Annotated in this window: 50 protein-coding genes, 2 tRNA genes and 1 pseudogene; 20 read left to right on the forward strand and 33 right to left on the reverse strand. The window is 62.2% G+C overall.

All coding sequences use genetic code 11. The features are described from left to right. Positions 1-43: 43 nt before the first annotated feature. The 6 genes and pseudogenes from QP324_RS12310 to QP324_RS08660 form a co-directional block, all read right to left on the reverse strand. A complete protein-coding gene (locus QP324_RS12310; protein WP_369184186.1) occupies positions 44-295 on the reverse strand; it encodes a pentapeptide repeat-containing protein in 252 nt (83 codons plus the stop codon). Positions 296-711: 416 nt separating this feature from the next. Beyond that, positions 712-1,235: pseudogene (locus QP324_RS08640) on the reverse strand (IS6 family transposase); the annotation flags it as partial. A gap of 283 nt (positions 1,236-1,518) precedes the next feature. Then, positions 1,519-1,893 (reverse strand): hypothetical protein, encoded by a 375-nt coding sequence (locus QP324_RS08645; protein ID WP_284815633.1) that lies wholly within the window; start codon positions 1,891-1,893, stop codon positions 1,519-1,521. Between the two features lie 56 nt (positions 1,894-1,949). Beyond that, positions 1,950-2,699 carry a succinate dehydrogenase/fumarate reductase iron-sulfur subunit gene (locus QP324_RS08650; protein WP_005323073.1) on the reverse strand — a complete coding sequence of 250 codons (750 nt, stop codon included), beginning with the start codon at positions 2,697-2,699 and terminating at the stop codon, positions 1,950-1,952. Next, complete coding sequence (locus QP324_RS08655) at positions 2,699-4,714, reverse strand: fumarate reductase/succinate dehydrogenase flavoprotein subunit (RefSeq protein WP_284769392.1); 2,016 nt, start codon at positions 4,712-4,714, stop codon at positions 2,699-2,701. The genes QP324_RS08650 and QP324_RS08655 overlap by 1 nt, the downstream gene beginning before the upstream one ends. A gap of 15 nt (positions 4,715-4,729) precedes the next feature. Continuing rightward, entirely contained in the window at positions 4,730-5,485 is a 756-nt protein-coding gene (locus tag QP324_RS08660) for a succinate dehydrogenase cytochrome b subunit (RefSeq protein ID WP_284815635.1), read from the reverse strand. 369 nt (positions 5,486-5,854) lie between these two features. Between QP324_RS08660 and ramB the strand changes: the two genes are divergently transcribed. After that, positions 5,855-7,264 (forward strand): acetate metabolism transcriptional regulator RamB, encoded by a 1,410-nt coding sequence (ramB, locus tag QP324_RS08665; RefSeq protein WP_284815637.1) that lies wholly within the window; start codon positions 5,855-5,857, stop codon positions 7,262-7,264. 126 nt (positions 7,265-7,390) lie between these two features. Here ramB and lpdA read toward each other — a convergent pair whose 3' ends face one another. After that, complete coding sequence (gene lpdA / locus QP324_RS08670) at positions 7,391-8,803, reverse strand: dihydrolipoyl dehydrogenase (protein WP_005327177.1); 1,413 nt, start codon at positions 8,801-8,803, stop codon at positions 7,391-7,393. Between the two features lie 532 nt (positions 8,804-9,335). Between lpdA and QP324_RS08675 the strand changes: the two genes are divergently transcribed. From QP324_RS08675 to rfbA, 7 genes are all read left to right on the forward strand, one after another. Next, positions 9,336-10,712, forward strand: coding sequence for an alpha/beta hydrolase family protein (locus QP324_RS08675; protein WP_284815638.1), 1,377 nt, complete (start codon positions 9,336-9,338; stop codon positions 10,710-10,712). 51 nt (positions 10,713-10,763) lie between these two features. Beyond that, positions 10,764-11,843, forward strand: coding sequence for an alpha/beta hydrolase family protein (locus QP324_RS08680; RefSeq protein ID WP_284815639.1), 1,080 nt, complete (start codon positions 10,764-10,766; stop codon positions 11,841-11,843). 45 nt (positions 11,844-11,888) lie between these two features. Further along, positions 11,889-13,214: a M1 family metallopeptidase gene (locus tag QP324_RS08685; RefSeq protein ID WP_284815641.1), complete on the forward strand. Its 1,326-nt coding sequence runs from the start codon at positions 11,889-11,891 to the stop codon at positions 13,212-13,214. Between the two features lie 141 nt (positions 13,215-13,355). Then, the gene (locus tag QP324_RS08690; RefSeq protein WP_284815643.1) at positions 13,356-14,834 is read left to right on the forward strand and encodes an HNH endonuclease signature motif containing protein; all 1,479 of its coding nucleotides are present in this window, start codon (positions 13,356-13,358) and stop codon (positions 14,832-14,834) included. A 64-nt stretch (positions 14,835-14,898) separates the two neighbouring features. After that, entirely contained in the window at positions 14,899-15,894 is a 996-nt protein-coding gene (gene rfbB, locus QP324_RS08695) for a dTDP-glucose 4,6-dehydratase (RefSeq protein ID WP_284815687.1), read from the forward strand. Between the two features lie 2 nt (positions 15,895-15,896). After that, complete coding sequence (locus QP324_RS08700) at positions 15,897-17,252, forward strand: bifunctional dTDP-4-dehydrorhamnose 3,5-epimerase family protein/NAD(P)-dependent oxidoreductase (RefSeq protein WP_284815645.1); 1,356 nt, start codon at positions 15,897-15,899, stop codon at positions 17,250-17,252. Next, entirely contained in the window at positions 17,253-18,101 is an 849-nt protein-coding gene (rfbA, locus tag QP324_RS08705; protein WP_284815646.1) for a glucose-1-phosphate thymidylyltransferase RfbA, read from the forward strand. It abuts the gene before it with no gap. A gap of 3 nt (positions 18,102-18,104) precedes the next feature. On the opposite strand, the gene QP324_RS08710 is transcribed toward rfbA, so the two are convergent. Genes QP324_RS08710 through QP324_RS08720 form a run of 3 tightly spaced genes read right to left on the reverse strand, consistent with a single transcriptional unit; the run spans position 18,105 to position 20,672 of the window. After that, positions 18,105-18,719, reverse strand: coding sequence for an MBL fold metallo-hydrolase (locus QP324_RS08710; RefSeq protein ID WP_005323087.1), 615 nt, complete (start codon positions 18,717-18,719; stop codon positions 18,105-18,107). Continuing rightward, positions 18,719-19,804, reverse strand: coding sequence for an S-(hydroxymethyl)mycothiol dehydrogenase (locus QP324_RS08715; RefSeq protein ID WP_200435940.1), 1,086 nt, complete (start codon positions 19,802-19,804; stop codon positions 18,719-18,721). The genes QP324_RS08710 and QP324_RS08715 overlap by 1 nt, the downstream gene beginning before the upstream one ends. Before the next feature lie 52 nt (positions 19,805-19,856). Further along, positions 19,857-20,672 (reverse strand): GDSL-type esterase/lipase family protein, encoded by an 816-nt coding sequence (locus tag QP324_RS08720; protein ID WP_284815648.1) that lies wholly within the window; start codon positions 20,670-20,672, stop codon positions 19,857-19,859. A gap of 151 nt (positions 20,673-20,823) precedes the next feature. Between QP324_RS08720 and QP324_RS08725 the strand changes: the two genes are divergently transcribed. After that, positions 20,824-22,446 carry an AMP-binding protein gene (locus QP324_RS08725; RefSeq protein ID WP_284815650.1) on the forward strand — a complete coding sequence of 541 codons (1,623 nt, stop codon included), beginning with the start codon at positions 20,824-20,826 and terminating at the stop codon, positions 22,444-22,446. A gap of 57 nt (positions 22,447-22,503) precedes the next feature. Here the strand turns inward: QP324_RS08725 and QP324_RS08730 are convergent. Next, a tRNA-Thr gene (locus QP324_RS08730) sits at positions 22,504-22,579 on the reverse strand. A gap of 76 nt (positions 22,580-22,655) precedes the next feature. Continuing rightward, positions 22,656-23,894, reverse strand: coding sequence for a DNA polymerase III subunit delta' (locus QP324_RS08735; protein ID WP_284815652.1), 1,239 nt, complete (start codon positions 23,892-23,894; stop codon positions 22,656-22,658). Between QP324_RS08735 and QP324_RS08740 the strand changes: the two genes are divergently transcribed. Both QP324_RS08740 and QP324_RS08745 read left to right on the forward strand, forming a co-directional pair. Further along, positions 23,893-25,425, forward strand: a complete 1,533-nt coding sequence (locus QP324_RS08740) for an adenylate/guanylate cyclase domain-containing protein (RefSeq protein WP_284815654.1) — start codon at positions 23,893-23,895, stop codon at positions 25,423-25,425. The genes QP324_RS08735 and QP324_RS08740 overlap by 2 nt on opposite strands. A gap of 36 nt (positions 25,426-25,461) precedes the next feature. Next, positions 25,462-26,676: a DUF418 domain-containing protein gene (locus tag QP324_RS08745; protein WP_284815656.1), complete on the forward strand. Its 1,215-nt coding sequence runs from the start codon at positions 25,462-25,464 to the stop codon at positions 26,674-26,676. Here the strand turns inward: QP324_RS08745 and QP324_RS08750 are convergent. Both QP324_RS08750 and topA read right to left on the reverse strand, forming a co-directional pair. Next, entirely contained in the window at positions 26,626-27,222 is a 597-nt protein-coding gene (locus tag QP324_RS08750; protein WP_284815658.1) for a hypothetical protein, read from the reverse strand. The two genes, QP324_RS08745 and QP324_RS08750, sit on opposite strands and share 51 nt — an antisense overlap. An 18-nt stretch (positions 27,223-27,240) precedes the next feature. Beyond that, a complete protein-coding gene (topA, locus tag QP324_RS08755) occupies positions 27,241-30,216 on the reverse strand; it encodes a type I DNA topoisomerase (protein ID WP_284815660.1) in 2,976 nt (991 codons plus the stop codon). A gap of 248 nt (positions 30,217-30,464) precedes the next feature. Here topA and QP324_RS08760 point away from each other — a divergent pair, with 248 nt between their 5' ends. Then, positions 30,465-31,094 carry a DedA family protein gene (locus QP324_RS08760; protein ID WP_284815661.1) on the forward strand — a complete coding sequence of 210 codons (630 nt, stop codon included), beginning with the start codon at positions 30,465-30,467 and terminating at the stop codon, positions 31,092-31,094. A gap of 44 nt (positions 31,095-31,138) precedes the next feature. Here QP324_RS08760 and QP324_RS08765 read toward each other — a convergent pair whose 3' ends face one another. Next, the gene (locus QP324_RS08765) at positions 31,139-31,342 is read right to left on the reverse strand and encodes a cold-shock protein (RefSeq protein WP_204610420.1); all 204 of its coding nucleotides are present in this window, start codon (positions 31,340-31,342) and stop codon (positions 31,139-31,141) included. Between the two features lie 176 nt (positions 31,343-31,518). On the opposite strand from QP324_RS08765, the gene QP324_RS08770 reads away from it, so the two are divergent. Continuing rightward, positions 31,519-33,882, forward strand: coding sequence for a DEAD/DEAH box helicase (locus QP324_RS08770; RefSeq protein WP_284815662.1), 2,364 nt, complete (start codon positions 31,519-31,521; stop codon positions 33,880-33,882). A gap of 201 nt (positions 33,883-34,083) precedes the next feature. Here QP324_RS08770 and QP324_RS08775 read toward each other — a convergent pair whose 3' ends face one another. Genes QP324_RS08775 through ssd form a run of 8 tightly spaced genes read right to left on the reverse strand, consistent with a single transcriptional unit; the run spans position 34,084 to position 38,952 of the window. Continuing rightward, on the reverse strand, positions 34,084-34,437 hold the full coding sequence (locus QP324_RS08775) for a hypothetical protein (RefSeq protein WP_239278491.1): 354 nt from the start codon (positions 34,435-34,437) through the stop codon (positions 34,084-34,086). Further along, a complete protein-coding gene (locus QP324_RS08780; protein ID WP_284815664.1) occupies positions 34,434-34,760 on the reverse strand; it encodes an Rv3654c family TadE-like protein in 327 nt (108 codons plus the stop codon). The genes QP324_RS08775 and QP324_RS08780 overlap by 4 nt, the downstream gene beginning before the upstream one ends. Next, complete coding sequence (locus QP324_RS08785; protein WP_005323101.1) at positions 34,753-35,067, reverse strand: hypothetical protein; 315 nt, start codon at positions 35,065-35,067, stop codon at positions 34,753-34,755. The genes QP324_RS08780 and QP324_RS08785 overlap by 8 nt, the downstream gene beginning before the upstream one ends. A gap of 55 nt (positions 35,068-35,122) precedes the next feature. Then, positions 35,123-35,311 (reverse strand): DUF4244 domain-containing protein, encoded by a 189-nt coding sequence (locus QP324_RS08790; protein ID WP_198492408.1) that lies wholly within the window; start codon positions 35,309-35,311, stop codon positions 35,123-35,125. A gap of 24 nt (positions 35,312-35,335) precedes the next feature. Beyond that, on the reverse strand, positions 35,336-35,932 hold the full coding sequence (locus tag QP324_RS08795; protein WP_284815665.1) for a type II secretion system F family protein: 597 nt from the start codon (positions 35,930-35,932) through the stop codon (positions 35,336-35,338). After that, complete coding sequence (locus tag QP324_RS08800; RefSeq protein ID WP_284815667.1) at positions 35,929-36,717, reverse strand: type II secretion protein F; 789 nt, start codon at positions 36,715-36,717, stop codon at positions 35,929-35,931. The genes QP324_RS08795 and QP324_RS08800 overlap by 4 nt, the downstream gene beginning before the upstream one ends. Then, positions 36,710-37,888, reverse strand: a complete 1,179-nt coding sequence (locus tag QP324_RS08805) for a TadA family conjugal transfer-associated ATPase (RefSeq protein ID WP_284815668.1) — start codon at positions 37,886-37,888, stop codon at positions 36,710-36,712. Before QP324_RS08805 ends, QP324_RS08800 begins: the two co-directional genes overlap by 8 nt. Next, positions 37,885-38,952: a septum site-determining protein Ssd gene (gene ssd / locus QP324_RS08810; protein WP_284815670.1), complete on the reverse strand. Its 1,068-nt coding sequence runs from the start codon at positions 38,950-38,952 to the stop codon at positions 37,885-37,887. The genes QP324_RS08805 and ssd overlap by 4 nt, the downstream gene beginning before the upstream one ends. Before the next feature lie 458 nt (positions 38,953-39,410). Here ssd and QP324_RS08815 point away from each other — a divergent pair, with 458 nt between their 5' ends. After that, positions 39,411-40,289, forward strand: coding sequence for an HAD family phosphatase (locus QP324_RS08815; protein ID WP_284815672.1), 879 nt, complete (start codon positions 39,411-39,413; stop codon positions 40,287-40,289). On the opposite strand, the gene QP324_RS08820 is transcribed toward QP324_RS08815, so the two are convergent. Continuing rightward, positions 40,286-41,002, reverse strand: a complete 717-nt coding sequence (locus tag QP324_RS08820) for an oxidoreductase (RefSeq protein ID WP_284815674.1) — start codon at positions 41,000-41,002, stop codon at positions 40,286-40,288. The genes QP324_RS08815 and QP324_RS08820 overlap by 4 nt on opposite strands. A gap of 105 nt (positions 41,003-41,107) precedes the next feature. On the opposite strand from QP324_RS08820, the gene QP324_RS08825 reads away from it, so the two are divergent. Both QP324_RS08825 and QP324_RS08830 read left to right on the forward strand, forming a co-directional pair. Further along, positions 41,108-41,614, forward strand: a complete 507-nt coding sequence (locus tag QP324_RS08825; RefSeq protein WP_239278546.1) for a phage holin family protein — start codon at positions 41,108-41,110, stop codon at positions 41,612-41,614. Between the two features lie 121 nt (positions 41,615-41,735). Next, positions 41,736-42,650 carry an alpha/beta fold hydrolase gene (locus QP324_RS08830; protein ID WP_239278481.1) on the forward strand — a complete coding sequence of 305 codons (915 nt, stop codon included), beginning with the start codon at positions 41,736-41,738 and terminating at the stop codon, positions 42,648-42,650. On the opposite strand, the gene QP324_RS08835 is transcribed toward QP324_RS08830, so the two are convergent. From QP324_RS08835 to nth, 4 genes are read right to left on the reverse strand one after another with little or no spacing between them, the layout of a single operon-like run. After that, on the reverse strand, positions 42,647-43,843 hold the full coding sequence (locus QP324_RS08835; RefSeq protein WP_239278480.1) for a MarP family serine protease: 1,197 nt from the start codon (positions 43,841-43,843) through the stop codon (positions 42,647-42,649). The genes QP324_RS08830 and QP324_RS08835 overlap by 4 nt on opposite strands. Positions 43,844-43,900: 57 nt before the next feature. Continuing rightward, the gene (locus QP324_RS08840; RefSeq protein WP_239278478.1) at positions 43,901-44,602 is read right to left on the reverse strand and encodes a CoA pyrophosphatase; all 702 of its coding nucleotides are present in this window, start codon (positions 44,600-44,602) and stop codon (positions 43,901-43,903) included. After that, entirely contained in the window at positions 44,599-45,162 is a 564-nt protein-coding gene (locus tag QP324_RS08845; RefSeq protein WP_284815678.1) for a TlpA disulfide reductase family protein, read from the reverse strand. Before QP324_RS08845 ends, QP324_RS08840 begins: the two co-directional genes overlap by 4 nt. Before the next feature lie 9 nt (positions 45,163-45,171). After that, complete coding sequence (nth, locus tag QP324_RS08850) at positions 45,172-45,828, reverse strand: endonuclease III (protein WP_284815680.1); 657 nt, start codon at positions 45,826-45,828, stop codon at positions 45,172-45,174. A gap of 340 nt (positions 45,829-46,168) precedes the next feature. On the opposite strand from nth, the gene glxR reads away from it, so the two are divergent. After that, the gene (glxR, locus tag QP324_RS08855) at positions 46,169-46,852 is read left to right on the forward strand and encodes a CRP-like cAMP-activated global transcriptional regulator GlxR (RefSeq protein WP_005323128.1); all 684 of its coding nucleotides are present in this window, start codon (positions 46,169-46,171) and stop codon (positions 46,850-46,852) included. 219 nt (positions 46,853-47,071) lie between these two features. Here the strand turns inward: glxR and QP324_RS08860 are convergent, their stop codons facing one another. Genes QP324_RS08860 through QP324_RS08875 form a run of 4 tightly spaced genes read right to left on the reverse strand, consistent with a single transcriptional unit; the run spans position 47,072 to position 48,892 of the window. Beyond that, positions 47,072-47,887 carry an MBL fold metallo-hydrolase gene (locus QP324_RS08860; protein ID WP_284815682.1) on the reverse strand — a complete coding sequence of 272 codons (816 nt, stop codon included), beginning with the start codon at positions 47,885-47,887 and terminating at the stop codon, positions 47,072-47,074. A gap of 18 nt (positions 47,888-47,905) precedes the next feature. Continuing rightward, positions 47,906-48,364 (reverse strand): RidA family protein, encoded by a 459-nt coding sequence (locus QP324_RS08865; RefSeq protein ID WP_198492395.1) that lies wholly within the window; start codon positions 48,362-48,364, stop codon positions 47,906-47,908. Continuing rightward, on the reverse strand, positions 48,365-48,523 hold the full coding sequence (locus QP324_RS08870) for a DUF4177 domain-containing protein (protein ID WP_005323131.1): 159 nt from the start codon (positions 48,521-48,523) through the stop codon (positions 48,365-48,367). A 45-nt stretch (positions 48,524-48,568) separates the two neighbouring features. After that, positions 48,569-48,892, reverse strand: a complete 324-nt coding sequence (locus tag QP324_RS08875; protein WP_005323132.1) for a WhiB family transcriptional regulator — start codon at positions 48,890-48,892, stop codon at positions 48,569-48,571. A 144-nt stretch (positions 48,893-49,036) separates the two neighbouring features. Here QP324_RS08875 and QP324_RS08880 point away from each other — a divergent pair, with 144 nt between their 5' ends. Then, entirely contained in the window at positions 49,037-51,544 is a 2,508-nt protein-coding gene (locus tag QP324_RS08880; RefSeq protein ID WP_239278471.1) for a transglycosylase domain-containing protein, read from the forward strand. Positions 51,545-51,571: 27 nt separating this feature from the next. Here the strand turns inward: QP324_RS08880 and QP324_RS08885 are convergent, their stop codons facing one another. Next, complete coding sequence (locus tag QP324_RS08885) at positions 51,572-52,036, reverse strand: GatB/YqeY domain-containing protein (protein WP_239278470.1); 465 nt, start codon at positions 52,034-52,036, stop codon at positions 51,572-51,574. A gap of 33 nt (positions 52,037-52,069) precedes the next feature. Between QP324_RS08885 and QP324_RS08890 the strand changes: the two genes are divergently transcribed. Both QP324_RS08890 and QP324_RS08895 read left to right on the forward strand, forming a co-directional pair. Continuing rightward, positions 52,070-52,960, forward strand: coding sequence for a metallophosphoesterase (locus QP324_RS08890; protein ID WP_284815685.1), 891 nt, complete (start codon positions 52,070-52,072; stop codon positions 52,958-52,960). 78 nt (positions 52,961-53,038) lie between these two features. Then, positions 53,039-53,112 (forward strand) — tRNA-Pro (locus QP324_RS08895). Positions 53,113-53,175: the final 63 nt, after the last annotated feature.

Genomic DNA, 53,175 nt, shown 5'->3' on the forward strand with positions numbered 1-53,175 from the left:
CTTCGGTGACACCGTAGTCATTATCGGTGAAACTCCTTCTAGATCAGAGCCTCACACACAAACTTCCTGACACCCTCAGGTCTGACTCGCTAAGAATTGCGTTCGTAAAATCTGCGTCGGTGAAATCTGCCGATTTCAAGTTAGCCCATGCCACCATGGAGCCGCGGAAAGAGCATCCTTTACATATGCTTCCTTCGAGATTGATATCCGTCAGGTCATAGTTGGACATATCTTTTCCGGAAATGTCTTTACCAGCGAGTCCCGTGACCCACGTTTGGGGCATTGCTCTATACATCTTTTACGTGGTCCGATCTGTTTCGATTGTGGAACTGGCCTATGGCCAACAATATAAATGCGTTTAAAAATACGTTTACTAGAGACAACAAATCGATGTAACCATGACCTAACCCTAGAAATCCTGATAGACCTAGGACAAACGCTAGACAGGTGCTTAAAGAGGCTGCAATAAAAACCCATTTAGCGGTGGTTGTTCTGTACCTGTATAACGCGCACCAAATAATTAGGGTGATTCCAATTAAAACAAGAACTTTGCTATTTTCCATCTCTACTCACAGTGAAAAGCGAAACTGTATTTCTTGTCTCTAGCATCGAGTTGCATACGGGGGTGCTGTTGCAAAGTTGGGTGGAGAACCGCGAACACTCCTTTCTTCGTCGCCTGGCCAGCATTATGACCCAGCCTGCTTAGATATTCTGGAAGATGTTGTTGAGGTATTTCACCTGCCGGTGTTCCACTGTTGGCGGGCAGATTCCCTCTGACTTCAACTCGGCGATTGCCCTGGCTAGGGAGGGTGCTTTATCGGTGTTGATCACTCTGGGATACCCGGCTGACGCATTGGATCTGAGGGCCTTGGCCAGGTAACGCTTCGCTGCGGCCACGTTCCGCTTCGGAGAGAGGTAAAAGTCCAGGGTCTGGCCACCGGCGGTGATCGCCCGATAGAGGTAGCACCACCTGCCGCCGACCCGGATATAGGTCTCATCCACCCGCCAGGAACTGGCCTGCCAGTAAGGTACCTGTCGGTACCACCGTGTTTGCTTGTCCAGCTCAGGGGCGTATTTCTGGACCCAGCGGTAGATCGTGGTGTGATCGACCGGCACGCCCCGCTGAAGTCATCATTTCCTCCAGATCGCGGTAGCTCACCCCGTAGCGGCAGTACCACCGCACTGCCCACAAAATGATGTCACGAGGGGAAATGACGACCGGAGAAGATACCCATGGCTGTGATTATTTCACGTCGCTCTTCCTACTGCCCCAACTTTGCAACAGCACCCACTGATCCGCCTTCGTTCAACTTCGAACGCGGGGAGCACCTCTCGATCGCAATCTGGGGGCGTTGAAGCAACGGTAAGGAGGGAGGCGTCGGCAAGCGCAGCTTAAAGCAACGCTATGTTGGCGCCTTCTTGGGCCTTTGGCTCAAGATATGCAACAACCCCCGCCTCCCTGCATGGCGTGCATGCTGTGAGGAGCGGGGTTGTTGGTGCTTGGCTTAAAAGCGAATACTAGTTAACGCGGCCGGTTTCCTTGCGGTACTTGCGGTAGTAGCGGCGGCCGTAGTGGACGGTGCCTACTGCAGCGATGGCCACAACGACTAGGGCGATGATGCCGATGATCATGGTCAGGGTGTAGTCACCCTCGCCTGCGGTGCCCAGCGGGGTATCCCACACGCCAAGGCCCCAAATGATGATGCCGGCAGCCGGGAGGCAAGACAGGATCAGACCCATGCCCACCCAGGTGGAGGTGCGAAGCAGGGAAGAGTGAGGAGCACCGAAGGACACGGGATCGTAGCCCTCAATGTAGGTGTCCTGAATCTTGCCGGAGAACTCTGGGTAGGTCTCGCTGGCGTAGTCAGCGACTGCATGGGTGTTATCGCTCATGGCGGAGTCTTTCTGTCTTTCTCTCGTTCCTAGTATTCCTACGGAATAACCTTAGCTTAGTCGTCCTTGCCACGGAAAGCAGCACGTGCACGTTCGCGGGTAACCGCAGAAACTGCGGTCAGCGGAACGCCGGCCGGGCAGACATCGGCGCACTCACCGTAGAGGGAGCAGTGACCAAAGTTGGCTTCCAGGTCGTCGACCATGTTGCGGGCACGGCGGCCACGCTCTTCCTTGCCCAGCGGCATGAGGGAAAGGTGCACCAGCTTCGCACCGGTAAACAGGTGAGCCGCACCGTTCGGGCAGGCAGCAACGCAGGCACCGCAGCCAATGCAGGCAGCGTGGTCCAGCGAGTACTCGGCAGTCTCGTGGTTGAGGTGCATGGTATCCGCATCCGGAGCAGTACCAGCGTCCATGGAGACGTAGCCGCCCTGCTCCATTACGTGATCCAGTGCCGCGCGGTCCACGACCATGTCCTTGATGACCGGGTAGGCAGCAGAACGGAATGGCTCCAGCTTGACGGTCTGGCCATCGGTGAAGTTAAACAGGCGCTGCTGGCAGGCAGGGGTGTTCTGGCCTGGGCCGTGCGGGCGACCATTGACGGTCAAACCACAGGTACCGCAGATGCCCTCACGGCAGTCGGAAGCGAAAGCGAAGGGCTCTTCGCCGCGCTCAATGTAGCCCTCGTTGACGTGGTCCAGCAGTTCCAGGATGGACATCTGCTCAGAGGCGTCATCCACCTGGACGGTCTCGAAGTGGCCTTCTTGGGTCGGTCCGGCTTGACGCCAGATCTCAAGTGTCAGTTTCATTACTTGTAGTTCCTTGTCATCAGCGGGATCGAATCAAAGTACAGCGGCTCGGCGTGGCGAATGAACTCGCCCTTATTAGCGCCCGGCTCCCATGCGGAAACAAAGCACCAGTTCTCATCGTCGCGTTCTGCCTCGCCGTCTTCGGTGAGGTGGTCCTCACGGAAGTGAGCACCACAGGACTCATCGCGGTCCAGAGCGTCGACACACATGAGCTCACCCAAGTCCAGGTAGTCGGCAACGCGCAGGCCGTACTCCAGCACCTGATTCATGTCATTGGCCTCGCCTGGGATGCGGACATTAGCCCAGAAGTCCTCGCGCAGCTCGCGGATCTTGGTGATGGCGGCCTTGAGGTCTTCGACGTTACGGGACACACCGCAGCCGTGGTAGAGGATATCGCCCAGCTGGCGGTGGTAGTAAGACGGACCGTGCGGGTTCTCACCGCGCACTCCCATGAGGCGATCGATGCGCTCCTGGGACTGTGCCAGGGTTGCCTGTGCCTCTGGGGAATCCTCGGCCAGCTTCTCCTCGTTGAGGTGGTCAGCCAAGTAGTTCGGGATGGTGAATGGCAGGGTGAACCAGCCGTCGACGGAAGCCGAAAGCAGGGAGTTAGCACCCAGGCGGTTAGCGCCGTGGTAGGTCCAGGAGCACTCACCGGCGGCAAAGAGGCCGTCGATGGAAGTCATCTCGTTGAAGTCCGTCCACAGGCCACCCATGGTGAAGTGGCAGGTCGGGGCGATGCGCATCGGGGTCTCATAAGCAGACTCGCCGATGGCCTCTTCGTACATCTCGATGAGGTTGGAGTAACGCTCGCGGATCTTGTCCTTGCCCAGGCGCTCGATGGCGTCACGGAAGTCCAGGTACACCGAGTTGTGCAGCGGGCCAACGCCCAAGCCGGCGTTGATTTGCTGGGAGATGGCACGGGAGGCAACGTCGCGCGGAACCAGGTTGCCGAATGCCGGATAGCGGCGCTCCAAGAAGTAGTCGCGCTCTTCTTCCGGAATGGTATTCGGGTCGCGGTCGTCGCCCTCCTTCTTCGGGGACCAAATGCGGCCGTCGTTACGCAGGGACTCCGACATCAGGATGGTCTTGGACTGCCAATCGGAGTTGACCGGCAGGCCCGTCGGGTGGAACTGCACGAAGGCTGGGGAGGCCAGGTAGGCACCGCTGTCATACGCACGCATCATGGCGCTGGCATTGGAGTTCTTTGCCAGGGTGGACATGTGGTAGACGTTGCCGTAGCCGCCGGTACCCAGCACAACTGCGTGGCCGGTGAAGGCCTTGAGCTCACCGGTAATCAGGTTGCGGGTAACGATGCCGCCGGCGCGCTTCTTACCGTTGTCGTTGTAGACGATGATGTCCTGCAGGTCGTTGTGAGCGAAAAGCTCCACGTTGCCCAAGCCAATCTGGCGGTAGAGCGCCGAGGTGGTGGACAGCTGCAGCTGCTGACCTGTTTGGCCACGGGTGTAGTAGGTACGGGAGACCTGCACGCCACCGAAGGAACGGGTAGCCAGGGTGCCGCCATACTCGCGAGCGAATGGGGCGCCGATGGCGTTCATGTGGTCAATGACGCGGACGGACTCGTTTGCCAGGCGCCAGCAGTCGGACTCGCGGCAGCGGTAGTCGCCGCCCTTAACGGTGTCCTTGGTGTGGCGGTAGGCGGAGTCGTTGTCCACCTTCTTGGCACGGGAGGCGTTGACGCCACCCTGCGCGGCAATGGAGTGCGCGCGGCGCGGGGAATCGTGGTAGGTGAATACCTTTACCTTGTAGCCCAGCTCGCCCAGTGCGGCCGCAGCGGAACCGGCGGACAGGCCGGTACCAACCACGAGAACCTCAAACTTGCGGCGATTCAGCGGGGAAACCAGCTGCATGTGGTCCTTCTGGTGGGACCACATATCTTTCATCGGCACGCCGTGCGGCTCGTGGGATTCCAGGATGTTGCCGGCAGATACGCCCGGAACGATGGACTGTGGGTGCGAGAACTTAGGGTGCTCGCGCTTGAGTTCAGTATTAGTCATGGGTTTCTAACTCCTTTAGCTGACCAAGCCCAGGGCAACGGACAAAGGCATAACGATGTTGCCGATGCAGACAACGGCCGGGATGACGTACGCCAGGATCAGGAAGGTCTGACGCCACTTCGCACCGGTGATACCCAGGTCAGAGGCGGCAAGGCGAATGCCGTGGGTGAGGTGCAGGAACAGGAAGCACATAGCGATCACGTACACGATGGTGACCGGCCAGCGGCTGAAGGTGGCGATCATGTTGGCCTTCACCGCGCCCTCTGCAAAGTCGCTGGGAGCGAAAGGTTGCACGCCCAGGGTCAGGTCCAGCAGGTGGAAGATGATGAACAGCAGCAAGACGATGCCGGTGACCAGCATGGACTTGGTAGCGAAGGAATCAAGGCCGCCCATCAGGTTGCTGCGGCGGAACTTGCCGCGGGACGCCTTAGAGCGTGCGGTCAGGGCAAATGCACCATAGATGTGGGCGAGGATGGCAACCAGCAGGATGGCGCGGATAATCCACAATGCGCCCTCGTGCGGGAACAACGGCTCGCCCATGGAGCGCAGGAATGCGCCGTATTCATCCAGCGCCTCTTCGCCGCCGTGTGCCGGCAAGTACAACTTCAGGTTGCCGGCCATGTGGCCAACAACGAAAAGGGCAAAAAGCAGGCCAGTGACGGCCATAATGAGCTTCAGAACCCAGGAGGGCACTCCCGGCTTCTGACGGATTGGTTCGTTAGTGATGTGGCCGTGAGCTACTGCCTCACGGTCCGGATTTCTTAAAGTCATGACACCTCCATTGTCGCCCTCACTTTAACTGGGCTTAACCGCTGGTTACTAGTCAATTCCTGCAGCGTTTCAGCTAACGGTACAGCGGTACGGTTAAAGTCAGAATTCTCTTAGGTAAGGGTTGCCTTAAAAGCCTCCGGACAAAACGTCACTACCTTGGCAGCTCGGAATTCCGCAATATTGACGTTGCGTAATTTGTCCCAGATTTGTGAACTTGGTCACCCAGTGTTGCCAGAGTGACCGCCTTACCCCTTTATGTGTCAAACTTTCGCATGAAACCCACATGTAGCCCACAGGCGGGTGAACATTCTTCGCAAGATCTTTGCAATTAGGGTGCACACCCGCAGGCCAGCCAGTAACCTTGCCGGCATGAGTAAGACGTATGTGGGATCCCGCCTTCGCCAGCTTCGCCGTGAGCGCGATCTCAGTCAGGCTTCCCTTGCCGCGACGCTGGGTCTCTCCGCCAGCTACGTCAATCAGATCGAACACGACGTCCGTCCGCTCACCGTCCCGGTGCTCCTGCGCATCACGGAGGTCTTCGGCGTCGATGCCACCTTCTTCTCCCGTGACGATGACTCCCGCCTTCTTGCCGAGATCCAGGACGTCATCCAAGACAAAGAGCTCTGCCCCTCCCCCGTCGAGCTGCAGGAGCTCTCCGAGCTGGTCTACAACCACCCCACCGTGGCTCGCACGCTGGTAGACGTCCACCGCCGCTACCGCAATGTGCGCGATAAGCTCTCGCTGGCCACTGATGCCCGCCGCACCACCGAGGCCACCCAGGCCCTATCCATGCCTCACGACGAGGTGCGCGACTTCTTCTACGCTCGCCAGAACTACTTGGACAATCTGGACCACCATGCAGAGCAGCTTGCCGACGCCCTCTCGGTCACCCACTTCGGCATTCGCGACACCGAGCACGCCCTGGCCCAGCGCCTGCGCGATCGCCACAACGTAGATATCCACATCACTTCCCAGATGGATGGCACGCTACACAGCTTTGACCGCGAAACCGGCGAATTCCGGCTCGCGTCGCGCCTGAGCGAAGGCCAGCGCGCCTTCCGCATGGCCGCGGAGCTGAGCTTCCTCGAGGCCGGGGAAGACATCGCTTCCCTAGTAGAGGAGGAGCCGTTCACCTCGGATGCTTCGCGCAACCTCGCGCAGCGCGGCTTGGCCAGCTACTTCGCCGCCGCCACCGTGATGCCCTATGAACTGATGCATTCCGAGGCCGAGCGCTCCGGCTACGACGTGGAATACCTCTGCCAGGTCTTCGGCGTGGGCTATGAATCCGTGGCCTCCCGCCTGTCCACCCTGCAGCGCGATAACCTCCGCGGCATTCCTTTTACTTTTGTTCGCGTCGACCGCGCCGGCAATATGTCCAAGCGCCAATCCGCCACCGGCGTGCACTTTTCCAATAATGGCGGCACCTGCCCGCTGTGGAATGTCTACGAGACCTTCACCCAGCCCGGCATTATCTCCCGCCAGCTGGCCCAAATGCCCGATGGTCGCAACTACCTGTGGATTTCGCGCGCCGTCCAGCACCACCAGGGGCGCTTTGGCGATACCGATAAGCTCTTCGCCATCGGCCTAGGCTGCGAAGCCCGCCACGCCGACCGCACCGTCTACGCCGAGGGGCTCGATCTCACCGATCTCTCTACCGCCACCCCCATCGGCTCCGGCTGCCGCACGTGCCCGCGCGAGAACTGCGCGCAACGCGCCTTTCCACCCATCAACGAGGTCATTAGCGTCGACGCCCACCGCTCCGCCGTGGCACCGTACTAACTCTGCCACCCAGGTGGACTGCACATAGAAAAGCGGCACCGCGGTCCGCCTCCCTCCAACGAGGGGAGCGAACGGTGCGGTGCCGCTGGCGTCGCGCTCTATGGCGACGTCGGCAAGCAGCCCTGCTTAGAGGTTAATCATGTGGCCGCCGATGCCCTCGGCCGCTTCCTTCATGGCCTCAGAGAGGGTCGGGTGGGTGTGAACGTTGCGGCCGATTTCCTCAGCGGTGAGGTCGAAGCGCTGCGCCAAGGTCAGCTCCGGCAGCAGCTCGGATACGTTGGAGCCCACCATGTGGCCGCCGATGAGCTCGCCGTACTCGCCGTCCGCGATGAGCTTGACAAAGCCGGCGGTCTCATTGAGGCCAGCGGCCTTGCCGTTAGCGGAGAACGGGAAGGTAGCGACCTTGATATCGCGGTCCGCGAACTTCTCCTTGGCAGCTTCTTCGGTGTAGCCGAAGGAAGCGACCTGCGGGTTGCAGAAGGTAGCGCGCGGCATATTCATGTAATCGCCCAAGAGCTGGGTCTCCACACCGGCGATGGTCTCTGCAGCCACAACGCCCTGGGCCTCAGCAACGTGGGCGAGCTGCAGCTTCGCGGTGACGTCACCGATGGCGTAGATGTGGTCGACGTTGGTGCGCATGGTGTCATCGATGGCAATAGCGCCGCGCTCGGTGAGCTCAACGCCGGTGTTCTCCAGGCCGAAGCCCTCGGTGCGCGGGGCGAAGCCGATGGAGATCATGGCACGGTCCACGGTGAGGGTGTCCTGCTTGGAGCCGTCCTTGGACTCCACCTCAACGGTGACATTATCGCCGTTGTCCTTCACGGAGGTGGTCTTGTAGCCGGTCAGCAGCTTGACGCCGAGCTTCTTGTACTCCTTGGCAATGGCCTTGGAGACGTCCTTGTCCTCGTTCGGCAGGACGCGGTCCATGAACTCCACGATGGTGACATCCACGCCATAGTTGGACAGAACATAGGCGAACTCCATGCCGATGGCGCCGGCGCCGACGATGACCATGGACTTCGGGGCCTCATCGTTGAGGATCTGCTCCTCGTAGGACACGATGTTGCCGCCGAGCTCTACGCCCGGCAGGGACTTGACCACGGAACCGGTAGCGATGATGCAGTCATCGAAGGTGACGGTCTTACCCTTGTCATCACCATCGGTGATTTCGATGGTCTTATCGTCCTTGAAGGAGCCAAGGCCGTTGATCTCGGTGATCTTGTTCTTCTTCATCAGGTAATGGACACCCTTGACGATGCCCGCGGAAACCTTGCGGGAACGCTTGTGGGCAACACCGAAGTCAAAGGAGACATCGCCGGAAATGCCGAAGTCCTTAGCCTCGTGGTTGAAGGTGTGGGCAACCTCAGCGTTCTTCAGCAGCGCCTTGGAAGGGATGCAGCCTACGTTGAGGCAGACACCGCCCCAGTACTGCTTCTCGATTACGGCAACTTTCTTACCAAGCTGAGCTGCACGGATGGCGGCCACGTAGCCGCCAGGGCCCGCGCCGAGTACTACTACGTCATAATGTTCATTAGTCACGCCCTTTAGGATACGTAACTTTGCCCTCCATGTCGCGCATTGGGTCACACTCTTGTGCCCGAGTCCCCCACGCTTCGGGGGTAAAACGTACAAAGGCCCTGCACGGTGGCGTCGGCAAGCGCGCGACGCCCCCACGCAGGGCTATGGGCTCGGTGTTTTAGAACAGGCCGAGAGCCAATGCGGCGGCGGAGGACATGGAGGAACCCATGTGCAGGAACTGGCCCAGAACTTCATTGATGGATACGAGGATGGAATCGAAAACGTTCATTATGCTTCTTTCTGTGTTTTTACTTGCCTAGAGCGAGGGATGGGTCCGCAGTTGGGACCGCATTATTCACACGTTTAGTACTAGCGGAGATTGTAGCGCCACCGTTACATACGCGCTGCGTTCAGAATTATGACACACAAACCACATGCGTCACAGGTTTTGCTACATTAAAAGGGCTATTAAGGCATAGAGTCTTGCTAACACTCCCGCTATGCGGAACGATACCTACTGAGAAGATTCTCTTAACTCGAGGAAGCTAAAAATATGCATACTTTGCGCTCTATCGGCTCCAGCGTCGCAGGCATCGCCATCGCGGCAGGAGTCCTCTCCGCCCCTATCGCCTCCGCCGTCGAGCCGGCCGAGATCCAGGGTGACGCCACCCCGTCCACCATCCGCGAGGTAAACCTGACCGACCCTGCGGACCCGGAGAATATCAACTACGCCATCACCACCGAGGGTGAAAACCGCGTGGTGGATATTGCTGGATTGAATGATAAGGACAAGTGGAAGGGTTATGCCTTCGGCCACAAGAGCGGCCAAGGCAAGCACTACGGCAACCACGTTAAGGCCCTGACCGCCACCTCCGCCGCCATGGGCGGCCGCGAGGTTCCGCTTGCGGTCATCACCCCAGACGGCGACTTTGAGAAGAAGCGCCCCACCCTGTACCTGCTCAACGGCGCGGGCGGCGCTGAGCAGGGCATGGACTGGCTGACCGCCACCGTCAACCACGACATCGACCCCAAGACCGAGGGCGTACAAGACATGGTGGACTTCTACACGTCTAAGGACGTCAACGTGGTCATCCCACAGGCCGGCGCCTTCTCCTATTACACCGACTGGGTATCTTCCCCGAATAGCGGCTACCTCAAGGGCCCACAGAAGTGGGAGACCTTCCTCACCAAGGAGCTACCGGACAAACTGGAAGAGCACATCGGTGGCAATGGCAAGCGCGCCATCGCCGGCATGTCCATGTCCGCGACCTCCTCCCTGCTGCTGGCGGAGCACAACCCGGGCTTCTACAACGCCGTGGGCTCCTTCTCCGGCTGCGCTGCCACCTCCCGCCCACTGCCACGCCTGTACACCCAGCTGACCGTCAACCGCGGTGGCGGCTCGGCCGACCAGATGTGGGGCGCTATGGGCAGCGAGTACAACGTGTACAATGATGCCTTGGTAAACGCTAACCCGAACAACCTGGGCAAGTCCGAGACCTATGTTTCGGTCAACTCTGGTCTGGGCGGCGCCAATGACTGGGGCGCTAAGGGTTCCTCCACCCTCATCGTTGAGGGCGGCGTCATCGAGGCCGCGATGAACTCCTGCACCCACGACCTCAAGGCCAAGATGGACTCCCAGGGCATGAAGGCGGATTGGAACTTCCGCAATACCGGCACCCACTCCTGGCCGGGCTGGCGCGATGACATTTTCTCCTCGTGGAAGACCTTCGAGCGCGGCTTTGCCAAGGATGCTGCAGAGGCACCGGCCGAGCCGGAGGTAAAGCCCAACGAGCTTTCTATCGAGGCACCGCAGGCCGAGGAAGATGCGCAGGTTAAGGACGCCCCGAGCGCCGCTGACCAGTCCCCGGATAAGGACTACGTCGAAGATCTGACCGCTGACGCCCCAGAGACCGCCGGTACTGCGGAATAAGCAACGCAGCAGTATAATCAGCGAGTTCATAAACTACAGGAAAGAAGCACTATGAAGCGCCTTAGCTCCATCCTGGCCGCCACCGCCGTGTGCGCCGGCCTAGCATCCGCCCCGCTGGCGGGGGCCGCACAGCTCACCCCGCAGCAGGTAGCGGGCAACGCCGCCCAGTCCACCCTGGCCCCACTGGAGGTCACCCCGGAACTGGAACAGCAGACCTGGTACCAGAAGTACAAGGACGATCCGCGCGTCGAAAAGCTGCAGGCCACCTCCCCAGCCATGAACGGCCGCAAGATTCCGCTGGCCGTCATTCGCGCAACGGATGAGAACCGCCCGACCATCTACCTGCTCAACGGTGCAGGCGGCGCGGAGCAGGACATGGACTGGCTGAAGCTTTCTGACGCCGTTGATTTCTACCACTCCAAGAACGTCAACGTGGTCATCCCGCAGGCCGGCGCTTTCTCCTACTACACCGACTGGGTATCCGAGCCGAACTCTAAGTACCTCAAGGGCCCGCAGAAGTGGGAAACATTCCTTACCAAGGAACTGCCGGGCGCCATCGAGGGCCATATCAAGGCCGATAACCACCGTGCCATCGCGGGCATGTCCATGTCCGCCACCTCCTCCCTGCTACTGGCAGAGCACAACCAGGGCTTCTACGACGCCGTCGGCTCCTACGCCGGCTGCGCGGCTACCGCTTACCCGGTAGAGCACAAGGCCGTTGAGCTTACCGTTAACCGCGGTGGTGCTACCACGGAGCAGATGTGGGGCCCGTTCGGCTCCCCCACCAACCGCTATAACGACGCGATGATGAACCACGAGAAGCTGCGCGGCACGGAGCTGTACATCTCTTCCGGTTCTGGGTTGGCAGGCAAGGAAGATACCTTCTCCTATAACGTGGCTAAGGGCTACAACCCTGCTACCGCTGCTTTGGGCTCCGCTCAGCTGCAGGTGGAAGGCGGCGCCATCGAGGCTGGCGTAAACTACTGCACCCACAACTTTAAGGCCAAGCTGGACCAGGCTGGCATCCCAGCGACCTACAACTTCCGCAATACCGGCACCCACTCCTGGCCGCACTGGATTGCGGACCTCAAGGATTCTTGGCCGGTCTTCGAGCGCGCTTTCAATAAATAAGCTCGTTTCTTTCCGCGGCTGAAAGGGCGGTAGGCTTGCAGCATTATGAAGTTGCTTCCTACCGCCCTTTCGCGTGCCCACACTGATCCTTATACCGGCGTGGATTTTAACCTCGGTTTCGAGGTTTCCCACTACACGCTGGATCTGACCTACCGCGTGGAGCCCAACCTACTTCAAGGCGAGGCTACTTTGGCCATCCGGGCCGACGAGAATTTAACGTCGCTGACCCTAGACCTAGGCGGGGCGATGGTGGCTCGGCGCGTGACCGCAAAGGGTGCACCGCGGGTGGCTAAGTTCCGTCAGTCTTCCGGCAAGCTGCGCCTGCGTTTTGCTGAGGAGATTGCCGCTGGTACGGAATTTGAGCTGATTATTCGCTATGGCGGCAGCCCGCGGCCGATCCGCACCACCTGGGGCGAGATTGGCTGGGAAGAAACCGAATCCGGCTCGCTGGTGGCCAGCCAGCCCAACGGCGCGCCGAGTTGGTTCCCTTGTGACGATACGCCGTCTGAAAAGGCGCACTATGACATCATCATTACGGCCGATAATCCCTTCATCGTGGTATCCAATGGTGACCTCGTCTCCCGCCGGGCGGGCGGCTCCACCACGCGGTGGCACTACCGCACCCGCGAGCCCATGGCCACCTACCTGGCGACGGTCCAGGTAGGCGAGTTCTCTAATTTTGATTTGGGGCCTTCCACGCGCGCCTGGGCACCGGCCGAGCTGCGCGAGCGCGTGCTCGATGAGTTTGCCCAGCAGCAGGAAATGGTGGACTTCTTCTCCTCCATTTACGGCCCTTACCCGTTTACAGATTACCAGGTGGTCATCACGGAAGATGAGCTGGAAATACCGCTGGAGGCGCAGGGCCTGTCCATCTTTGGCTCTAATCATATTAAGGGCGACCACGCCTTCGAGCGTCTTATTGCCCATGAGCTTTCCCACCAGTGGTTTGGCAATTCCGTGGGCCTGGGCGAGTGGAAGGATATCTGGCTCAACGAGGGCTTTGCCTGCTACAGCGAGTGGCTATGGGGCGAGCACAAGGGCGAGACCACCGCGCGCGAGGCGGCGCGTTCCCACTACAACGTCCTGGGACGCAAGGCGCAGAACCTCACCGTTTCTGATCCGGGTGCGCGCGATATGTTCGATGACCGCGTGTATAAGCGCGGAGCCTTGACCGTGCACGCCATTCACCGCCTGCTTGGCGACGCCTTCTTTACTACCCTCCGCAGCTACCTCACCGAACACCAGCATTCGGTGGTAGAGCCTTCCATGCTGCTGGATTCCTTCCGTGCCGCCGCTCCTGACGCCGCGCTTTTCGACGCCACCGTAGACACCTGGCTTAACCAGAAGGCCCTTCCTCCCTTCCCGAGTTAGTGGTTTTGGCCCCGTTTCGCGGAGTTTAGTCTGCGTTTGTTTGGGGAATGTCTAATCTATTGACCAAACCCTTCTTTCCTGTTGACGGGGTGTTTTATCTGGGTAAAATAGAACATGTAAACGAATTGGAAGGGAGGGATCATGCAGACCACCAAGCACGCGGAGATAGACTCCGCCGTCGCACAGGTTGCCACTGGGCTCACCCAGCTGCGCAGCCTCATGCAGGATCCTTCCGATCTGTCCTTCGAGCTTCTTCATCCTCATTTCGAGCACTTGGAGCGGGCGCTAGGAAATAAGTCCACTATCGACGCCGCCTTCGCTTTCATCGCGGAGCGGGATGACGCCGGCCGCCGCGTTGGTTCCTCCAAGGCCAAGGACTACCTGACCACGCGCCTAGGCCTTACCGATGCCGAGGCCGCCGCCCGCCTCCGCAATGGACGCAACCTCTTCGCACCCATCCCCGATCCGGAGCCGACTCCCCCTGCGGACCCCGATGCTGACGATGCCGCACGCGCCCGAGCCGAGGAGGAATCCCGCCGCCGCGCTGACCGCGAGCGCCGCGAGGAGGAGAAGCGCCGCAAGAAGCTCTTTGAGGAAGAGCCTATCCCCGAGCGCATCCTCAACCTCATCGAAAACGAGTTGCGCAGCCTCAGCAAGTACGCCATCCCTGGCCCGAGCGAACTGCGCAATCAAGCTCTCGAGCAGGCCAAGCGTCGTTCCTTCGACTCTCTGCGAGAGTGGCTGCGCAAGGCCATCCGCAAGGCGAATAAGCACGCACTCAACCCAGCCGGCGAGCCCGATCCGCACGCCGCTACCCGCAAGCGCCGCTTTAGCATCTCCCGCCAAGATGCAGACGGCGGCGTGCACATCTCCGGCTATCTCGATGCCTCCGCAGCCGCCATCCTCGCCAGCGCCTTCGCGCCCGCAAAGAATAAGGGCAGCGCGGATCTCAGTCCCGAGGACGATACCCGCACCTATGCCCAACGCATGGCGGACCAACTAACCGCCGCCCTGTCGAGCTACCTTTCCGCCACCCAAAAGAACTCCGACGGCCTCGGCTCCTTCTTCGTCGCCACCACATTGGAAGAACTGGAGGCAATGGGCGGAGATACCCGCTTCGCCACCAGCACCGGCATCGAGCTCACCCCGCTCGACCTCCTCCGCCTCGGCGGCGCGCGGCACGATTTCTTCTGCGCTGTGGACGACAAGGGCTTCCCCCTCGAGCTTGGCCGCACCAAGCGCACCGCTTCCCTCTGGCAAAAGCTCGCCCTCGCAGCCTCCGAGCTCGTCTGCACGCACCCAGAGTGTAACCGCCCCTGGCAGGACTGCGACGTTCACCATCTCCAAGCCTGGTCTCACGGTGGCGCCACCGACCTCAAGAACCTCACTCTGTTGTGCCGCCGGCACCACGTGGACAATAACGATTACCGCGATGGCCGCAATGGAATGGGACACGCCGAACGGGATCCCGACACGGGCCGGGTAGGATACCGAGCCGCCCACACCAACGGCCTATCGCCCACCGTGGAGGTCAACGACCACCCCGCCGCGGAACAAGCCCCGGCCCGCAGGCTCACCGATCCGTCTTCGCCACCGCCGTCACCCCCGGGCGCGGCCTGACCGGGGCCCGCAGCCTGCCACAGCCGCGCGCCCGACTGCCCTACACTGGATAACCATGCAAACGATGCTCGTCACTGGCGGCGCCGGTTTTATCGGCGCCAATTTCGTGCGCCTTATATGCCAGGCGCGTCCCGATACCCGCGTTACGGTGCTGGACAAGCTCACCTACGCCGGAAACCGCGCCAACCTCGCCGGCCTCGATATTGACCTCGTGGAGGGCGATATCGCCGATCCCGCCACCGTAGAACCGCTCGTCGCCGCTGCCGATGTAGTGGTTCATTTTGCCGCCGAGTCCCATAACGATAATTCTTTGCGCGACCCCTCGCCCTTCATCCACACGAACCTCGTAGGCACCTTCACCCTTCTGGAAGCCTGCCGCAAGCACGATACCCGCTTCCACCATGTCTCCACTGACGAGGTTTTCGGCGACCTCGAGATAGGAGCAGCGACCAAATTTAGCGAGCACACCGCCTACGCTCCCTCCAGCCCGTATTCGGCAACCAAGGCGGGGTCTGACCACCTCGTGCGGGCATGGGTGCGTTCCTTCGGACTGCGCGCCACCATCTCAAACTGCTCCAATAATTACGGGCCTTACCAGCACATCGAGAAGTTCATTCCCCGCCAGATCACCAATATCCTCTCCGGACGCACGCCCAAGCTCTATGGCACGGGTGAGCAGGTGCGCGATTGGATCCACGTCGATGACCACAACGAAGCGGTGCTCGCCATCCTCGAGCGGGGCCGCATCGGCGAGACCTACAATATCGGCGCGGACCAGGAAGATATTAATAATAAGCAGGTCATTGAGCTGATCTGCGAAATCATGGGCCACACCCGCAATGGGCGCGCGCTCTATGAGCACGTGGCGGACCGCCCCGGCCATGACCAACGTTATGCGATGGACGCCGCCAAGCTGCGTCGCGAGCTGGGATGGACCCCGCGGTTCACGGATATCCGCGCCGGTCTCGAAGACACCATCGCGTGGTACCGCGATAACGAAGGCTGGTGGAAGCCCGAGAAAGAAAACGTGGAAGCCCGCTACAAGCAGCAAGGACAGTAGATATGCGTATTACCGAAACCGCCATCCCGGGGCTGCTCATCATCGACCTCGACGTGCACGGCGATAACCGCGGCTGGTTCAAGGAGAATTGGCAACGCGAAAAATTCACCGGACTCGCGCCCGAGCTCGCGAGCTTCCAGCCGGTGCAGAACAATATCTCTTTCAACCACGCCGGTGCTACGCGCGGCCTGCACGCCGAGCCGTGGGACAAGCTCGTCTCGGTGGCGCAGGGCAAGATCTTCGGTGCATGGTGCGACTTGCGCGAGGGGTCGGAAAGCTTTGGCGAGGTCGTCACCCACGAGGTGGGTCCGGAGACTGCGGTGTTTGTCCCGCGGGGCGTCGCCAATGGCTTTCAGGCGCTGGAGGAAACCTCCTACTGCTACCTGGTGAATGAGCACTGGTCGGCCGAGGCGCGCTATTCCGCGGTGAACCTCAACATCGTGGACTGGCCGCTGGAGCCCACCGAGATTTCAGAGAAAGACAAGCAGCACCCCGCTCTCACAGATGTGAGCCCAATGCCCGCCCGGCGCATCCTCGTCACGGGTGCGAATGGACAGTTGGGGCGGGCGCTTAAACGCCTGCTTGCCGACGCCGAGTTTTGCACCCACGCCGACTTCGACATCACCGCCCCACCAGAACGGAATTGGAAGCAGTACTCCGCCATCATCAATTGCGCGGCGTATAACGACGTCAACGGTGCCGAAAACGACCGCGCCGCTGCCTGGGCCGTCAATGCGGAAGCGCCCGCACGTCTGGCGCGCATCGCCGCGGAGAACCAACTCACGCTGGTGCATGTGTCGAGCGACTATATCTTCGACGGCACCAACGAGATCCACACTGAGGAGGAACTGCCGTCGCCGCTGAGTGCGTATGGGGCGTCGAAAGCCGCAGGCGATACCGCCGCGCAGACCGCGCCGCAGCACTACGTCATCCGTACCTCGTGGGTCTTTGGCGATGGCGAGAATTTCATGTCCACCATGCGCGGGCTGGCCGCAAAGGGAGTGGAACCGAAGGTCATCCACGACCAGCGCGGGCGACCCACGTTTGCCGAGGACCTGGCCAAAGGCATCGTGCACCTGCTCAACTCCGGTGCGGACTACGGCGTGTATAACCTCTCCAACTCAGGCGATACCGTGGGCCGCGATGAGATTGCCATGGCCGTGTTCATCGGTCTCGGCCACGACCCGGCCGAGGTCACTCCGGTAAGCACCGAGCAGTACCGCGAGATCGCGGGCCCCGAGGCGCCGCGCCCCAAGGAGTCGACGCTTGCGCTAGATAAAATCGAGGCTACCGGCTTCAAGCCGCAGAATTGGCGCGCGGCCCTGGCCCTGTACTTGGCGCTGTACCCGGAGGATTAAATGAAAGGCATCATCCTGGCCGGCGGTTCCGGCACGCGGCTCTACCCGATTACCAAGGGCATCTCGAAGCAGCTCATGCCCATTTATGACAAGCCGATGATTTATTACCCGCTAACCACGCTCATTCAGGCGGGTATTCGGGAAATCCTCATCATTACCACCCCGGAGGATGCGGGGGCCTTCCAGCGCCTCTTTGGCGATGGATCGCAGCTCGGACTCATGATCGATTACGCGGTCCAACCGCGGCCGGAGGGGCTCGCGCAGGCCTTTTTGATTGGCGAGGAGTTTATTGGAGACGACAGCGTCGCGCTGGTACTCGGCGATAATATCTTCCACGGCTTCGGCGGCGAGCTCGCCCACTGCCAAGATCCGGAGGGCGGCATCATCTTCGCCTACGAGGTCTCGGATCCGCAGCGCTATGGTGTCGTGGAATTCGACGCCGCCGGCCATGCGCTGAGCATCGAGGAAAAGCCGGAAGTGCCGCGGTCGAACCACGCGGTGGTGGGCTTGTACTTTTATGACAACTCCGTGGTGGAGATAGCCAAGGGCATCGAGCCCAGCGGCCGCGGCGAACTGGAAATCACGGCCGTGAACGAAGAGTACCTGCGCCGCGGCGAGCTCAATGTCCAGCGCCTGCACCGCGGGAGCGTGTGGCTCGATACGGGAACGGTGGACTCGATGAGCGAGGCCTCCGCCTACGTCGAGGTGATGCAAAAACGCACCGGCATCGTTATCGGATCGCCCGAGGTCGCCGCATACGAGGCGGGCTTCATCGACCGCGCCCAGCTAGAAAAACTCGCCGAGCCGTTACTCAAGTCCGGCTACGGCGAGTACCTGCGGGCGTACTAGAGGCTAGTAGCCGCGCTCGATGTATTCGTCGATGCGCGCGGCCTCCGCGCCCACCGTCGTAGCGTCGCCATGCCCTGGCAGGACCTTGGTGTCCTCGGGCAGGGTGAAGACGACGTTCTTCAGCGACTCGATGATCACATCGAAGTCGGAGTACTTGCGGCCGGTGGCACCAGGGCCACCGTTGAAGAGCGTATCGCCCGACAGCAGCGTCTCGCCCACGTGCAGCACCACGCAGCCCGGGGAGTGGCCCGGGGTGTGGTAGACCGTAATCTTCTCGCCGCCAATATCGAATTGGCCGCGGTCCGCCAATGGCGTGTACGGAGCATCACCATTGGACTCCTGCCACAGCATGTCATCGTCCGGGTGCAGGTAGACCTCGGTATCGAAGCGCTTGGCGGCCTCGGGGGCGAGCTCGCAGTGGTCATTGTGCGCGTGGGTGAGCAAGATGCCTTCCACGCGACGGTCGCCAACGAGCTCTGCTACCGCATCGAGATCGTGGGAGGGGTCCACCACGTACACGCTGGAGTCATCGCCCACGACGTAGACGTTATTGTCCACGTCCCACTCGCCGCCATCGAGGCGGAACTTGCCAGAAGTAACCGTGCTATCGATACGCATTAGAACTCCACCACCGAACGTAGAACCTTGCCGGACTTCATGGTGGTAAAGGCCTGCTCGACGTCGTCAAGCGCAATGCGCTCGGAGACGAACTTATCCAGCGGGAAGTTGCCGGCCTTAGACAGCGCCACATAAGCGGGGAAATCACGCTCTGGGAGGCAATCGCCGTACCACGCGGGCTTAATGGAACCGCCGCGGCCGTAGAGGTCGATGGCCGGGATATCCACGTGGTCGGTGAGGTTCGGCACGCCCACCATGACCATGCGGCCGGCGTGGTCGCGGGAGTAGAAGGCCTGGCGCCAGGTGGGCTGAATGCCCACGGCGTCGATAGAGACGTCGGTGCCGAAGCCGCCGGTGAGCTCGCGGACGGCGTCAATAACCTCCTGCTCCGACAGATCCTTGGAGCAGATGGTGTCGGTCGCGCCGAACTCGCGGGCGGTCTCCAGCTTGGACTCGTCGATGTCCACAGCAATGATCTTGGCCGCGCTCGCCAGCTTGGCGCCCGCAATGGCAGCCATACCCACGCCGCCGCAGCCGAAGACGGCAACGGACTCGCCGAGCTGGATATCGCCGGTGTTCACGGCTGCGCCGAGGCCCGCCATGATGCCGCAGCCCAGTAGGCCGGCGGCGGCTGGGTCGGTGTCTTCCACCTTGGTGCACTGGCCCTCGTGGACCAGGGTCTTCTCAGCGAAGGAACCGATGCCCAGCGCAGGGGTGAGCTCGGTGCCATCCTCGAGGGTCATCTTCTTGGAGGCGTTGTGGGTATTGAAGCAGTACTTTGGCTCGCCCTTCTTGCAGGCGCGGCACTCGCCGCACACGGCGCGCCAGTTCAAAATGACGAAGTCGCCTTCCTCCACGTGGGTAACCGCAGAACCTACGGTCTCTACCACGCCAGCGGCCTCGTGGCCGAGCAGGAAGGGGAAGGCGTCTTCAATATCGCCATCACGGTAGGCAAGGTCGGTGTGGCACACACCGCAGGCCTGGACGCGCACGATGACGTCGTTAGGGCCGGGATCAGGAACGACAATGTTGACGGTTTCGACTTCCGCGCCCTTGGAACGGGCAATAACAGCTTTTACAGTCATGCGCCCGAGCGTACCAGTATTTTCAAAACCGGCGCATTATTGAAAACTCTTTTTAGGAGCGGGCAATGACGTTGGCCGTATGCTCGTGGCCGCGCTGGTTCATATGGATGGGAAGGTTGCCGTCACCACCAGTAAAGTCCACCAGACCAGCCCACATGCGCTGGTTTGCATCGGCACACATGCCGTTATTGCGAGTAGAGGGCTTCAGGTCTAGGAACTGCACGCCGGTGCGCGCCGCCAGATCTACCTGCATCCACTGCGCCTTATTCTCAAAGTCCTGAATGCCCGGCAGGAAGGTGGAATCGGCCGGGCGCGGACCGAAGTGGAATAGGCAGTAGTACGGGCCGGAACCGATGGTGGGGTATCCCACGATCTGCACGCGGGCGTTCGGGGCTGCGCGCTTAATGCGCTCGATCTGCGGGGCGGTGCGGTCCGCGAACTGCTTGCGAATCTGCGGCAGGTTCATATCGCGGTGGTTGTAGGTGTCATTAAAGCCGGTGGTGATGACCACGCGGTTAGTGGCCGGGCTCAGCGCGCCGGTACGGATGGCCGCATCCACCTGCTGGGAAACCTGCGGGCCGGGGGACATGGACACGGCACCGGAGCAGGAGAAGTCCCGCACCGGAAGGCGCAGCTTGGCGCCGGCGCGCTTGGCGTAGTTATTGGAGGTCGGGCAATCTACGCCCACACCTTTAGAGGGATCGTAGCGGTGGGCGAAGTAGGCGCCGGCATCTGGATCCGCCAAGACGGAATCGCCGAAGGCTACTAGGTTGCGCTCCGCGGCGGTGGCCTGCGGCGCGGCCACCGCACCCAGCACGGTCAGCGCGGAAGCCACCACGGAGAGTACTTTCAGCTGCAGAGATTTCATGAGATCCTTTTCTAGAAACACCAGTAACTTCAGGTAACTGTAGTCACTTCTGTAACATATTTCGAGTTGGCGGCAACACCGCCCGCCTCTCTCACGATATCGTCCATGGTTATCTTTTCGTTATCTTCGCTAATTTGGAGCTTTCCCGATCGTGAATTTTTCTGATTTCACATTCCACGCTGCAGCCCTCGGCCGGTTCGTGCCGGCGCTTCTTAACGCCGGACTTGTCAGCCACCAAGGCGGCGCGAAGGCCCAGCTCAATCTGCTGCCGAACCTGGCCCGCTACCGCTTCACCACCGCGCGCGAGATAGAACAGTGCTACCTCGCCTGCCCGGAGCGCTTGGCGCTTATCGACGACGACGGCACCCTCACCTACCGCCAGCTGCGCACCCACACGCAGGGCTTCGCCCGCTATCTCCGCTCGCTGGACCTGCCCGAGATTCGCCTCGGCGTCATGGCGCGCAACGGCCGCGGCATCATCATTCCACTCGGCGCCAAGGGCTATGTGGGCGCTTCTATTTACCTGCTCAACGTGGGTTCTTCCCCGGAACAGCTGGCCGGCTGCATCGAGGAAAATGGCATCAACGTGCTCGTGGTGGATGATGAGTTCATCGACCGCGTGGACACCGATATCCCGGTCATTATCGCGCACGATACGGGCGCAAGCGATCTGCCGAAGCTGGACAAGATTGTGAAGAACCCACCGGCCGTGGAGCTGCCGCGCTTCCCCAAGCACGGCCCAATCGTGCTCATGTCCTCCGGCACCACCGGCATTCCGAAGGGCATTGTGCGGCCGGAACCGACCCTGCCCGTGGTGCTGGCCTCCATCGTGGATACGATTCCGTGGCGCGCCGACCAGCGCCTGCAGCTCACCGCCTCCATTTTTCATACCTGGGGCTGGGCCTGCATCAATATTGCCCTTGGCCTGCGCAATACCATCGTCACCCGCCGGGTATTCGATGCGGAGCAGGTGCTTGACGATGTCCAGCGCTACCGCCTCGATGGCATGATTTCCTCCCCCATCTTCTTTAAGCGCTTGGTGGAGCGGGACCCGGCCGGCGAGTTCGATACCTCGAGCCTGAAATTCATTGCCTCGGCCGGCAATGCGCTGACCCCGGAGGTGGTCAAGGAGACCAATGAGCGCTTCGGCGCCATCCTGTGCAACGTGTACGGATCCACCGAACTCGCGCTGGCGACGACCGCCACCATGGATCAGGTGGCCGCCAACCCCACCATCGCCGGGCGCGTGGCCTCCGGCACGAAGCTGCGCATCCTCGATAAGGAGGGCCACCCGGTTCCGCGCGGTGAGGTGGGAGAGATCTACCTGACCAACTCCACCGCAATGACCGGCTATACCAACCCGAACCTGCGGCTCAATAAGGTGGACGGGCTCATTTCCATCGGCGATTTGGGCTACATCGACGAGCACGACTTCCTGCACGTGGTCGGCCGCGCCGATGACATGATCATCGTCGGCGGCGAAAACGTCCACCCGCAGTCCGTCACCGAGGTCCTCGAGGCCATGCCCGGCATCCACGAGGTCCACGCCGGCGGCGTAAAGGATAGCGAGACTTTCCAGCGCATCGCCGTGTGGGCGGTGCCTACTGCCGACGCCGCTGGAAAGGCCCTCACCGCCGACTCCATCCGCGACTGGGTCCGCACCAAGCTTGCCGATCACTCCGTTCCGCGCGACGTGCACTTCCTGGCCAAGCTCCCGCGCAACGCTACCGGCAAGGTGGTCCCGCGCCTGCTGACTAACCACGGCGAGGCTTAACGCGCCGCCCACCCCCGAAACCGCGAAAGGCCGCAGGCTATACACCTGCGGCCACTGTGGAGCCGCCTGCGAGAATCGAACTCGCGACCTTTTCATTACGAGTGAAATGCTCTACCGACTGAGCTAAGGCGGCGCGCTGCTCGGCATGCGCCAGTGCAGCAAAAGAGAGTTTAACCTAGGGGCGCCGCGGAATAGAAATCGGGCCCCGCCTACAGGCACGCACGGCGCAGGCGGCCCACCAACCCGTCGAAGGCAATCTGCGTGCCGACGTTTTGGGTCAGCTGCTCGCGGCACAGCGTGATGGCCGCCTGGCAGTCCAGCAAGCCTTCCTCGCTCACGCGCTGCGCGATCTCACCAGAAAGTCCAGCAAAATCCGGGTGGGTGAGATCCACCTGCGCGCCCACCTTCTGCATGAGTGCATCGCGGTAGACGCCGGAGAGATCAACAAGCACCAGGTCCAGGTTGTCGATCACGCGTCGCTTCGCCCGCTTTTTGTGCTGGTCCTGCAGTTCCTTGATGGCGGAGCGGGCGTCGCGCTGCGCCTTGGCCGCGCCCTTGCCCTTCGCACCGACGCCGAGGGTCTGTTCCAACTTCGCCAGCTCGGCCTCTTCTTGTTCCTTGTGCGAGTCCTTCGCCTCCGCGTCCACCATCTTCAGCAGCGAGGTCACCGCTTGGAAGCCCTGAGAGCCGTGGAAGACCTCTTCTGCCAGGTTGATGGCCACCGCGCGGCGCTTTTGCACGGCCGGATCGTTGACTAGGCGCCGCGCCCTGCCGACGTGGCGGAGGGAGGTAAGGGCGGCCAAGTGGGCGTCATGATCCGAAGCGCCCTCGCTGACCAACTGGGCGGTAATGCTCTTCACCGACGGGGAGGGGATGTAGAGGTGACGGCAGCGTGAGCGGAGGGTTTGGGAGAAGTCCTCGGGGGCGTCGGAAGGAGCGCACATGATAATTACGGTGCGCGCCGGCGGCTCCTCCACCGTCTTGAGCAGGGCATTCGCACCGTTATTGTTGAGGCGGTCGGCATTATTGAAGATCACCACGCGCCATGGCGCCACCGTGGGCAGGCTCGCCGCGCGGCCGATGACCTCGCGCACCGTATCCACGGGAATGATGACCTCCTGTGGATCCACGAGGACCAGATCGGTGTGCTGTTTGGTCTCCAGCACCGCACGGCAGGCCTCGCACCGGCCGCAGCCCGGTTCCTCCGGATCCGTACACATGAGCGCGGCCGCAAAATCGATGGCGGCCAGGGAACGGCCGGAGCCCGGCGGCCCGGTAAATAGCCAGGAATGGCTCATCGCCCGCGGGTCTGCCCCCGGCATCCCCCGAGCTGCCCGGGCGGCGCCCAGGATAGTGCGGGCCACACCTGGGGTATCTGCCAATCTTTGCGCAACGCTTCCGGTATTCACTCGCCCTAGCCTACTGGTCTTACTAAAGTATGAAGGCATGAACAGACTACTGCGCGGCGCTCGATGGCTCATGGGTACCCAATGGCCGGTCTACGCCGCCTTAGTCCTTGGCGCGAACCTTATCGGTGCCATCGCGATTATGACCTTTGTCCTCTATTTCTTGCCGATGCCGGAGATTAAGGATTTTGCCGCCGAGCTGCCCAGCCTGATGGGCGTCGCCGCGGTGTACCTCATCTTTGCCGTGGTCATCGGCATCGCCGTCACCCTGCTGCTTTTCCGCCCGGTGCTGGACTGGCAGCGCAACCCGGACGAGCACGATCCGAATATGGTGCGCAACTTGGTCATGCGCATCCCCGTCTACCAATCCGTGGTGGCGGCCGCGGTGTGGCTCATCGGCATCATCCTGGCCGTGGTGATTTCCGGCCGGGAATCCGGCCGCCTCGGGCTCGTCGTGGGCGTGTCCGCCACCCTGGCCGGCCTCGTAGTGGTCATCTTGACCTACCTGCAGGCAGAACGCCTCGTGCGCCCGGTGGCCGCCCAGGCGGTGGCGCGCCGCTTCGAGGATGCCACCCTGGAGCCGCCCATCAAGTACCGCCTCATTTCGGCCTGGCTGATGACCTCCGGCGTGCCGCTGGTCGGCATCTTGCTGGTGCTCATCGCGCAGCGCACCGGGCTCTTCTCCGGCACCGCCGGAGACCTGGTTCCCGCCATCACTGCCCTGGCACTTACCGCCCTGGCCACCGGGTTTATCGGTACTAGCTTCGCGGTGATGAGCGTGGTGGACCCGATTGTGGAGCTGCAGGACGCCATTAACCGGGTGCGCCGCGGCGAGAACAATGCCGAGGTCGATATCTATGACGGGTCCGAGCTGGGCGTACTGCAGGCCGGTTTCAACGAGATGATGCGTGGCCTGCGCGAGCGCCAGCGCGTGCGCGATATCTTCGGCCGCTACGTCGGCGCCGAGGTGGCGCAGCGCGCCCTAGAGGAGCGCCCCGAGTTGGGCGGCGAGGACCGCAAGGTCGCGGTTCTTTTCATTGACGTCATCGGTTCTACTACCTTCGCCGTCAACCACTCCCCCGAGGAGGTAGTGGAGGAGCTCAATAAGTTCTTCGAGCACGTCGTCAAGGTGGTGCACCGCAACAAGGGCATCATTAACAAGTTCCAAGGCGATGCCGCGCTGGCTGTCTTTGGCGCGCCGCTCAATGTTTATGATTCCACCTCCATGGCTCTGCAGGCCGCTCGCGAGCTGCGCGGCGAGTTGCGCGGGCTGGAGCTGCAAGCGGGCATCGGTGTGGCGGCGGGGCACGTCGTCGCCGGGCACATCGGCGGCGCGGATCGCTTCGAATACACCGTCATCGGTGACGCTGTAAACGAGGCCGCGCGCCTGACCGAGCTGGCCAAGGACACCCCGGGCCAGGTGCTTACCAACGCCGCCACGCTCAAGACCGCCAATGAGGCCGAGCAGGCCCGCTGGACTATGATGAAATCCATTGAGCTGCGCGGGCGTCACCGCATGACCCAGCTGGCTCGCCCTATCCGCGCTACCCTGGCAGAACGTTCCGAGGTATAACGAGGTTTTTCAGTGAGCTCAGCTCCACGGCCCCGCATGATCGTGCCCGATGTGGCGCGCGGCATGGCCCTCCTAGGCATCGCCATGGCCAATATGACCACGGCATGGATCATCACCACCGACCGGCCGGGCAGCTATTTCGGCGGCATCATCGATGGCAGCGCGTGGGATAAGGCGGCCGTCGTCTTTGGCGCCTTCTTTGTCCACAACCGCGGACTGCCCATGTTCTCTACCCTGCTCGGCTTTGGCGTGGGACTCATTGCGATGAGTCTGTGGCGGCGCGGGTTTCCGGTGCGGGCGGCACGCGGGGTCATCGCCAAGCGCTATGCCTTCTTGGCCGCGATGGGCGCAGTGCACTTGGTGCTGCTGTTTTGGGGCGACATTATGTTCTTCTATGGCGTGGCCGGAATTATCATCGCCTTCCTGCTGCGCAAGCGGGATTCTACCCTCATGCTCGTTGCTTATATTTTGTTCGCACTGTGCGCACTGGGCGGGGTGGTAGCCTTCATTTCCGGTGCTGCGGATCCCAGCGGCGTGGTGGCCACGGAGGGCATTGGCACCATCGAGTCCTACCCCGATCTGCTGCTCAGCCAGCTTATTACTTTAGGCAGCCAGGCCTTGGCCACGCCGATCATTTTGCTGATGTACCTGCCCGTGATGCTGGTGGGCTTTGTATGGGCGCGCCAGGGCGTGCTTGCCGACGTCCCCTCTCACCGCCCCACCCTCCTACGCTGGGTCGCCATTGCAGCGGCCATCACCGTGGTTATCGGCACCTTGTGGTCTTTGAGCACGCTCGGGGTCATCGAGCAGCGCTGGGCCAATGCGGCCAATAATGCCAACGCTTTCATCGGCGTCTTTACCGGGCCTGGCATCCTGGCCGGGCTCGCGCTGCTGCTGCAGCCGGTGCAGGAGCGGCTTTCGGCCGGCGCGCCACTGCCCGCAGTGCTGTGGCCCTTTGCGGCGCTGGGCAAGCGCTCCATGAGCGGCTACGTAGGGCAGTCCATTCTCTTTTTCTTCCTCGTGCACCCATTCACGCTGAACTTCGGCCACGAACTGGGCGCCTTTGGCCAAGCCGCGCTGGCCTTCGCGGTGTGGCTGGCCACGCTTATCGGGGCCTGCGTGCTGGAAGTCTTCGACCGCCGCGGACCTTTTGAGGCCGTGCACCGCCGCCTGTCCTACGGCCCGACGATGCAGCCGCAGTTACCGGGTGCGGCGCAGGCCATCAAGGAGCAGCAGGTGGCCGACAACTAGGGCGCCCGCCTCGGCCGCGCCCACTAGGCGCGCCTCCTGCTTCCGCTTACCGCGATATCGCTGCGCGAGCCCCGCGCGCAGGGCCGTCAGCCCCTCGGCCACAACGAGCAGGTTGGCGCCGTGGCTCATGCCCTTGCCAGCATCGGTGCGCAGCGCTGGGTCTCCCGCCAAAGCCGAGGTCGTGAGCACCGCCGCGCCGCCCACCGCGACTGCGGCGGCCGTCGGTTGTGTGCGAGTGGCGGCAACGCCCGCGCCCCATGCGGCCGCGCGCAGGCCCCAGCCCAGGGCATCATTGCGCGCGCCGCGGCGATAGAGGCTCCACGCATAGGCGGCATGGTTCGCCGTTACGGCCGCCACGCCGAGCGCCGAAGGCCGAGTCAGGGTGCGGGCCTTTTCCACTTGGGCGATGGCCCCGGCTACAACTCCGGCAACAACGGCGGGTTCTTCGCTGACCGAGGCAATTAGCTGCGGCCGTGCACTGATATCGGACACGGCGCGGCACAGGGCCGCGGCGCCTTCTTGGGTGCGGGCAAGAAAATCGTTCATACCCGCCACCTTACGCGGTTACTTTTTGCGCGAGCCGGCCTTCACCACGTTTTTCGTGCCGGGCGAAGGCTTCTTAGTTGCCTTCTTGCCAGCCTTCTTCGTGGACTTTTTGGCGGCCTTCTTGGTCGCCTTCTTCTTCGTCGTCTTCTTAGAGGACTTCTTGGTGGACTTCTTCTTGGTCTCGCCGGAAGCTTCCTTGGCGCGGCGCTCGGAAAGGAGTTCGTTCGCGCGGGCGTCGGTAAGCTGCTCCGGGTCATCGCCGCGGCGCAGGGAGGCATTGGTGGTGCCATCGGTGACATACGGACCGAAGCGGCCGTCCTTGACGGTCATGGGCTTGCCGGAGACGTCGTTATCGCCCAGCTGCTTAATCGGTGGCTGGGCCGCAGCGCGGCCGCGACGCTTCGGCTCGGCGTAGATGCGGCGGGCCTCGTCCAAGGTGACGGTGAAGATCTGCTCTTCCTTGGCCAAGGAACGCGAGTCATTTCCCTTCTTCAGATATGGGCCATAGCGGCCGTTCTGCGCGGTGATCATCACGCCGTCGTCCTCGCCCACCTCGCGCGGCAGGGAAAGCAGCTTAAGTGCCTCTTCGAGGGTGACCGTAGAAGGCTCCATCGAGCTAAACAGCGAGGCCGTACCCGGCTTGAGTTTGTTTTCGATGTACTCTTTGACGCGCTTTTCCTTCTGCTTTGCGGCCGTCTTGGTTTCCCAATTCTTGGCGCGCTTGCCTTCCTCGGCGCGCTGCTTGTCTTCCTCGGCACGCTCCTTGGCGACGACCTCCTCGGCCTCACCCTCGGCCTTCTCCCGCTCATCCTCGCGGACGACCTCGGTAACGTACGGTCCGAAGCGGCCCTCCTTGGCCACAATCATGCGGCCGTTTTCCGGGTTCTCGCCCAGCTCGCGGCCGCCCTGCGGAGTGGCGAAGAGCTTTTCCGCCAGCTCCTCATTCAGGCCATCCGGGGTGACGGTTTCGGACAGGTTAGCGCGCTGATACTCGATGCTTCCGTCATCGTTGGTACCAACGGCGCGCTCGATATACGGGCCGTAGCGGCCCACGCGGACGAAGACGTCGCGGCCCTCGGTGTCGGTATAAAGCAGTAGCGAGTTGACCTTGCGGGCGTCTATGGCTTCCAGGTTGACGTCGATAAGCGACTTCAAGCCGCCGTGACGGGCGATGGAGGCCGCCTTCTGCTCGTTGGCCTCGGCGTTGCCAAAGTAGAAGCCGTTTAGCCAGGCGGTGCCGTCCTCGATGCCGGTGGCAATCTGGTCTAGCTCGTCTTCCATGGAAGAGGTGAAGTCATAGTCCACCAGCTCGGTGAAGTTTTCCTCCAACAGGCCCACGACGGCGAAGGCAACCCAGGAGGGCACCAACGCATTGCCGCGCGAGACCACATAGCCGCGGTCCTGGATGGTCTTGATGATGGACGCGTAGGTGGACGGGCGACCGATGCCCAGGTCCTCCATCTTCTTGACCAGGCTGGCTTCGGTATAGCGCGCCGGCGGGTTGGTGGAATGGCCCTCGGCGGAAACCTCCTTGGCGGTCAGGGCACGGCCCTCCTCCAAATGCGGCAGGCGGGTCTCGCCCTTCTTATCACCCTTGGCGTCGTCCGCGCCGTAGGCCTTCAAGAAGCCGGGGAAGGTAATGGTGCGGCCGGTGGCGGAAAATTCCACGTCGTAGCTGCCCTTATCGGTGGCGGCGGTGCCGGCTACGGTGACCTTCATGGAGGTTCCCTTGGCATCGGCCATCTGGGAGGCGACGGTACGCTTCCAAATCAGGTCATAAAGCTTAAACTCCTCCGCATCCAATTGGCCGGAGAGCTGGCCCGGGGTGGCGAAGGACTCGCCGGCCGGGCGGATAGCCTCGTGAGCCTCCTGGGAGTTTTTCACCTTGCGGTCATACACGCGCGGGGAATCAGAGACGTACTCTGCACCATAGATGCTGGTAGCGGAATTGCGCGCAGCGGACAGGCCCTGCTTGGACAGCGAGGTGGAGTCCGTACGCATATAAGTAATGTGGCCGTTTTCGTACAGGCGCTGCGCAATGCGCATGGTGCGCTCAGAGGTAAAGTGCAGGCGGCGGCCAGCCTCCTGCTGCAGCGTCGAGGTCATAAACGGCGCATAGGGCTTGCGCGTATAGGGCTTGTGTTCCACCCCGGCGACCTGCATATCCGCGCCGCGCAGCGCGGTTTCTAGCGCCTTGGCCTGCGGCTCGGTGATGACGATGACGTCTTTGCTCTTGACGTTTCCGCGGTCATCAAAGTCGCGGCCCAAGGCCACGCGCTTGCTATTGACGGCCGTGAGGCGGGCGTCGAAAGTAGCGGGGTTGTCCGCGTCCGCAGCGCCGGTATCTAGCGTGGCGGCTAGGTCCCAGTAGTCGGCCGGGATGAACGCCATGCGCTCGCGCTCGCGCTCGACGATGACGCGGGTGGCCACCGACTGCACGCGGCCGGCAGAAAGCCGCGGCATGACCTTCTTCCACAGCACCGGGGAGACCTCATAGCCGTAGAGTCGGTCGAGGATGCGGCGGGTTTCCTGGGCGTCGATAAGGTTGTAATCCAGATCGCGGGTATTATCCGCGGCCTCCAGGATCGCGGACTTGGTGATCTCGTTAAAAACCATGCGGCGCACCGGCACCTTAGGCTTGAGGACCTCCAGCAGGTGCCAGGCGATGGCCTCGCCCTCGCGGTCGGGGTCTGTTGCGAGGTAGAGCTGATCGCACTGCTTCAGCTTGGACTTGAGGTCCGCGACCTTTTTCTTCTTATCGGGGCTCACCACATACAGCGGGGCGAAGTCATCCTCCGGGTTCACGCCGAGGCGCGCCCAAGATTCCTTCTTATACTTAGCCGGCACGTCCGCAGCGCCGCGGGGAAGATCGCGGATATGGCCCACGGAGGCCTCCACGATGTAGTTATCTCCGAGGTAAGGCTGAATCTTCTTCGCCTTCGTCGCCGACTCGACGATCACCAAGGTCTTTCCCGGCCCGGCTGCTTCTGCCACTTCGACTTCATCCCTTTCGATGATGCGAACAATAAGGTATGCACGCTTTCAGCAATCGCCCCTAGCGTACACAGTTGATCTGCATTTCCTTTCTCGCACCATATACGCGGTACTGCCAAAAGGCCGTTTTCAGGGGCACTATGTACCCCCACGGAACGGGTCTATACTGGCCTACTTAGAACGCCCAGTAGCTGTGAAAGCATTGTGGGGCACAATAGCACACCCAAGACGACGCCCGGGGAGGATTCATGGTTGACACCATCACTATGTGGATCGAAACCGTCATGTCCACAGAGTGGATCTACCCGCTGGTCGGCGTGCTGATCTTCGGTGACTGCTTCTTCCCCGTGCTGCCTTCTGAAATCCCGCTCAATATGGCCGGCGCCTGGTCCGGCTCCCAGGGCTTTCCACACCTGCCCACCATGTTTTTTGTAGCGCTCATTGCCGCCATGATGGGCGATAATCTCTGTTTCCTGCTGGGCACGCGCTTCATGCCCCTGCTCCAGCGCGTGCCTAAAGGTTCTAAGGCCTACGAGGGACTCAACTGGGTCAAGCGCAATATGCGCCGCGGCGGCGGTGCGGCCATTATTATTGCCCGCTTCATTCCTTCAGCGCGCCTGTTTATGACCATCCTGCTGGGGTCCATGCGCTTCCCGTGGCTCGTCTTTGTTTTCTTCGACACCATTGGTGTTGCGCTCTGGGCGGCCCAGGCACTCGCCATTGGCTACTTGGGCGGCATGGCCTTTTCCAATTCGCCGGTGCTGGCGGTGGTGGTCAGCATCATCGCCGCCGTGGTCATCGGCGTGGGCCTGCAGAAACTGCAGAATAAGTTCACCGAGTGGTGGGATACCCGCCGCGGCTACGCCGAAACGCCTTAACAGGAAGGCCAAAGCGGGAAGGCCTGAGCGAGGGAGCCGGCCGCCTAAACTACGGACACGGACTGGGCCTGCTCACCCTTCGGGCCGGAGCCTACCTCGAACGTGACCTGCTGGTTTTCTTCTAGGGTGCGAAAGCCGCTGCCCTGGATCTCGGAGTAGTGGACGAAGATATCGCCTTCGCCGTCCGCACGCTCGATGAAGCCGTAGCCCTTTTCAGAGTTAAACCACTTAACGGTTCCTTGTGCCATGGTGTGCAGTCCTTTTCTTGATTGGCGGTGCGGCGATTCCGCGCCGAGGGGTTCGGTAAATGCGTCCTTTAGCAGTACCTTAAAGTGTAAACACCGCACCAAGACATCATTGGCCTCATATAAGTGTGACACGTTCCACGCCAAAGCGATAGGCCTAACTCATGAGGGGGTAGAAATTGGCTCACCCGGAAACGGATAATCCCCTGGGAGAAGAGCTCCTCGAGTTCATCCAGCGCCGCCTCGATGAGTCCACTCTCACATTTCAGACCACCCTGCCGCCGCAGCGCGCGCAGTATGCCGAGTGGCCCGAGTGGGTGCTGCCGGAATTGAAGGAAAAGCTGGTCGATGGGGGCGTCGGCAAGCTGTACAGCCACCAAGCCGAGCTGGCGCAGGCGGCCTGGGCCGGCGAGGATGCGGTGATTTCTACCGGTACGTCCTCGGGTAAGTCCCTGGGCTACCAGTTGCCCATTCTGAGCCGGCTAGCGCAAAAGCCGACCGCCTGCGCGCTGTATCTCACCCCGACCAAGGCGCTGGGCTCGGACCAGCTGCAGGCGGTGCTCGAGCTGTGCCGGGGCATTCCGGCGCTCAAGGGCGTGGTGCCCTCGCCTTATGACGGCGATACGCCGCAGGAATCCCGCGCGGGCGTGCGCGATCATTCGCGGTTCATTTTCTCCAACCCAGATATGGTGCATATGTCGCTGCTGGCGGCGCACGCGCGATGGGCGCGGCTGCTGCGGCACCTGGAGTTCATCGTCATTGATGAATGCCATTCCTACCGAGGCGTTTTTGGCGCGAACGTGGCGCTGGTGCTGCGGCGCCTGCTGCGCCTGTGCGCGCACTATGGCTCGCGGCCGACGGTAATTTATGCCTCGGCCACCATGAAGGACCCAGGCCGGCACGCGCAGCGCCTTACCGGCCGACCTGCCCGCGCGATTACGGAGGACACCGCCCCCACCGGCGCGCGCACCGTGGCGCTATGGGAGCCGGGCTTTATCGAGGGCGCCGAGGGCGAGCACGGGGCGCCGGTGCGCCGCGCCGCCACCACCGAGGCGGCCGAGATGATGGCCTCCTTCATCGCCGAGGGCGCGCGCACCATGACCTTTGTGCGTTCGCGCCGCTCGGCCGAGGTGGTGGCCATGCGCGCGGCCGAGGTGCTCTCCGGTAGCCTCGGCCGGCCCGATTTTGCCCAGCGCATCGCCGCCTACCGCGCCGGTTACCTGGCCGAGGACCGCCGCAAGTTGGAGCGCGCGCTTGACGACGCCTCCTTGCTCGGCGTCGCCACCACCTCCGCCCTCGAGCTGGGTATCGACGTCGGTGGGCTCGATGCCGTGGTCACGGCCGGTTTCCCGGGTACCGTCGCGAGCTTTTGGCAGCAGGCCGGGCGTGCGGGCCGCCGCGGGCAGGGCTCGCTCGTGGTGCTCATCGCCCGCGATGAGCCGATGGATACCTACTTAGTCCACCACCCCGAGGCCCTGCTGGGCCGGCCGGTGGAGGCCAGCGTCTTCAATCCGGCCAATCCGTATATCCTCTTCGGCCACGTCTATTGCGCCGCAGTGGAAAAGCCGCTGGATGATGCCACGATTGCCGCCTGGGGCGCGCAAGATGTGGTTCACCAGCTGGCCGAGTCTGGCCTGCTGCGCCGCCGCGAGCGCGGCTGGTTCGCCGTGCCCATCCCCGCCCATGCGCCGGAAGAGCTCTCGCCCGAAACGGCACATACCGCGGTTTCGCTGCGCGGCGGGGCGGGCGAGGAAGTCATGATCGTAGATTCCTCCGACGGCCGCCTGCTCGGCACCATCGACGCCGCCCGCGCCACCAGCCAAGTCCACCCCGGCGCGGTGTACCTGCACCAAGGCGAAAGCTTTGTCATCGAGGAGCTCATCTTAAACGATTACCTGGCGCTGGCCCGGCCCGAGGCCCCGGACTATTCCACTACTCCGCGCTCCACCACGGATATCCGCATCCTGCGCGAGGCCGATAACCTGGTCAATTACTCCCCAGGACTGTGGGTGGCGGACGTGGAAGTGGAGGTCACCGACCGCGTCACCGGCTACCAGGTGCGGCTTGCCGACGGCACCATTGGCGACGATATCCCCCTCGATCTCCCCGAACAGCGCCTGGTCACCCGGGCGGTGGCCTACACCATCGATCCGATGGCGCTTTCCGCGATGGGAGTTACCGCCTCCGATACGCCCGGCACCTTGCACGCGGCCGAGCACGCCGCGATCGGCCTGCTACCACTTATCGCCACCTGCGACCGCTGGGACATTGGCGGCGTGTCCACCGCGCTGCACCCCGATACGCAGCTGCCCACCGTCTTTGTCTACGACGGCCACCCCGGCGGCGCCGGTTTCGCTGAGGAAGGCTTTCGCCGCTTCCCCGAATGGATCGAGGCCACCTTCGAGGCGGTGCGCTCTTGTCCGTGCGAAGCCGGTTGCCCGTCGTGCGTGCAATCGCCCAAGTGCGGTAACGGAAATAACCCGCTGAGCAAGGACGGCGCCATCAAGCTACTGGGTGCGCTGGTCACCATGACGCAGAGCTAGCCGCAACTTAAGCGGTTCTGCCTTTTTCTTCATTTACTCGCTGCGCCCGCGCGTGTTCATAGTCCGCACTGCGCTGCAATAGCTCCTCACGCCGATGAGGAAACCGCTCCAATATTATGCGCTGAATTTCCGCCGCTGCACGTGCGCGAGTGCGCCGCACTTCCGGATTCGGCTCATAAAAAGGCGAGCCTTGCGGATGCCTCATCTCGCATCGCCTCTTTCTTCTTTCGGGGCAGATTTGTCGAGCTCACCCTCTTTAAACTCTTGGGCAAAATCCCACAGTGTGTTGATAAAAGGGGAATCTCCTTCAACGTCCGATAATAATCCCAGAATAGTGGGGAGAAAATACCATCCAGTAATTCTTTCGGCGCTTTCCGCCGAGTCAGTCTTATCGATACACCACTGCACAATTCCCCACCATCTATCTTGTTCCCGCCTATGGTCCGATTTGATTTCTTCGCGTACCTTTCGGCGGTATTCCCGCCAAGCGATGAAGCCTGCTACGGCTGCCACTGCGGTGGGGATAAGGCGCACTACTGCTTCCTGCCAGGTCATACCGGCCCGGCCTTCGCTTGAGTGGACCGACCACGGACCGCAGCGGTAACGATGACGTCGCGGCCGGATTCGGTGCAGGTTCCTAAGGTGGCGTCGTTGAGCGCGGCGGTATCGCGCGCGGCGGCACAAGCATCTTCACCCGTAGCGAGGGCCCAGGCACCGGCAACCGCCGCGAGGTCGGCCGCCACTTGGGCCTCGTGGCGCGCGGCCACCCGCGAGCCCACTGCCACCACGATAAGCAGCAGGCTCACGATGGCGACGATGATGCCGGCCGCGGCAATGGTGGCATAGCCTTCCTCGCCGCAGCGCTTCGGCCTACTCATTTCCGCCCACCTCGGCTGGAAATACCGCCTCGGAGCGCATGGTGCCGACGGGGGCATCGACGCTTACCGACGCCCTCACCAACCCACCGCTTTCTTCCACGCTGACCTGGGCATCCTCGCGCGGGGGATGGTATTCGACGCCGATGGCGTGCGAACGCGCGGCCGCGCCCGCCATATCCACCGCGGCGATATAAGATGCCAGCGTGGCAATGGCACCCACGATTCCCGCCGCGACCAAGACCAGGGAGCTTAAAGCCAAGGCGGCCTCGATGGTCACGGAGCCATCGTCATCAAATACCCTGTGCATCATTCCTCCTTTCTGCCGGCAGGATGGGCCCGCCGGCCGTGGTTAGAGAGCGGCGCTAGCTCGGGGTATTCGAGAGGGCGTCGGTAATGATGCCCTCGATGGCATCGACCACCCCGCCGCCGTTGATGACCATGTAGAGCACCCCGGCAAGCGCGGCGGCCGCCAGAGAACCCATGGCATATTCAATGGTGCTCATGCCCTCGTCATTGCGGATGAGCTGGGAATACTTCTGAAGTGCGTGCATGATTAGTGTCCTTTCATGTGAGGTTTAGAGAAGTTGTGTGCCCAAACTGATAACTACGGGCGCAAGTCCTAGAACGATGAATGCTGGCAGGAAGCACACCGCCAGCGGGAGGGCGATAAATACTCCTGCGCGCTCCGCCTGTGCTGTGGCGTGGGCGGATGCTTCCGCGCGCAAAGAAGTACAGATTCGGTGGCATCCGGCCGCGATGGTGGCGCCGGATTGGCCCGACATGATGACAAGCTGCGCTAAGTCCTCCAGCCCCGCATGGCCCTTCATGTGGCCCCACGCGGACTGCGCGGGAACGCCCACACCGAGTAGCGCAGCGACGGTCTCCCACAGTTCCTTGGTCTGGGCATCCGCGGTGCGGGTCACCGCGGTGGTAGCGCCGTGCACGGATAGCCCTGTGGCCAGGCATGCTGCGAAAAGTTCGACGTCGCCAGCTACTGCCAGCGGATCCAGCGGTGCTGCGGGCTTGAGCTTGCTTATCAGTCCCCCGCGCGCGGTCGGGCCATCGCGCGGGGTCTTGGCGGTGGTCTCGGTTGCGCTGGCAGGTGCCAAGCGGTCGGTGTGCGGCGGCAGGCCAATGAGGGCGGCGAGGGCGATAAAGATGAGCGGGGTCATGCGGCCGCCTTCCGGATAATGACGCGCGACCAGGCGAATCCGCAGCAGGCCAGCGCCACGCCCACCACGAGGAGAATGCCACCCAATCCGCCGCCTAAAAGGAAGCCGAGCGAGTTGGCGCCCATGGCCCCTCCCATGGCGATGCCAGCTATGGGCAGGCACGCGAGCACCGTGGCGGTGGCCTGGGGTCCTTGCAGGCTGGCGGAGGTGGATTGCTGGTGTCGTCGGGAAGCGTCGAGGCGGCTTTGCGCTTGGTCGAGCAAGCTGGCCACCGCAATGCCGTGGTAGGTGGACAGCTCTAATAGGTGGCCTAGGCGGTTAAGTTCCGGCAGGGCCTTGCCGCCCTGCGCATCTATCAACGCCATGTGCGGCGGCGCACCGCGCGCGGCGAGGATGGCCGTGGATTCTAGTGCTGCGGATACCTCGCGCGGGGTGGTGGCTGGAAGGGACTCGACGCCGCGGGCGAGCGCCCCAGCCAGGGTCGCCCCTGCGCGCAGGTCCGCGGTGACCACGCCCAGGTAAGCGGCCAGCCCCTCGCGGCCGCGCCGCTCCGCCCGCGCGGCCACCAGGTCTTTGACGTACCAGGACACGCACCACGCGATAATGGCGGCGGCGACAGCGATGCTAATGCGTCCCACCGAGTAGAGGACCAGGCTGCCGCAAAAGACTGCGCCTAAGATCACCACCGAGCTGGTCTGTACCCGGCGCGTGACCGAGGCCAGGCGGCCGGCACTCGAGGGCGCGGGTATAAGCAGCGCAGCGGCAAGGATGAGGTAGCTAAGCATGGCTGGCCTCCCCGGCATGCTCTCCCAGCAGCTGCGCGGAGAATTCCGCGAAGCCGTCTGCCGGACCAGCTTCGGCGCTCCAGATGATGCGCGGGGTCACTGGGTTTCCCTCGAGCACGCCGATATGGGCGAGGCGGCGGCCCTGTGGGGTGCGCTCCATGGTCAGCACCATGTGCACAGCCGCAGCCAATTGCGAGTGCAGCGCCGCACGGTCCAAGCCACCGAGGGCGGCGAGAGCCTCCATGCGGGCTGGTACTTCAAAGAGGGAATTGGCGTGCAGCGTGCCGGCGCCTCCGTCGTGGCCGGTGTTGAGCGCAGCGAGGAGATCCACCACCTCGCGGCCGCGGATCTCGCCCACCACGATGCGGTCCGGCCGCATGCGCAGCGCTTGGCGCAGCAGTTGTGACATCGTGACCTCGCCGCTTCCCTCCGCGTTAGCCCGGCGCGAGACCACGCTGACGCAGTGCGGGTGGTGTGGGGAGAGCTCGGCGGTGTCCTCGATAACGAGGATGCGTTCGCGCTCGGAGACGGTTCCCAAAAGCGCGGAAAGCAGGGTGGTTTTGCCGGAACCGGTGCCGCCGATGACTAGGAAGGAAATCCGCTTGTCCACCACGGCGCGCAGCAGTGCTGCGATGTCTTCAGGCAGCGTGCCATTGTCTACAAGCTGGGGCAGGGTGGTCTGCGCTTGGCGCAGTACGCGCAGGCTCAGGCAAGTCCCGGCAACCGCGGGCGGGCTCAGCAAGGCGTGGACGCGCAACACGACACCATCGGGGCGAGTAACGCGGCCATCGGCAAAAGGCTGTGCATCATCGAGGCGCGTGCCTGAAGCTGCCGCAAGCCGGCTGGCCAGCTGGCGGACCTCGGCATCATCGCGGAAGGTGATATCGGTGCGCTCAAGGCCTTCGCCGCGGTCCATGAATACCGCGTGTGGCCCGTTGACTACGACGTCTGTGACACCCTCGCGGCCAAGCACCGCATCGAGCGGTCCCAACCCGGTGGCGTCTTGGCGCAGGCGGCGCAGCAGGTCAAGCACCGCGACGTCACTAATCACGCCTGCTTCTGCGCGAATGCGCCGGGCCAGGGCTGCCGCATCATGCACCACGTCGGGCTCGGCGGCGATGATGCGCTGCATCTTTTCCAGCGTTTCTTGTGCTGCTTTATGCTCGCTCATACGCCGACCTCCTCGAGGACCGCGCGGGCGGCCTTGCGCAAGGGTGCGGGGAGGCGCTGCGGCAGGCCGCCGATTTCCACCGCGCGGGTGAGGCCCCGGAGCGTCGGCAATTCTGCCAGCACCGTGCTGTGGACGATGCGTTCTACTTCCGCTGCGCTTAACGACGCCCACTGGCGTTGCCGCAGCACCACCACGCATCTGCGCCGCGCAGCATCGAGACGCACCAGAAGTTGCGCGGCCGACGCGGCCGAGCGCACTTCCGCGGCCACCACGATGACCACGTGGGTACAGGCATCCGGGATGGTCTCCGGGGTGCAATCCACCACGCATAACCCTTCGCCTGCATGGGCCGCCCCTACCACTCGCGCAAGCAGGTCCTTGTCCAAGCGGAAGGGATCCGCGACGGTGCTGCGCGCGGCCGAGAGCACCGCTACTCCATCAGGCGTGGATGGCAGCGCGCGGTAGAGATCGGCGGCATCGATACTGCCATCGCCCACGGTAAGCTCCGGCCAGCGCGCCCCCGGTTCCGCTTCTATACCGAGCAGGAGGTCGAGGCCGCCGGAGTATGGGTGGGCGTCGATAAGCAGGGCGCGACCGTCAGCTGCGCATTGGGTGCGGGCCAACGCGGCCGCGAAGGTCGAAGCGCCCACCCCACCGCTCGCGCCCACCACGGCGATGGTCGCACTGCCCGGCCGCGCTTCCTGCGGCGCGCCCGCCGCGGCAATGCTCGCCAGCAACTCCTTCACCTGGGCGGGGATGATAAAGGCGCTCTCCGCATGGCAGGCGAGCGCCGCCTCGTAATCAATCGGTCCGGGGTCCGCGGCCAGGAAAAGCACCGGCGCAGGCGCGGTGTCGGTGCGCCGCGCTGCTGCCACCACGCGGGCCATGAGGGAATCAACCAGCACCGCATAGGCGCCAGGCAAGCTGCGCGGAATATCGCGGGGATCGGTTACAGTCAGCACATCGTGGCTGGTAGCAGCCGCGGCGTGAACGGCCTCGGCGCGCAGCGCTTCGTCACCAATGGCGACGACGATGACGGCGGAATCAGGGTGTAGTGCGTTCATGCCTCATAGCTTGAAGCATTCGCGCAACCGCAACGAGGCTCCGGCAGCAGTGCTGTGGATAACCCGCCAGAAGTCACCATGTGGACCTAGTTTGGTTGTCGTTTCAACCAAAAATCTGTGGATAACCGGTGCCGCACGGCGGTAGATATAGGTGACGGCCCGCGCATCGGGGGGGTGTGCGCGCGGGCCGTCAGTAACCCGGCCTCGGGGGGTGAGCCGGGGCAGGCCGCACAGTATATCGGGGCCTTGCACGCATTATTATGACATGTTCGCCACCCAATCACAACAGCTAACAGCAGATTTCCACGGTCACGGCGCTGACCTGCACCGAATGCATGTTCACTCAGCGCCACCCCACGCGGGTTCCCAATCCCACATTAGTGGCATACAAATCACCGCTAACGTCAGCCACTTCTACACCAGCAAGCGCTAAGTGCGGCTACACTCGGCAGCACATCATGACTACTTCCCGAGGGCCCCGTCATCCCCGCCGCGCCACCACCCGCGCTGGCGGCGCCCCCGCACGCACCGCGGCGTTTTTCGATCTCGATAAGACCATCATCGCCACCTCCTCGGCCTATGCGTTTGGCCGCGAGTTCCTCCACAACGGGCTCATCTCGCCGGCCGAAGCACTGCAGCTATCACTTGCTAAGGCCAGCTATATGTTCTCCGGTTTGACCAGCGAAGGCATGGATTCCACCCGCGACCAACTCACCGCAATGGTCACCGGGTGGTCCGTGGACGAGGTGCGCGCCATCGCCCGCGACACCATGCATCACGTGGTCACGCCCTCCATTTATGCTGAGGCCCGCGAACTTATCCGCGCCCACCGCGCCGCTGGCCACCACGTGGTCATTGTCTCTGCCTCCGCGGCCGTGCTGGTGGACATCATCGCAGAAGAACTCGGCGTCGAGCACGTCATTGCCACCGAATTGGCAGAGGAAAACGGCCGTTTTACCGGGGAAGTGCTCTTTTATTGCAAGGGCCCCACTAAAGCAGAGGCACTGGATCAGACCGCAGCGGCAGAAAACCTCGACCTTAATGCCAGCTATGCCTACTCGGATTCCGCTACCGATATCCCGATGCTGGAAAAGGTAGGCCACCCCGTCGCCGTCAACCCGGACAAGCAACTAAAGCGCCACGCCCTCGCCCACCAATGGGAGATCCGCTCGTTTAAGGACCCGGTGCCGCTCCTTCCTGCACCGACCGCCAAGGAAATTGGAATCGGCGCTTCCGTTCTGGCGGGTACCGCGGCAGTTATCGGCGCTGGCCTGTGGCTAACGCAGCATCCGGGCCGCCCTGGCCCGCCCAAGCGGGGCCCACGGCGCGCCTCTTAGGCCGCGCGAGCAATCGCGTCGGCTTCTTTGCCACCGGCGGTCCAGGCGGCGAGGTGGGTTAAGAGGGCGTCGGCAAGCGCGGTGCGGTAATTGTCCACCGCGGCGGCATACTCGGCGCGGTGGCGGGTGTAGTAGACCTCGGGCACGGCAAAACCGCGCGGGTCAAAGCCCGTATGCACCGCGGCGAGGCGGGAGGCAACGCGCGCGACGAGGCCACTGCGAGGGCCAAAGAACTCGCCGGCGGCAATCTCGGCATGGACCACGCTCGGCAGCAAGAGATCGAAGGCGGGACCGCCACCCTGCGCGATGAGCCGGCCTAACCCTTGCAAGCGCGCACTCTCGCCGGCCGGAATGCCGGTACCGCCGGCCGCGACATCGATGCGCGCCAGCACCTGCAGCGGTGCCCGAGCAAAGGAGCGCACCGTGGCATCTAAGAGTTCCGGGGCGGCCACGGAATAGGCGCTGACAGCGCTGGCCAGCGGCCCTTCTTCCATATCTTCCGGTCCCGGATGTGGGGGGATGGCGTGGCCGTCCAGCGCCACGCTGGCACGGGCGCCGCGCATGAGGGACTCCGCAGCGATAACCTTAAACTTGCGCAATCCTGCAGGTCGGCGGTGTGCACGGGCAATGGCAGCGGCGGCTTTTTCTGCACTTTCTTTTACCCCCGGCAGGCGAAACAGCGGGGATAACGCGTCATTTTCTGACATATCCATTAGGATAGCCGTGGAAGTCCCTAAGTATGCGTGGCACCATGGGATAATAGTGATTCCATTATTGTTGGGGACATTACAAGGTTTAGATAAACGCGAGGAGAATTAATCGTGAGCAACGATGGACTTTTTACCGACGGTACTGATCAATTTGCACCGAAGGTGAACTCGATCCCTTTGAGTGACGTGGATACATCCTCGTCCGAGACCTCGGTAGGCCAGCTGGTCTCCAACGCCACCGAGCAGATGTCCCAGCTCGTGCGCTCCGAGGTGGAACTAGCCAAGACCGAGCTGGCAGAGTCTGCTAAGAAGGGCGGCATCGGTGCAGGCCTCTTCGGCGGCGCAGGCACCATCGCGCTGTATAGCTCTTTCTTCTTTTTCTTCTTCCTGGCCGAGCTCCTCGCCGTCTGGCTGGACCGCTGGGCAGCGTTCCTGATCGTCTTCTTGATCATGATCGTTCTCGCCGGCATCCTGGCTTTCGTTGGCCTGAAGAACGTCAAGCAGGTCAAGGCCCCGCAGAAGACCATTGACTCCACCAAGGAGCTCAAGAACTTGGTTCCGGGCAAGGCGCAGAAGTCCCTGGACCGTAAGAACACCAACGGCCTCTACACCTAAACCGGCAGGCGCCACGCGTACGTGCACGCCTCTATCCGCCCTAGCTAGCCTGGGGCGGATTTTGTGTACTTCCGCCCCCTCTTCTCTACCGTTTCTGCCCCAACTATAGAAAGGCGGCACCATGGCCTTCGCACCCCTGCCCCCCTCAACGGTGGAGCTGGATGGACCTTATGCACATGAGTTCGTCCACACCCGCGGCATTCGCCTGCACGTCGCCACGGCGGGCGATAGCACGCAGCCACTCGTGGTGCTCATCCACGGCGCCTTCGGCGGATGGTTCGATTACCAGGAGGTCATAGCGCCGATTGCACAACGCGGCTTCCACGTCGCGGCCGTGGATATGCGGGGCTTTGGTATGTCCGATAAGCCGCCCATTGATGCGGGGCAGGATATCCGCACTTTAGTGGGCGATATTAGCGGGCTCATTCAGGCCTTGGGCCATGACGATGCCTTTGTGGTGGGCGCCGATACGGGTGGCGCCGTGGCATGGTGCTTGGCGGCAGAGCGCCCTGAGCGGGTGCGCGGCCTGGCCTCCATTTCCGCCGCCCACCCGGTGGATCTGCGCCGCGCGATTGCTGCCCGGCCGTGGGACTTTGGGTGGATTAACCTGCGCTCGTTGCTGTGCCGCCTGCCGCGCGTTACCCGCGCCCAAAACCTGCTGCTTAGCCCGCGCGCCTACCGCAAGGAGTTGGAGCTGGATACGGGGCCTTCGCTTGCCGACGCCACCCTAGACCGCATCCTCGATCTCCGCCTGCGCGCCTCCCGCATCGGCAGCGTCCGCCGTGGAATCTTGTGGAACCACCGCATGCGCACCGCCGTGGTCCCCTTGACCTGGGTAGAACTGACAGTAGAGCGTCCCGTGCTCTTCATCCACGCCCAGCAGCGACTGTGGAACCCCGTGGTCCGCCGCGCCGCCTCGCGCGCCCGCCGCGGATTTACCGCCACGACCGTCCCCGGCGCGAAGAACCTTCCGCACCTGGAAGCACCGGCGGATTTCGTTTCCACGCTAGCGGCCTGGCTACAAGAACATCGCTAGTGCGCCACGCACTCCCCGGTATCAACCGGGTGGGTAAGCCGCGTGATGTCTCCGATCTGGGCATTGACCTCATCGGCGGTTAGGGCATAGCCCGTCTCGGAATCATCCACCGAGGCACCGAAGACCACGCCGAGGACCTCGCCGGCCGTGTTGACCAGCGGCCCGCCGGAATTTCCTTGTTGGATCTTGCCGCGCACGGTGTAGGAATCGCGTTCCACGCGACCATGCGAGTAGATATCCGGGCCGGAAATGGTGATGCGATCGCGCACGCGCGCCATCTCGGCGTCGAAAGGCCCAGAGTGCGGGAAGCCCATGACCATGGCATCATCGCCCGTCTGGGCCGGGGCCTGGGCCCACGGCAGTGGATCGATGCCCAGGTCGCGCGAGTGCAGCACCGCCACATCCACATCCGGGTTGTAGTAGACCACGGTCGCGTCCTTGAGGCCCACCTTGGTATCCAAACGCACGGTCTGCGTGCCGGCCACTACGTGAGCATTGGTGATCACGTAGTCATCGGCCGCCACGAAGCCGGAACCCATGAGGCGGCGGGAGCACTCTTCGGCGTCGCCAAGCACGTGAATGATAGACGGCCGCATACGCCGCACCATCTCCGGATCCTGCACGTCTGGGTCCGGCTCTTCTACTTCCTCGGTGCTAATCGAGTTTTGCCACGGCGAGACTAGCGGCGGCAGGCCGGACTCGTTGAGCATCGCCGCCACCCCATTGGGCAGCGACGCTACCTGCGCCGGCGCGGCCGAGTTGAGCTTGCCCAAGATGCGGGAATCGCGCAGGCCCTGGCCCGCCACCCCACCTAAGTTGGTGGCCACGGGGATAGAAATGAGCCAAATAACCACCAAGGCGGCAAAGGCTTGAAAAACCGCACCCACGGCGGAATCGAGGCGCTGCGTCTTGCGCGCCTTCATGCGATCGCGCACGCTGCCACCCAACGAGGATCCGATAAGCTGCCCGACGCCCACAAAAAGCACCAGGATTCCCACTAACAGCAGCAAGCGCAGCGAGGGTTGATCCACCAGGCGCAGGGCGGCCGGGGCCACGGCAATGCCTAGCACTACCCCAGCACCCACACCAATAGAGGCCAATACCGCCGCGAGGGCGCCATTGCGCCACCCACTCAGGAGCGCTATGAGGACGGCGACCACAATCAAGCCGTCAACGATGAGCGCAGGAGTCATGGCTATGGGTTCTTTCTATCTGGGAGTTAAAATGAATACGTACCGTGGCACAAGCGGTTAGGACATCTTCTCATTATTGCGGGAGTTTGTGAGGGAGTCACGCAGGTCCATGACTGAATTGTTATCCCATGGAACGCTCCACCCGGCGTGCTGCAATAGTGCCGAGAGCACACCGGCGGTAAAGCCCCAAATGACGTAGCCATTGGCGTGAAATGCTGGTCCTTGCCACTTTCTAAAGCCCACCATGAAGCGGTTGCGCGGATCGGCCAACTCCCGGATAGGCACGAGAAACACGTCATCGGTTTCATCGGGGCTGGCGGGATAGACCTCCCCCGGCTGGGCCCAATGCGCCAAAATGGGGCTCACCGGATTGCCGGTGGCGCGGATATGCAGCTGCTCCCACTGCTCCAGCGGGGTCACGGAGTTGCGCTGCAGGTCCGTTTCCTCCCAGGCTTCCCGCAGCGCGGTATCTACCAGGGAGGTATCGGCGGGATCCCGGCGGCCGCCGGGAAAGGCTATCTGGCCCGAGTGCGAGCGCATGGACGGCGAGCGATGCGTGAGCAAAATGCTGGCCTCCTCCGCGCTCTCACCGCTCAGCAGCATGAGCACGGCCGCTTCCCGCTTGACCGGCACCTGCACATTGGTGCCGTTGAGGGACGAAGCCTGGCGGTTGCCAATGAGCTCTTGCACCTGGCTGGGGTCTACCCCCAGCGCCGGCTTGAGCCATTCTGGCGTGCGCTCGGGAAGGAGTTGACTCATGCCGCAATCGCCTCCTCCACGGCCTTTTCAATCTCCGCTGCGGAGCTAAACGGTTGCGCAAATTGCTTGCGCACCTCACCGTCCTTTAACACCACGGTCACCGGCACCACGCCCGGCAGGCCCAGCTCACCGGCAAATTTATTATCCGAATCCTGGAAGCTCGGCAGCTCCACGCCCAAGTCATTCAGGAAGGCCGCACCATTTCCCGCGTTCTTATCCGCGTGCACGCCCACGACCTGCCAGTCCGGATGCGTTTCCGCCACATCCTGCAGATAGGGAAGTTCCGCGCGGCACGGCTCGCACCACCACGCCCACACGTTAACCACGGCTATGCCCTCATCGGCGGGCTTTCCGGCAGCCGCACCACCTAGGCACTCCAGCTCTACCCCAGCCACGGTGCCGGCCGGGCAGTCTGGGCGCTGCGGGACTTCTTGCGGGGAAGCCTCGCTTGGCGACGCCTCCTCGGATCCGCCCCCACCCCGTAACTGCGAGACCCCCACGACCGCGATAACGGCAATGAGGATCGCGGCAATCACCGTGCCAAGGACGTAGTTCTTCATACCGTTAGCCTAGCGCCCACGAGCAGCTGGACACATATCCCACAGAACGCATGCATCGCACTCCGGCGTGCGCGCATGGCAGACCTGGCGCCCGTGGAAGATGACGCGGTGTGAAAACATCGTCCACTCTTCTTCCGGCACGAGCTTAGCGATGTCCCTCTCAATCTTGACCGGCGTCTTCTCCCCCGTCAGCCCGAGCCGCTGCATGAGGCGGCCGAAGTGCGTATCCACGGTCAGTCCGGGGACCCCGAAGGCATTTCCGAGCACCACCAGTGCGGTCTTGCGCCCGACGCCGGGCAGGCTGGTCAGTTCTTTGACCGTGCGCGGTACCTGCCCTTCAAAATCTGCCACCAGCTTCTCCCCGATGCCCAAAAGGTGACCTGCCTTGGCGCGCTGAAAGCCCAACGGCCGCAGGATGCTCTCCAAGTCCGAGCGCTGCGCAGCCGCATAATCCGCCGCCTCTGGGTAGCGGGCAAAGAGTTCAGGGGTCACCGAATTCACGCGTTCATCCGTACATTGCGCAGAAAGAACGGTGGCAACGAGCAGCTGCAGCGGGGAGTCATAATCCAAGGCACACCGTGCATCCGGATACTCCTGCGCCAAACGCCGATTTACCTCCGGTGCGCGCAGCTCCGGCGCGCTGGCCGCTGACAGTGCTGAATTCATGGGGTTTAGCTTAGTAGACTAGGAAAACATGATTTCACTCGTGATTCTGGTACCACTTGCCATCGCCCTTTTCGCCCTCCTGATGGAAAAGCTTGAGGCAGTCGTTTTTGCTGACTAGGCAGCAAAACTGCTGGCCTGAACCGTGCACTAGCACGAGTAGAGTTTCTATAGTGTGACAAAATTTCACTGAAGTACCAAAAGTGACCAATTACACTGTAAGATGAAACGCGTTACACAGTGACCCCGCTTGTTCCGCATTGTCGAGTGCACGAAAGACCGCACCCAGATGTGGCACAGGCTCATCTATGGACTTTCGTAGTCGACATCCAAGGAGTAAAACGTGGAAGGCGTACAGGACATCCTCTCCCGCGCCGGAATCTTCCAAGGCGTTGATCCCGTTGCAGTGCAGCACCTAATCGAGCAGATGGAGACCGTGCGCTACCCGCGCGGAACCACCATCTTCGACGAAGGCGAGCCTGGCGATCGCTTGTACATCATCACCTCGGGCAAGATTAAGCTCGCCCGCCACGCCCCGGATGGCCGCGAAAACCTCCTAACCGTCATGGGCCCATCCGATATGTTTGGCGAGCTGTCCATCTTCGATCCGGGCCCGCGCACCTCTTCCGCAGTGTGCGTGACCGAGGTTCAGGCAGCCACCATGAACTCCGAGCTGCTCAAGAAGTGGGTTGGTGACCACCCCGAAATCGCCCAGCAGCTGCTGCGCGTGCTGGCTCGCCGCCTGCGCCGCACCAACGCCAACCTGGCCGACCTCATCTTCACCGACGTTCCGGGCCGCGTAGCAAAGACCTTGCTGCAGCTGGCTAACCGCTTCGGCGTCCAGGAAGGCAGCGCCCTGCGCGTGAACCACGACCTCACCCAGGAAGAGATTGCCCAGCTGGTGGGCGCTTCCCGTGAGACCGTCAACAAGGCGCTGGCCACCTTCGCGCACCGCGGTTGGATCCGCCTCGAGGGCAAGTCCGTGCTCATCGTCGATACCGAGCACCTCGCCCGCCGCGCTCGCTAAGACCGCGCCGGCTCACGACCCCGCCTCGGCGGGGTTTCGCTGGTTTTACCCCCCTTAACCAGTTCCACACCACACTTGTGGCCACGGTACGCTCCACACCGCACTGCCGGCGGGCCATACCGTGGCCACACGTTGACCCTGCGCGCCTCCTTCCTCAGCCCACAGAACAATTAAGCCCCTCTTCCCACCAAAAAGGAAGAGGGGCCAATGGAAATAGGCTTATTTAGCCTCGCCGTCCAAGTACTTCAGCGCGGTGCGCGTGGACTGCTCCGCAGCGTGGCGCAGCACCGGGTCCACATCGTCATACATCTCGTTGACCAGGGTATTCAGATCTACATCATCGCCTAGGCGGGAGCGGATCTCCTTAATCTGGTCAAGGCGGTAGTGGCGGCGGTCAATGTACTTGCGGGCCACCTGAGAGGTGTCATCCAAGTCTGGTCCGTGTCCCGGGAACAGCGCAATATCCTTACCGCGCTCTTCCAAGGTGTCGAGGGTCTGCAGGTAATCGGCCAAGTTACCGTCCGTCTCCGAAAGGAGAACGGTGTGGCGGCCGGCGATGGTGTCACCGGAGATAATGCCTTCGAGGCGGGAATTTGCTACCTCGCCGCTCCACACAAAGAAGCAGGTAGAATCCGCGGTATGCCCTGGGGTGTGCACGACCTCGAGACTTGGGGTGATGCCATCGAGGGAGATGTGCTCGCCGTCCTGGAGGGCCTCGGCACCATTGCAGTAGCTCGGATCGAAGGCGCGGATGGGGGCGCCGGTCATCTGCCGCAAGCGTTGTGCGCCCGAAGCGTGGTCATCATGGCGGTGGGTAATCAAAATCAAAGCCACCTCACCTGCGTTGCGGTGCACAACGTTGAGATGGCCTTCATCCTCGGGACCCGGATCCACGACGATCGCCCGAGAGTCTTCAGCGGCGCGAATAATCCACGTATTCGTACCCTCAAGGGCGGTGTAGCTGGGGTTATCACAAAGGACTACGCCAACGGACTGGCTGACGGGACGCAATTGACTATATGCGGGGTGCTCCATAGTTACTAGCCTATCCGATCAAGCAGCAATTTCTACGATTAGTTCGATCTCTACCGGGGCGTTTTTAGGCAACGCAGCTACGCCCACAGCGGAGCGAGCATGCTTTCCAGCATCCCCAAAGACCTCACCGATGAAATCGGAGGCACCATTGATAACTACCGGTTGGTCTGCATAGGCCGGATCGGAGGCTACAAACCCCACGATTTTTACCACGCGGGAGACATTGTCCAAGCCAACTTCGGCATCGATAGCGGCGAGCGCATTCAGCGCCGCGATACGGGCCTGTTCCTGGGCTTGTTCCGTGGTGACTTCGGCGCCAACCTTGCCGGTGAGCGGCAGGGCGCCTTCCACGAGGGGAAGCTGGCCAGAGGTCCAGACCTGATCACCCACGCGCACAGCCGGCACATAGGAAGCTAGTGGCTTGGCGACGCCCGGCAGCTCATACCCCAGCTCCCGCAAGCGAGCATGAAAGCCCATTTACTCTGCCACCTCGCGCTTGAAGTAGGCTACGACGTTTTCCGGGTTAGGGCCCGGGGTGACGGTGACCAGTTCCCAGCCATCTTCACCCCAAGAATCGAGGATCTGCTTGGTGGCGTGGGTAAGGACAGGTGCGGTTGCGTATTCCCATTTAGTCATGGGGTCCATTCTAACTATTAAATACGCACTATGCCGTCTAAATTCTTAAATGCCGACGAGCTCGCCGCCTTGGGCCAAGTAGTGGGCCCAGTCCGTGATGTGGGGGTTCTTGCGCAGCAGAGCTCGGCGCTGGCGCTCGGTCAGCCCGCCCCAAACACCGAACTCGACGCGATTATCCAGGGCGTCAGCGCGGCATTCGGTCAGCACTGGGCAGTGGCGGCAAATGACGGCCGCCTTGCGCTGTTCCGCACCGCGAACAAATAGGGCATCCGGGTCGCCCTTGCGGCATTTGGCCTGGGTGACCCACTCACCACGCTCGGGATTTCGGGCTGTATTAGACATTCCAGCAGTCTTCACACGAACGGTCATGGGTGAGTGTGCTCCTTCCCAGACGGAATACTATGTAACGCATCTGAGTCTATTCATCCAGGTAGAAGATTGTCTAACACGTCACACTTTAGGGGGTGCGAGTGATCTTCCACCTACCAAGGGCAACCACGTAGTGTATGGGGCGTGACTGTCATCAAATCTTTGGCCAAGATAGCCCTGTCTACGGTCTTGGTAGGCGCGCTCATCGCCCTGGCTCTTGCCCCCTTCGCGGGCATTTCCGGTGTGGCGATTGCCCGCACTAACGAAACCATGCAATCTGACCTGCAAGATCTGACTGCCGGCAATATCCCAGGCGTCACCACAATCAAAGACGCCAAGGGCAAGGACATGGCTTATGTCTTCAGCCAACGCCGCCACCCGGTAGAGAGCAAGAAGATCTCTAAGGCCATGAAAAACGCCATCGTCTCCATTGAGGACGAGCGCTTTTATGATCACGAAGGCGTGGACTTCCAGGGAAATTTCCGCGCGCTATGGACAAACCTGACGTCGGGCGGCGTCTCCCAGGGCGCTTCCACCATCGATCAGCAGTACGTCAAGAACTACCTGTTGCTAGTCTCTGCCACCACCGATGAAGAGCGCGCCGCGGCCACCGAGCAATCCGTGGCCCGCAAGCTGCGCGAGATGCGCATGGCCACCAAGATGGATGCGGAATTGGATAAGGATGACATCCTCACCAATTATCTCAACCTGGTGTCTTTTGGTAACCACGCCTATGGCGTCGAGGCGGCGGCCCGCACCTACTTTGACACGCATGCTTCCGAGCTCACGGTGCCGCAGGCAGCGATGCTGGCCGGCATGGTCCAATCCTCTGAGCGCCTCAATCCCTATACCAACGCCGAGGAAGTAACCGAGCGGCGCAACCTAGTCCTGCAATCCATGGCGGATAATGGCCATATCAAGCAACAGGAAGCGGATAAGTATAAGGGGGAGAAGCTGGGCGTCGGCAAGAAGCCCAAAACGCTGGCCAATGGCTGCATCGGCGCCGGCGACCGCGGTTTCTTCTGTGATTATGTGCTGAAATACCTGGATAAAAAGGGCATTAGCGAGGATCAGCTAGCGCGCGGCGGCTACACCATCAAAACCACGCTGGATCCAACGGTGCAAGACAAGGCCCTCGAGTCAGTACAAAGCCACACCAATCCGGATGCCCAGGGCGTGGCTGAAGTCATGAACGTCATCAAGCCCGGCAGGTCGGACCGCAAGGTGCTGGCCATGGTCTCCTCGCGCGATTACGGCCTGGACCTAGATAAAAATGAGACCATCCTGCCGCAGCCTTACTCCTTAGTGGGCAACGGTGCAGGTTCCGTCTTTAAGGTCTTTACCGCCGCGGCCGCGCTCGAAGCGGGCTATGGCATCAAAAACACCGTGAATGTGCCCACCCGCTACGAGGCGGAAGGCCTGGGCCACGGCGGCGCCGCCGGCTGCCCGGCGGACCGCTACTGCGTGGAAAACGCTGGTTCCTATAAGGCCACGATGACGCTGCAGGAAGCGCTGGCACACTCCCCCAATACGCCGTTTATCAAGCTCACGGAGCAGGTAGGCGTGGCACCCATCGTCGATATGGCCGTTCGTTTGGGCCTGCGCTCCTACGATGACAAGGGCAGCTTTGATAAAGACACCTCGATTGCTCAGCACACCAAGGACGCCAACTCCGGCTCCTTCACCTTGGGCCCGGACCAGGTCAACCCGCTGGAGCTTTCCAATGTGGGTGCCACGCTGGCCGCCGATGGCAAGTGGTGCGAGCCCAACCCCATCTCCCAGGTCACGGATAAGGAAGGCAACGAGGTCTATCTCAAGGAAACCCCGTGTGAGCAGGCTGTTGATAAGGACGTAGCCCGTGCGATGAGCAACGCCTTGTCTGAGGACGCCAAGCAAGGCACCGCCAAGGATGCCGCCCAAGCGGCCGGTTATTCCAGCCCAATCGCGGCCAAGACCGGTACCACCGAGTCCAACCAGTCCTCCGCATTCTTGGGATTCAACGAGGGCATTTCCGCCGCACCGTATATCTATAACGATGGCACCTCCACCGTCCCGCTATGTACCGGGCCGGTGCGCCAGTGCGCGGGTTGGGGCAACCTCTACGGCGGCTTGGAACCGGCGCAGACCTTCTTCAGCATGGCTACGCAGCTGCCGATAGCGACCAAGGCCGGACTGCCGAACTACAACAAGAAGTACGACAACGGCACCACGGCCGATAAGACCCTTGATAGCCTGCGCGGCAAATCCGAGGCCGAGGCCCGCCAGACCTTGGAGTCCAAGGGCTACGTAGTCAAGACCTCCCGGGTCATCGGCGGCAATGTTCCTTATGGCCGTGTAGTTCGCGCGATTACCGGCAAGGACGGCAAGAAGAAGGGCGCGGAGATTACGCTGCAGCTTTCCGACGGCGCCGGGGCCTCCCAATCCCCTTCCTCCGGCGTGGCCGACGCCAACTCCACCGGCGCACAAAATAGCACCGGCGGCGGTAATGCCGACGGTGCTACGAGCCCGGGCCGCTCGACTGGCGGCACAGGCGGCGGAACGGGCAACGGCGGTGGCGGTACCGGCGGCGGGTTCTCGCCGGAAGACTTTGGCATCCGCCAAGAGGACATCGATAGCTTTGCCAACGACGTCCGCAGTCTGCTTGGCCGCTAAGCCTCGCCCGTTGCGGTCTCGCCCGCTTTAGCTCAGCTGGGACTTGACCTCAGCGGACAGGCGCTTGCCATCCGCCTGGCCGGCGGCCTTGGCATTGGCCACCTTCATTACTGCACCCATCTGCTTCATGGTGGGTGCTTCGCCGTTTTCGGCCTCAACCTCCGCGATAGATTCCTTCACCAAAGCTTGTAGTTCGGACTCGTCCAGCTGGCGGGGTTGGTAGGCCTCGAAGAAGGGGACGTCGGCAAGCTCGGCTTCCGCCAGCTCCGGACGGCCGTTGTCCTCATAAACCTCGGCGGACTCGCGGCGCTTTTTGATCTCGCGCGCAATCACCTTGAGGATATCGGCGTCCTCCAGCTCATGCCGAGAACCATTGGTCTCCTCGGCCTGGATGGCGGCCAGCAAGGCGCGGATAGCGCTGGTGCGCTGCTTCTCCTTCGCCTTCATTGCGGTTTTCAGATCTGCACGGATGGTTTGCTTTAGCTCGCTCATGCCTATCAATGTACGCCAGGTAGTGTGGTAGCCGTGAAACCTTTACGTATTCTTGGCGGCCTCACCGCTGCCGGCCTGGGCGCCGCGGCATGGGGCTATAGCGAACTGACCAAATTCGAGCTCAAGGAATATACGCTCCCCCTCCTGCCCAAGGGCACGCTGCGTGGTAAGCCGGAATTTCGGCTGCTGCATCTGTCCGATCTGCATATGATCCCCGGCCAGGAGACCAAGATTGCCTGGGTGTCTGCCCTCGACGCCCTGGAGCCGGACCTCGTGGTCAACACTGGCGATAATCTCTCCGATCAGCAGGCCGTTCCCGATACGTTGCGCGCGCTCGGCCCGTTGCTGGCCCGTCCCGGCCTCTTTGTTTTTGGCACCAATGACTACTGGGCGCCGCAGCCGGTTAACCCCTTCAAGTACCTGCTGGGCAAAAAGCGCGAGCCCTCCTATGTGGACTTGCCGTGGCGCGGCATGCGCGCCGCCTTCTTGGAGCACGGTTGGCGCGATGCCAATCAGGCCCGCCATGAATTCAAGGTGGGCAACGTCCGCCTTGCCGCCGCCGGCGTGGACGATCCGCACCACGATCTGGATGACTACTCCGAAATCGCCGGCCCGCCCAACGAGGACGCCGACTTGTCCCTAGCGCTCCTCCATGCCCCCGAACCCCGCGTGCTGGAGAAGTTTGCGGTCGATGGCTACCAACTTTCCCTGTCCGGCCACACCCACGGCGGCCAGATCTGCCTGCCCGGTTCCCGCGCGCTGGTAACCAATTGTGGCATCGACCGCGACCGCGTGCAGGGTCTCCACGACTTCGGCCCGATGAAGATGCATGTTTCCAATGGTCTGGGTACCTCCAAATTCGCCCCGGTGCGCATTTTCTGCCGCCCTTCCGCCACACTGCTGAAAATCACCGAGGTGGACTAAACCCAGCCACCTGCCGTTTTGTTGATTGCGCTCAGCTTGCGTTAAAGTGTCCAGGTACCGCTTTTCAAGGCGGAACGCCGGGATATGGCGCAGGTTGGTAGCGCGCTTCGTTCGGGACGAAGAGGTCGCAGGTTCAAATCCTGTTATCCCGACAGATACGGGCAAGCCCCTGCTCTGACCAGCAAGTTTAGCTGGCGAGCAGGGGCTTTTCCATA

The sequence above is a fragment of the Corynebacterium sp. UMB0012 genome (assembly GCF_030216265.1).
Classification (GTDB): Bacteria; Actinomycetota; Actinomycetes; order Mycobacteriales; family Mycobacteriaceae; genus Corynebacterium.

Excerpts from the sequence above, each read along its gene's own strand:
- QP324_RS08845 (WP_284815678.1), bottom strand. The coding sequence starts at position 45,162 with ATGAAGAACTACGTCCTTGGCACGGTGATTGCCGCGATCCTCATTGCC.
- QP324_RS08745 (WP_284815656.1), top strand. The coding sequence starts at position 25,462 with ATGATCGTGCCCGATGTGGCGCGCGGCATGGCCCTCCTAGGCATCGCC.
- rfbA (WP_284815646.1), top strand. The coding sequence starts at position 17,253 with ATGAAAGGCATCATCCTGGCCGGCGGTTCCGGCACGCGGCTCTACCCG.
- QP324_RS08835 (WP_239278480.1), bottom strand. The coding sequence starts at position 43,843 with ATGACTCCTGCGCTCATCGTTGACGGCTTGATTGTGGTCGCCGTCCTC.
- QP324_RS08830 (WP_239278481.1), top strand. The coding sequence starts at position 41,736 with ATGGCCTTCGCACCCCTGCCCCCCTCAACGGTGGAGCTGGATGGACCT.
- QP324_RS08660 (WP_284815635.1), bottom strand. The coding sequence starts at position 5,485 with ATGACTTTAAGAAATCCGGACCGTGAGGCAGTAGCTCACGGCCACATC.
- QP324_RS08885 (WP_239278470.1), bottom strand. The coding sequence starts at position 52,036 with ATGAGCGAGCTAAAGCAAACCATCCGTGCAGATCTGAAAACCGCAATG.
- QP324_RS08650 (WP_005323073.1), bottom strand. The coding sequence starts at position 2,699 with ATGAAACTGACACTTGAGATCTGGCGTCAAGCCGGACCGACCCAAGAA.
- QP324_RS08820 (WP_284815674.1), bottom strand. The coding sequence starts at position 41,002 with ATGGATATGTCAGAAAATGACGCGTTATCCCCGCTGTTTCGCCTGCCG.
- QP324_RS12310 (WP_369184186.1), bottom strand. The coding sequence starts at position 295 with ATGTATAGAGCAATGCCCCAAACGTGGGTCACGGGACTCGCTGGTAAA.
- QP324_RS08685 (WP_284815641.1), top strand. The coding sequence starts at position 11,889 with ATGAAGTTGCTTCCTACCGCCCTTTCGCGTGCCCACACTGATCCTTAT.
- ssd (WP_284815670.1), bottom strand. The coding sequence starts at position 38,952 with ATGAACGCACTACACCCTGATTCCGCCGTCATCGTCGTCGCCATTGGT.
- QP324_RS08780 (WP_284815664.1), bottom strand. The coding sequence starts at position 34,760 with ATGAGTAGGCCGAAGCGCTGCGGCGAGGAAGGCTATGCCACCATTGCC.
- QP324_RS08815 (WP_284815672.1), top strand. The coding sequence starts at position 39,411 with ATGACTACTTCCCGAGGGCCCCGTCATCCCCGCCGCGCCACCACCCGC.
- QP324_RS08875 (WP_005323132.1), bottom strand. The coding sequence starts at position 48,892 with ATGACCGTTCGTGTGAAGACTGCTGGAATGTCTAATACAGCCCGAAAT.
- QP324_RS08680 (WP_284815639.1), top strand. The coding sequence starts at position 10,764 with ATGAAGCGCCTTAGCTCCATCCTGGCCGCCACCGCCGTGTGCGCCGGC.
- QP324_RS08740 (WP_284815654.1), top strand. The coding sequence starts at position 23,893 with ATGAACAGACTACTGCGCGGCGCTCGATGGCTCATGGGTACCCAATGG.
- QP324_RS08720 (WP_284815648.1), bottom strand. The coding sequence starts at position 20,672 with ATGAAATCTCTGCAGCTGAAAGTACTCTCCGTGGTGGCTTCCGCGCTG.
- QP324_RS08760 (WP_284815661.1), top strand. The coding sequence starts at position 30,465 with ATGGTTGACACCATCACTATGTGGATCGAAACCGTCATGTCCACAGAG.
- QP324_RS08865 (WP_198492395.1), bottom strand. The coding sequence starts at position 48,364 with ATGGGCTTTCATGCTCGCTTGCGGGAGCTGGGGTATGAGCTGCCGGGC.
- nth (WP_284815680.1), bottom strand. The coding sequence starts at position 45,828 with ATGAATTCAGCACTGTCAGCGGCCAGCGCGCCGGAGCTGCGCGCACCG.
- QP324_RS08800 (WP_284815667.1), bottom strand. The coding sequence starts at position 36,717 with ATGCTTAGCTACCTCATCCTTGCCGCTGCGCTGCTTATACCCGCGCCC.
- QP324_RS08690 (WP_284815643.1), top strand. The coding sequence starts at position 13,356 with ATGCAGACCACCAAGCACGCGGAGATAGACTCCGCCGTCGCACAGGTT.
- QP324_RS08795 (WP_284815665.1), bottom strand. The coding sequence starts at position 35,932 with ATGACCCCGCTCATCTTTATCGCCCTCGCCGCCCTCATTGGCCTGCCG.
- QP324_RS08765 (WP_204610420.1), bottom strand. The coding sequence starts at position 31,342 with ATGGCACAAGGAACCGTTAAGTGGTTTAACTCTGAAAAGGGCTACGGC.
- QP324_RS08735 (WP_284815652.1), bottom strand. The coding sequence starts at position 23,894 with ATGCCTTCATACTTTAGTAAGACCAGTAGGCTAGGGCGAGTGAATACC.
- QP324_RS08710 (WP_005323087.1), bottom strand. The coding sequence starts at position 18,719 with ATGCGTATCGATAGCACGGTTACTTCTGGCAAGTTCCGCCTCGATGGC.
- QP324_RS08700 (WP_284815645.1), top strand. The coding sequence starts at position 15,897 with ATGCGTATTACCGAAACCGCCATCCCGGGGCTGCTCATCATCGACCTC.
- QP324_RS08790 (WP_198492408.1), bottom strand. The coding sequence starts at position 35,311 with ATGCACGCACTTCAGAAGTATTCCCAGCTCATCCGCAATGACGAGGGC.
- QP324_RS08870 (WP_005323131.1), bottom strand. The coding sequence starts at position 48,523 with ATGACTAAATGGGAATACGCAACCGCACCTGTCCTTACCCACGCCACC.
- QP324_RS08675 (WP_284815638.1), top strand. The coding sequence starts at position 9,336 with ATGCATACTTTGCGCTCTATCGGCTCCAGCGTCGCAGGCATCGCCATC.
- QP324_RS08805 (WP_284815668.1), bottom strand. The coding sequence starts at position 37,888 with ATGAGCGAGCATAAAGCAGCACAAGAAACGCTGGAAAAGATGCAGCGC.
- QP324_RS08645 (WP_284815633.1), bottom strand. The coding sequence starts at position 1,893 with ATGAGCGATAACACCCATGCAGTCGCTGACTACGCCAGCGAGACCTAC.
- QP324_RS08655 (WP_284769392.1), bottom strand. The coding sequence starts at position 4,714 with ATGACTAATACTGAACTCAAGCGCGAGCACCCTAAGTTCTCGCACCCA.
- QP324_RS08715 (WP_200435940.1), bottom strand. The coding sequence starts at position 19,804 with ATGACTGTAAAAGCTGTTATTGCCCGTTCCAAGGGCGCGGAAGTCGAA.
- QP324_RS08840 (WP_239278478.1), bottom strand. The coding sequence starts at position 44,602 with ATGAGTCAACTCCTTCCCGAGCGCACGCCAGAATGGCTCAAGCCGGCG.
- QP324_RS08785 (WP_005323101.1), bottom strand. The coding sequence starts at position 35,067 with ATGCACAGGGTATTTGATGACGATGGCTCCGTGACCATCGAGGCCGCC.
- QP324_RS08860 (WP_284815682.1), bottom strand. The coding sequence starts at position 47,887 with ATGGAGCACCCCGCATATAGTCAATTGCGTCCCGTCAGCCAGTCCGTT.
- QP324_RS08750 (WP_284815658.1), bottom strand. The coding sequence starts at position 27,222 with ATGAACGATTTTCTTGCCCGCACCCAAGAAGGCGCCGCGGCCCTGTGC.
- QP324_RS08775 (WP_239278491.1), bottom strand. The coding sequence starts at position 34,437 with ATGACCTGGCAGGAAGCAGTAGTGCGCCTTATCCCCACCGCAGTGGCA.
- rfbB (WP_284815687.1), top strand. The coding sequence starts at position 14,899 with ATGCTCGTCACTGGCGGCGCCGGTTTTATCGGCGCCAATTTCGTGCGC.
- ramB (WP_284815637.1), top strand. The coding sequence starts at position 5,855 with ATGAGTAAGACGTATGTGGGATCCCGCCTTCGCCAGCTTCGCCGTGAG.